The organism is Streptomyces sp. DH41 (genome assembly GCF_029813785.1).
GTDB lineage: Bacteria > Actinomycetota > Actinomycetes > Streptomycetales > Streptomycetaceae > Streptomyces.
Genome location: NZ_JARVKY010000014.1, coordinates 57,672 through 114,238, shown reverse-complemented (window position 1 = coordinate 114,238; position 56,567 = coordinate 57,672). Strand labels below are relative to the sequence as shown.

Sequence of the window (56,567 nt, the reverse complement as noted above, 5' to 3'; positions counted from 1 at the left end):
ACCTCCGTGATCGCGGCGGGTGTCATGCGCACGCACGCTAACCCGCGCCCCCTGCCGCACGGAACGAGTCGAACCGCGGTTCACCTCTTCCGTCGCACATACCGACTGGTTAGTCTGGCGCTGCAACGGGGAGCGAGCAGCGCCCGAGCCGTGTGTCGAAGGAGACCGATGGTGGAAGCCGTGCAGCATGCCGGAGTCGTCGTCACCGGGGCGGGAGGCGGCATCGGCGCCGCGCTGGCCCGCCGCTTCGCGGCCGAGGGCGCCCGGGTCGTCGTCAACGACCTGGACGCCGGCCGGGCCGAGGCCGTCGCCGACGAGATCGGCGGCATCGCGGTCCCGGGCGACGCCTCCGCGATCATCACCGAGGCCCGTGACGCGTTGGGCGGCACGGTCGACGTGTACTGCGCCAACGCGGGCGTCGCCTCCGGGGGCACGGAGGCGGCCGACGAGAACGTCTGGGCGCTCGCCTGGGACGTCAACGTCATGGCACACGTACGCGCGGCCCACGAGCTGATCCCCGACTGGCTGGAGCGCGGCAGCGGCCGTTTCGTCTCCACCGTCTCGGCCGCCGGACTGCTCACCATGATCGGCGCCGCGCCCTACAGCGTCACCAAGCACGGCGCGTACGCCTTCGCCGAGTGGCTGTCCCTCACCTACCGCCACCGCGGGATCAAGGTCCACGCCATCTGCCCGCAGGGCGTGCGCACCGACATGCTCACCGCGAGCGGCAGCGCCGGCGAACTGGTACTCCAGCCCACCGCGATCGAGCCGGGGGACGTCGCGGACGCCCTCTTCAAGGGCATCGAGGAGGACCGCTTCCTGATCCTCCCGCACCCCGAGGTCGCCGAGTACTACCAGGCCCGCGCCGTCGAACCCGACCGCTGGCTGCGCGGCATGAACCGGCTCCAGCGGCAGTGGGAGGAGGCGACCGCCCGATGACCGGCCCCCGCTACGCCGACAAGCCCTGGCTGGACCTGCTGACCGACGCCCAGAAAGCCCCGCTCGACCCGGACGCCTCCCTGGTGCACGCCCTGCGCCGGGCCGCGGCCGTAGCACCCGACCGCGCCTTCCTCGCCTACTTCGACGGCCGCCTCACCTACCGCGAGGTGGACGAGCTCAGCGACTCCGTCGCCGGGTACCTCGCCGCGCGCGGCCTGGAGCGCGGCGAGCGGGTCGCGGTCCTGCTGCAGAACTCCCCGCACTTCGTGCTCGCCGTCCTCGGCGCCTGGAAGGCGGGCGCGGTCGTCGTCCCCGTCAACCCCATGTACAAGTCGGGGGAGGTCGGCCACGTCCTGCGGGACGGCGAGGTGGCCGCGCTGATCTGCTCGGACCGTGCCTGGGAGTCGTACCTGCGCGAGACGGCGGCCGGCACGCCGGTGCGGATCGTGCTGACGGGGTGCGAGCTGGACTTCCAGACCCGTCAGGACGCGCGCGTACTGACCTTCGAGCGGCTGCCCGCGGCCACCGACGCCGACGACCTCGCGGTCACGGCCCGCGCCGGACACAAGGCCCCGGCCGACCGTGACCCGGAGCCCGGCGACACCGCGCTCATCAGCTACACCTCGGGCACCAGCGGCACACCCAAGGGCGCCACCAACACGCACCGCAACATCATGTACAACGCGGAGCGGCAGCGCACCGGGCTCGGCCTGCCCGAGGCGCCGGTCTACTTCGCGCTCGCGCCGCTGTTCCACATCACCGGCATGGTCTGCGAGCTCGGCGCCTGCCTGAACAGCGTGGGCACCCTCGTCCTGGCGTACCGCTTCGAGACGGGCGTCGTGCTCGACGCCTTCGCCGAGCACCGGCCGCACTACACCGTCGGCCCGTCCACCGCCTTCATGGCGCTGGCCGCCCACCCGTCCGTCACCCGCGAGCACTTCGCCTCCTTCGCCAACATCTCCTCCGGCGGCGCCCCGCTGCCGCCCGCCCTGGTGGAGAAGTTCCGCGCGGGCTTCGGGCCGTACATCCGCAACGGCTACGGACTCACGGAGTGCACCGCCCCCTGCGCGTCGGTCCCGCCGCACCTGGAGGCGCCCGTCGACCCGGTCTCCGGCACCCTCGCCGTCGGCGTGCCCGGCCCCGAGAGCACCGTCCGGATCGTCGACGAGGAGGGCGCCGAGGTGCCCTTCGGGGAACAGGGCGAGATCGTCGTCAGCGGCCCGCAGGTCGTCCCCGGATACTGGCGGCGCCCCGACGCCACCGCCGAGACCTTCCCCGGCGGTGAGCTGCGCACCGGCGACATCGGCTTCATGGACGCCCAGGGGTGGCTCTACGTCGTCGACCGCAAGAAGGACATGATCAACGCCTCCGGCTTCAAGGTCTGGCCGCGCGAGGTCGAGGACGTCCTCTACACCCATCCGGCGGTGCGCGAGGCCGCCGTCGTCGGTGTGCCCGACGGGTACCGCGGCGAGACCGTCAAGGCGTACATCAGCCTCCGTCCGGGTGCCGTGACGGACCCGGACGCACTCGCCGCGTACTGCGAGGAGAGACTGGCCGCGTACAAGTACCCGCGCCAGGTGGAGATCCTGCCCGACCTGCCGAAGACGGCGAGTGGGAAGATCCTCCGTCGGGAACTGCGTTCCCGTACGCACCAGGACGGACAGTGAACGGACACTGAAAACGGAAAGGCAGGTGACGGCAGTGCCCAGGACCACGGACGGGGACGGCACTCCGGTGCCGCAGCGGCTCCTGGCCGCCGCCACCCGGCTCTTCGCGGAGCAGGGCTACGACCGCACCTCGGTACAGGAGATCGTGGAGGCGGCCGGCGTCACCAAGGGAGCGCTGTACCACTACTTCGGCTCCAAGGACGACCTGCTGCACGAGGTGTACGCGCGCGTGCTGCGCCTCCAGCAGGAACGCCTGGACGCCTTCGCGGACTCGGACGAGCCGGTCGAGAAGCGGGTGCGGGACGCGGCGGCCGACGTCGTCGTCACCACCATCGACAACCTCGACGACGCGTCGATCTTCTTCCGCTCCATGCACCAGCTGAGCCCGGAGAAGAACAAGCAGGTGCGCGCGGAGCGCCGGCGCTACCACGAGCGCTTCCGGGCGCTCATCGAGGAGGGCCAGCAGGCCGGCGTCTTCACCAAGGAGACACCGGCCGACCTGGTGGTGGACTACCACTTCGGCTCCATCCACCACCTGTCCACCTGGTACCGGCCCGACGGCCCGCTCAGCCCGCAGGAGGTCGCCGACCACCTGGCCGACCTGCTGCTGCGGGCCCTGCGTCCGTGAGGTGACGGCCCCCCGGGTTCCGGGGGGCCGTCACCTCGAGCACAGGTACTTCCCGGTCTAGAGGTACTTCTTGATCTCCCGGCGTGCCAGCGAGCGCTGGTGGACCTCGTCCGGGCCGTCGGCGATCATCAGGGTCCGGGCACCCGCGTAGAGCTCGGCCAGCGGGAAGTCCTGGCTCACGCCGCCCGCGCCGTGCAGCTGGATCGCCCGGTCGATGATGTCGACCACCGCGCGGGGCGTGGCGATCTTGATGGCCTGGATCTCGGTGTGGGCGCCCCGGTTGCCGACGGTGTCCATCAGCCAGGCGGTCTTGAGCACGAGGAGCCGCAACTGCTCGACGGTGACGCGCGCGTCCGCGATCCAGTTGTGGACCACGCCCTGCTGGGCCAGCGACTTGCCGAACGCGTCGCGGGAGACCGCCCGCCGGCACATCAGCTCGATCGCCCGCTCGGCCATGCCGATCAGCCGCATGCAGTGGTGGATGCGGCCCGGACCGAGGCGGGCCTGGGCGATGGCGAAGCCGCCGCCCTCCTCGCCGATCAGGTTGGACACCGGCACGCGCGCGTGGTCGAAGGTCACCTCGGCGTGGCCGCCGTGGTAGTGGTCCTCGTAGCCGAAGACATGCATGGCCCGGTCCACGGTGACGCCCGGCGTGTCGCGGGGGACCAGCACCATGGACTGCTGGCGGCGGATGTCCTCGCCGTCCGGGTCGGTCTTGCCCATCACGATGAAGATCCGGCAGTCCGGGTTCATCGCGCCCGAGATGTACCACTTGCGGCCGGTGATGACGTACTCGTCGCCGTCGCGCTCGATGTGGGTGGTGATGTTCGTGGCGTCCGAGGAGGCCACGTCCGGCTCGGTCATCGCGAACGCCGAGCGGATCTCACCGGCGAGCAGCGGCTGGAGCCACTGCTTCTTCTGCGCCTCGTCGGCGAACTGGGCCAGCACCTCCATGTTCCCGGTGTCGGGCGCCGCGCAGTTCGTCGCGGTGGGCGCCAACTGCGGGCTGCGGCCGGTGATCTCGGCGAGCGGCGCGTACTGGAGGTTGGTGAGGCCCGCGCCGTGCTCGGGGTCGGGCAGGAAGAGGTTCCACAGGCCCTGGCGACGCGCCTCGGCCTTCAGGTCCTCCACGACCTGCGGGGTGTCCCAGGGGGAGGCCAGGCGCGCGCGCTGCTCGTGGGCGACCTGCTCGGCGGGGTGGACGTGCTCGTCCATGAAGGCGAGCAGTTTGGCGCGGAGTTCCTCGGTACGTGCGTCGAACGCGAAGTCCATTGCGGATCAGCCCTCCTGAAGGGTGGTCAGGCCGTGCTCGATGAAGACGGGGACGAGATCGCCGATGCGGTCGAAGCCGCGGCCGACCGTCTGGCCCAGCGTGTAGCGGTAGTGGATGCCCTCCAGGATCACGGCGAGCTTGAACCAGGCGAACGCCGTGTACCAGGCGACGGCGGACACGTCGCGCCCCGAGCGTGCGGCGTACCGCTCGATCAGCTCGGCGGGCGCGGGGTGGCCGGGGGCCTGCGCCGTGGTGGAGACCGGCGAGTCGGGCATGCCGAGCGGGCTGCTGTACATCACCAGCAGGCCCAGGTCGGTGAGGGGATCGCCGAGGGTGGACATCTCCCAGTCGAGGACGGCCCTGATCTCGTCGTGTTCGCCGCCGATCAGGGCGTTGTCGAGGCGGTAGTCGCCGTGCACGACGGTCGGGGCGGGGGAGCGGGGCAGCTGACGGCCGAGGGTGGAGTGCAGCTCGTCGATGCCGGCCAGATCGCGGTTGCGGGAGGCGTCCAGCTGCTTGGCCCAGCGCCGCAGCTGCCGGTCCAGGAAGCCCTCGGGGCGCCCGAAGTCCGCGAGGCCCACCTCGGCGGGGTCCACCGCGTGCAGGTCGACGAGCGTGTCGGCCAGGTTCAGCACGGCCGCCCGGGTGCGCTCGGGGCCGAGCGGGGCGAGCTGCTCGGCGGTGCGGTACGGGGTGCCCTCGACGAACTCCATGACGTAGAAGGGCGAGCCGATGACCTCCTCGTCCTCGCAGAGCAGGACGGGACGCGGCACCGGTACGTTCGTCGGGTGCAGGGCGCTGATGACGCGGTGCTCGCGCCTCATGTCGTGCGCGGTGGCGAGGACATGGCCGAGCGGGGGGCGTCGTACGACCCAGTGGGCGCTGCCGTCCGAGACCGCGTAGGTGAGGTTCGACCGTCCGCCCTCGATCAGCCGGCCGGACAGCGGGCCGGTCACCAGGCCGGGCCGCTCGCGGTCGAGCAGGCCGCGCAACCGGTCGAGATCGAGTCCGGGCGGGTGGTCGGGGCTCATCGTCGCTCCTACGGGCAGGTGAACAGTACCCGAGTCATGATGCCGACCAGTCGGTATGCCGTCCAGTAGGGGGACGGAACGTGATCCGTGCCACGACAGACCGACAGCTCCCGGCGCTGGGGCGCGGGGAGCTGTCGCGGGGGACGTATGGAGGAGGTGTGGAGCGGGCGCGTAGGAGGTGCGGGGATACGGGCCCCGGGGTGCGGGGTGTGCGCCTGGGGGTGGCGGTCAGTGGTCGTCCCAGTGGCCGTCGTGCGCGGCGTGCCGGTGGCCGTCGTGGAGGTAGTCGACGTGGTCGCCGTGGCGCACGCGCGCGTGCCCGCAGTCCTCGCTGTGGCGGTGGTCGTGACTCTCGTGCGCGGTGTGCCCGGAGGGCTCGCACTCGTCCCAGTGGCCGCCGTGCTCGCGGTGCAGGTGGCCGTCGTGGGCGTAGTCGACGTGGTCGCCGTGGGGCACCTCGGCGTGGCCGCAGTGCGGGCCGTGGGCGTGGTCGTGGGCGGTGTGTTCCTGGTGAAGGGTGGTCATGACGCTCACCTTAACGGTGCATATCCGGACATTCAGCTTGTGTGGTGCCCGGGTACCCCGGAGGGGCGGAGCCATGAAGGCGATCCGTCCCGCCCGGTGCTCCGGCGCGTCCTAGAGGACGAGGAACGCGCCGCACACCGCCAGCGCCACCGTGCACAGGGCCGCCGCCGTCGCGTACGGCGGGGTCAGGGCGCGGGGCCTGTTCGCCGAGGCGAGGGTGCGGATGCGGTCGTGGGCGATGGCCAGGAAGGCCAGCCAGAGGGCGCAGCACAGGGCGGTGGTGACGACCGTGGCGGGGGTCGCGCCGCCGTGCAGCGCGGTCTTCCCGGCGAGTACGGCGGCGACGGTGCCGGACAGGGTCGTGCGGCGCCAGGCGAGCCGGGTGCGCTCGGGCTGCAGCCCGGGGTCGCGGTCGGGGCCGGACGGGGCGGCGCCCGCGTCTCCCCCCGCGGGTGCGTCGGCGCCCACGCTCAGCCCTCCCACCCGACGAGGACCATGACGACCATCGCCACGGCGACCACGGCGACGACCAGGCTGAGCAGGGCCGGGAAACGTGAGGCGGGGAGGTCCTCGCCGCGGCGCATGGCCCGCTCGCAGCGCACCCAGTGGTTCACGGCGCGCAGTGAGCACAGGACACCGGCCGCGAGCAGCGCGAGCGCGAGCCCCACCCGCCAGCCCCAGCGCAGGTCGGGCAGGAACTGGTCCACCGCGAATCCGCCGCCGATCAGGGCGAGGGCGGTGCGCAACCAGGCCAGAAAGGTGCGTTCGTTCGCCAGCGAGAACCGGTAGTCGGGGGTGTCGCCCTCCCGCCGGACCTCCTCGGGTGCGAACCAGAGCCGGGCGTTCCGCACGAATTCGATCACCCGGGGACCCTATCGGGCGAGGGCGCGATGCCCACGGCGGCCCGGCAGGGGCGGCCCGGGGGCGGGGGCGTGCGTCCCGTGGCCTCCGGTGCGGGACGTCACCTCCGCCAGGCCCGCAGCCGCCCGTACGCCGCAGACCCGTCCGGCACCCACTCCCACTCCCCGAGCCGCCGCTCCAGCTCCGCCTCCGTGAGGAACCCGTGCCACGCCACCTCCTCCACCTGCGGAGCGACCGGCCCCTCGCAGCGGACCTCGTACACCGCCGACCACCAGGTCCGCCCGGCGCCGTCGTCGTACAGGAACTTGAAGAGGTACTCCGGGCGCGGCAGCCCCGCCACCCCCAGTTCCTCCTGCGCCTCCCGCAGCGCGGCGTCGTCGTAGGACTCGCCCGCGCCCACCACCCCGCCGACGAACATGTCGTACAGGGAGGGGAACACCAGCTTCGTCGGCGTGCGGCGGTGGACGAAGACGCGTCCCTGTGCGTCCCGGGCCCACACGAACACGCAGCGGTGGCGCAGCCCCCGGGCGTACGCGTCGCCCCGCCGGGCCCGCCCGGTGACGCGGTCGTTCTCGTCGACGATGTCGAGGATCTCGTCAGCAGCGCTCATCCGCCCATCCAAGCAGCGGCGGCGGCCCGCCCGGCGCGGTCGCGGGTCGGGCGCGTGCCTGCTCGTGCGGCGGTCGCCGGCGAGGCGCGGTCGCGGATCGCGTGCCCGCGCGTGCGGCGGTCGCCGGGTCAGCGCCGTTGCAGGTCGGGCGCACGCCCGCTCGCCCCAGTCCCCTGCGGCATCACCGGATGCAGGCCCAGCAGGACGATGCCGGTCACCACCGCCGCGAGTCCGCCCGCCTCCCACGCCAGCGCCCCGGCGCCGGTCCGCAGCCGGTCGCCGAGAAAACCGACCCCGCAGGCGATGCCCGCGAGCGGCTGGGCCGCCGTCAGAGCGGGCAGCGACCTGCGCAACGGTGCCGTCTCGAAGGCGCTCTGGACCAGGATCAGGCCGGTGACGCCGAGCACCACGACCGCGTACGGCTGCCAGCCGGTCAGCAGTTCCGCCGGGCCGCCCGCCAGGAAGCGCCGGCCGCTGACCCGGGTCAGCGCGTCCTGCACCCCGTACACCAGCCCGGCGGCGACGGCCAGCAGCGTCGGTCCCCAGGTCAGCCGGCAACGCCCGGCGCCCGCCGTGAGCAGGACGGACAGGCCCAGCATCCCCCCGACGATCAGCCAGTGCCGTACCGGGTCGGTCACCGCGCTGCCGCCCCGCGGCTCGCCCGCCACGATGAACGCGGTGACCCCGCCCGCGAGCAGCACGAGGCCGGCCCAGCCCTGGCGCCCCAGCCGCTGCCGGGTCTGCACGCGGGAGAGGGCCAGGGCGAAGAGGAGGTTCGTGGCCAGCAGGGGCTCGACGAGAGTGAGCTCGCCGCCGCCCAGCGCGAGGGCGCCCAGCACCATGCCCGTCACCATCAGCCCCATGCCGGCCAGCCAGCGAGGCACCCGCACGAGGTCCAGCAGGAGGCGGGGAGAGAGGAAGTCGCCCAGCGGAGCGCGCTGGGCCGCGTTCTGCTGGAGGACGAAACCGAAGCCCAGGCAGCACGCGGCGCTCACGGCGAGAACCAGAACCAGAACCGACACGCTGCGTACCTCGATCGTCAGTCGGGTCACGGTGCGTAGGGGCCGACTCTAGTCGCGACGGGTGCGGCCCGCCGGGCGAGCGCCGCATCCGGGTGGTGGAGCGGGGGCAGGCGCGGCGGCGCGTGACAAGTTCCGCTGCTGTCACGTGAGTTGACGCGTGTAACGGGCTTCGGGGCCTTGACGGAAAGCGTTGGCTGCCGGTTTGCTGTGCGTGATCAGTTCATGGCAAACCGGCTACGACGACCCAGCGCGTCGCGTGAGGAAGTTCCCGCGGTGTCCCCACCTCCGCCTCCCCTCGGCCGCGCTCGCAAACGCGCGGCCCAGGCCTTCGACGACGCCCTCGACGACGCCGAACTCATCACAGCCCGACTCGCGCTCGCCCAGGGCCGGTGGCAGTCGGCCCGCTCTCTGCTGGTCCACACGGGTGACGACTGGGACCGCCGGGGGCACCGGGTGACGGTCCTCGCCAAGGAGCCCTACTGCGCCGCCTGGGCCCGCGAGTGGCTGCTCGCCGAACCCGATTCCGCCGACGCGTCCGTACTGCTCGCCCTCGCCCTGGTCCAGCGGGCCCTGCGCGGCAAGGAGAAGCCCGCCCGGGTACGGGAGACGTGCCGGAACGCCGCCGCACTCGCCCCGGACGATCCCACGCCCTGGCTCGGGCTCCTCCTGCTGGAGCGTTCGCTGGGGGCCGACGAGGAGGTCGTCCGGGCCTTCGACCAGGTGCGTGGGCGGCACGCCGACCACCATCACGCCCATCAGCTGATGGTGGCCCGGCTCGCCGAGCGCGGCGGCGACGACGGCCCCGACCCGCTGCACGAGGTGTACGACTTCGCCAACTGGGCCGCCGAGCAGGCCCCCGCCGACTCCCCGCTGGCCATCCTCCCGGTCGTCGCGCACGCCGAGCGCTACCGCGTCCTGGCCGCCGCCGGACACGAGTCCGCCGACCCGAACGCCTCCGGCCACTGGGCCGGCCGCCGCGCCCGGCTGGTGATGAAGGCGGCCTTCGACTGGTGGCTGGAGTGGGAGCAGGACGGCCACCCCCGCCGGCTGATCGACCTCAACTTCCTCGCCCACGCGAAGTCCTGCGAGGGCCGTGGCGCCGAGGCCGCCGCCCTGTTCCACCGCATCGGCGAGCACGCCACGCCCGCCCCGTGGTCCTACCCGGACCGCGCCCCGTACCCCGCCTTCCGCGCCGCCCGCGCGAGCGCGCTCGGCACGCCCTGACACCCCGCTCGACTCACTGGACTCACCGGACTCAATCAAGGCACTGGACACGTACGGCAGACCCGGCCAACGCGACGCACAGGAAAGAAGGACGTCCTCCGATGACCACGGGCAGTTCGCGCACGAGCGGACCCAAGAGCGACGGCGGCATCAGCACCTTCAAGGGGCAGGAGCGGGCGCTGCGCGCCGACCGGCTGGGCACGGGGGGCCTGCTCCTGTCCGTCCTCGCCGCCACCGCCCCCCTCATGGTGGTCGCCGGGGTCATGCCCACCACCTTCGCGGTGATGGGCATCGTCGGACAGCCGCTGCTCTTCGTGCTGCTGGGCGTGGTGCTGATCCTGTTCAGCATCGGCTACGCGGAGATGAGCCGGCACGTCCACAACGCGGGCGCCTTCTACGCGTACATCTCCCGCGGGCTCGGCGGCACCGCCGGCGCGAGTGCCGCCATGGTCGCCCTGGTCGCCTACAACGCCCTCCAGGTCGGCATCTACGGCATCTTCGGCTTCGAGGTCTCCGGACTCCTCGCCACCTACGCCGACCTGGAGGTGGCCTGGTGGATACCGGCCCTGCTGGCCGTGCTCGCGGTCGGCACGCTGGGCTGGCTGAAGATCGACGTCAACGCCCGCGTACTGGGCGTGCTGCTGCTCATCGAGGTCGTGCTCGTCGTCGTGTTCGACATCGCCGCCGTGACCGACCCGGGCGCGCAGGGACTGTCGCTGCACGCCTTCGACCCGGACACCCTGACGGGAGCGGGCGTCGGGACCGCGCTGTGCTTCTGCATCGCCGCCTTCCTCGGCTTCGAACAGGCACCCGTCTACGCCGAGGAGACCAGCCGGCCGCACGTACTCGTGCCGCGCGTCATGTTCCTCGCGGTGGGCGGGGTCGCGGTCTTCTTCGCGCTCAGCAGCTGGGCGCTGACCGTGGCCACCGGACCCGACCAGATCGTCGGCACCGCGCGGGAACAGAGCGCCGGGCTCCTGTTCTTCCTCACCGAGTCCCGGCTCGGCGGCACCTTCACCGACGTCCTGCACATCCTGTTCGTGACCGGCATGTTCGCCGCCCTGCTCAGCTTCCACAACGTGGTCGCCCGGTACGCCTTCGCCATGGGGCGCGAGGGGCTGCTGCCCGCCGCCTTCGGACGCACCAGCGGCTCCAGCGGCGCGCCCGGCACCGGCTCGCTGCTCCAGACCGCCGTGTCCGCGGTCGTGGTCGTCGGCTTCGCCATCGCCGACGACAAGCCCGACGGCGATCCCACCCAGCCCGTCCTGCACCTGTTCACCTGGGGCGGCAACATCGGTGCCCTGGGTGTGATCGTGCTGATGGCCGCGGCCTCGTTCTCCGTCGTCGCCTTCTTCGTACGGCGTGGCGCCGCCGGTGCCCAGGGGGTGCGGCTGGCCACCTCCACCGTCGCGGGCGTCGCCCTGCTGGTGATCGCCGGTTACACGGTCAAGGACTTCGACGTCCTCGTCGGCGCCGGACCCGACTCCTCCCTGAGCTGGGTGCTGCCCGGCATCATCGGCCTCGCCGCGATCGCCGGCCTGGCGCAGGGTCTGCTCCTGCGCTCCCGCGCACCCGAGCGGCACGCCCGCATCGGCCAGGGCAACGAGGCGTTCCAGCTGGACAAGGCCGCGTCCTCCTGAGCCTCACGGGGACGCGGACACTGACACGGACACCGGGGGCGTGGGCGGCTCCGGGGCGGCGAGCACGAAGGCGCCCTCGCGGGCCGGCTCCGTCCCGCCGTACCGGACACGCACGTCGACCGGCGTCCCCGGGGCGGCGGACACCGCGGGGACGGTGACAGTGAGACGCAGGTGGTCGCTCCCGTCGGCCGGCAGCGAGGCGAGGGGGCCCGGCACGCTCACCCCGCCGACGAAGACGCCGCCGTCCCGCAGCAGCTCGGCGTGGTCGAAGTACGTGCCACGCAGCTCGATCGAGATCAGGTCGCCCGGCCGGGCGGCTCCATCGGGACCCGCGTCCACCGAGGCGATGCCGTAGTCGCACGCCGGGGCGCCGTCCGGAGCCGCCCCGAGCCGCACCGTGGCGCCGGGACGCAGCCGGTGGAACTCCAGCAGGCCGGTCAGTACGTCGTAGGCGGCGTCGTTCTTGCAGCCGTCCAGGCGCCCGGCCAGCTCCGCGTGGTCGCGGGCCGCCGTCTCCCAGCTGCCGCCCCGGCCCTGCACCGCCAGACAGGCGTTCGCCAGACCGCGCAGCAACCGCCAGTCGGCGGTCGGCGCCACCAGCGGGACGCTGCGCAGGACGTCCCCGCAGCCGGTGGCGGGCGCGCGGAGCCGGTCGTAGAGGCTCCGCGGATCCGGTACGGCGTCCGTGTCGGGGGAGACGGGGCCCGGCGGGAGCCAGGCGGGGACGGCGAGGGGCCGCGCACCGTGGTCCTCGGCCGGTGGTGCCGGGCGGGGGGTTAAGGGCGCGACGGCGGTGGAGGCCGGGGGTGGCACAGGCACCGGACTGTCGGCCCGCGGTACGCCCACCGGGCCACCACTGCCGTCCGGCCGCCATGAAGGGGGTGAAGGGGCGGCCGCGGAGGGTTCGGCCGCTTCGCGCGGCGTACCGTCCGGGCCGCCGTTCGACGATCCGCCCGCCACGCTCACGTCCCGGTCGCCGCGGGGCGCACCGGAGCCGTCGGCGACACAGGAGGCCACCACCACCGCCACCGTCCCGGCGAGGCAGAGCCCCGCGATCCGCGTGCCGAGCGAGATCCCCATGACGCCCCCCGACGTGACCAGGTCCCCGGACACGCACCGGGGACCTTCCATCATCCGGGCGCACGCCCAGCCGGGGAAGTGCTGGGGCAGTGCCGGGGAGCGGCGGCGCGGGCCGGGACCGTTGACCTGGGAGCCGTACGGCCCCCAGGTCACACAGGCGTCGTGCGGCTAGATGACCAGTGAGAGGAGCAGGACCAGAGCCCCCGCGACCACCGAGATGATCGTCTCCATCACGGACCAGGTCTTGATGGTCTGCCCGACGTTCAGTCCGAAGTACTCCTTCACCAGCCAGAAGCCGGCGTCGTTGACGTGGCTGAAGAAGAGCGAGCCGGCGCCGATGGCCAGGACCAGCAGGGCCGCGTGCGTGGTCGACATGTCGGCCGCGAGCGGCGCGACCAGACCGGCCGCCGAGACGGTCGCCACGGTCGCCGAACCGGTCGCCAGCCGGATCGCCACCGCGATCAGCCAGGCCAGCAGCAGCGCCGGGATCGACCAGTCCTCGGAGATCTGCAGGATCATCTCGCCGACGCCGGAGTCGATCAGCGTCTGCTTGAAGCCGCCGCCCGCGCCGACGATCAGCAGGATGCCCGCGATCGGCGCGAGGCCCGTCTCGACCAGACCGGAAAGGCGGTCCTTGCCGAACCCGGCCGGACGCAGCAGCGTGAAGATGCCGACGATCACGGAGGCGAGCAGGGCGATCAGCGGGTTGCCGATCACGTCGAAGGTGCGCTGAACCACGTTCTCCGGGTCGTCGACGATGATGTCGACGAGCGCCTTGGCCAGCATCAGCACGACCGGCAGCAGGATCGTGGCCAGGGTGGCGCCGAAGCCGGGGCGCTTCTCCAGGTCCTCGGAGGCACGCTGCGGGATCATGCGGTCGGGGGCCGGGACGTCCACCCAGCGGGCCGCGTACTTCGAGAACAGCGGACCGGCGATGATCACCGTCGGGATGGCGATCAGGACACCCAGCGCGAGCGTCACACCCAGGTTGGCGCCGACCGCGTCGATCGCGACCAGCGGGCCGGGGTGCGGCGGGACCAGACCGTGCATCACGGACAGGCCGGCCAGCGCCGGGATGCCGATGCGCATCAGGGAGTAGTTGCCGCGCTTGGCGACCATCAGGACGACCGGGATCAGCAGGACGATGCCGACCTCGAAGAACAGCGGCAGGCCGATGACGGAGGCGATCAGCACCATCGTCCACGGCATCGACCGCGGGGTCGCCTTGGCGAGGATGGTGTCCACGATCTGGTCGGCGCCGCCGGAGTCGGCGAGCATCTTGCCGAGGATCGCGCCGAGCGCGATCAGGACGCCGACACCCGCGACGGTGGAGCCGAGTCCGCTGGTGAAGCTGGTGATGACCTTGTCCAGCGGCGCCCCGGCGAACGCGCCGAGCGCCAGTGACCCGATGGTCAGCGACAGGAAGGCATGCAGCTTGAACTTGGTGATGAGCAGGACGATGACGGCGATGCCCAGGAGCACGGCGATGCCCAGCTGGGCATGACCGGCCGAGGTGATCGGCTCGACGGTGTCCGCTGCCAGCACCTCGACGCTGAGTCTGGTCACGGTGGATCCCTTGCGTAATGGGGGTCAGGGGGGAGGACGGGGCCGTGTCCGCGGGTGGCGGCACGACCCCGGGGGAGGGTGGGGGGGAAGGGGGGAGGGGGGAGCTACTGGACCGGCTCGGGGAGATCCTTCAGGGCGTTCGCCGCTCGTTCGGCGATCTCCTCCGGGGCTCCCGCGACGTCCACCGCGACTCCCGCCTCGTCCGGCTCCAGCGGCTGGAGCGTGGCGAACTGGGAGTCGAGCAGGGCCGTCGGCATGAAGTGCCCCTGCCGGTTCGACATCCGGTCCTCGATCAGCTCGCGGCTGCCCGTGAGATGCACGAAGACGACACCGGGAGCGGCGGCCCTCAGCCGGTCACGGTACGACCGCTTCAACGCCGAACTGCTCACCACCCCGCCGAGCCCCGCCCGCCCGTGCGCCCAGCCGCCGATGGCGTCCAGCCAGGGCCCGCGGTCCTCGTCGGTGAGCGGGGTGCCGGCCGTCATCTTGGCGATGTTGGCCGGCGGGTGGAAGTCGTCGCCCTCGGCGTAGGGAACGCCGAGCCGGGCCGCGAGCAGGGGACCGATGGTGGTCTTCCCGGTGCCCGCTACGCCCATGACCACGACGACGTGGGGGGTGTGCAGTCGCTGCATCGCACTCTCGCTGTCTGCTGTCTTCGTCGACACGTGATGTCGACGTAACTGAAACCCATTAGGTACGACGAATTCAAGAGGGTGTGACATATAAGTCTGACTTTTTGTTCCCGTGACGCGCCCCGTACGCTGAGTGCATGAGCACACCGGGCCGAGGGCTGCACGGCCGCGTACTGGACACCCTCGGCCCCGCGATCACAGCGGGCGAGTACCCCGCGGGCAGCGTTCTGCGCACGGACGAGCTGGCGCAGCGTTTCGAGGTGTCGCGCTCCGTGATGCGGGAGGCGGTCCGGGTGCTGGAGTCCATGCACCTGGTCGAGTCACGCCGCCGGGTGGGCGTGACCGTCCTGCCCGAGTACGAGTGGAACGTCTACGACCCGCAGGTCATCCGCTGGCGCCTGGCCGGCGCCGAACGCCCGCGGCAGCTGCGCTCCCTGACCGTGCTGCGGTCGGCCGTCGAACCGGTGGCGGCGGGTCTGGCGGCGCGGCTCGCCACACCGGAGCAGTGTGCCGAGCTGACCGAGTGCGCGCTCGGCATGGTCGCCAACTCGAGCGGTCACCAGCTGGAGCAGTACCTCTTCCACGACGTGGCCTTCCACCGCGTCATCCTGACCGCCTCCGGCAACGAGATGTTCGCCCGCCTCGGCGGCGTCGTCGCCGAGGTCCTGGCCGGCCGCACCCATCACGACGTGATGTTCGAGGACCCCGACCCGGCCGCCGTCACCCTGCACGTCCAGGTCGCCGAGGCGGTCCGCGCGCGGGACGCCGAGCGCGCCGAGCGGCTGACCCGGGAGATCACGGTCGGGGCGCTCCAGGAGCTGGACATCCTGGCGCCGTAGCGCGCGGACGGGGGCCCGGGCCGGGCTCTACGCGAGGAACTCCCCGCCGACGTACACCCACGCCCCGTCCACCCGCTCGAACCGGCTCCGCTCGTGCAGCGAACCGCCGCGGTAGGACGCCCGGAAGGTCACAGTCCCGGCGGAATGGAAGGCGGACCCGTCGGTCGTGTCCAGGATCTCCAGACCGGTCCACCGCGTCCCGGGGTCGAGATCGAGGCGCTCGGGGCGCGTCCTCGGATGCCACGTCCGCAGCAGATAGCCCGCGTCCAGACGCCCGAAGGCGCTGTAGCGCGAGCGCATGAGGGTCTCGGCGGTGGGCGCGGAGGCTTCCCCCGCGTGGAAACGGCCGCAGCACTTCTCGTACGGGTCGGGCAGCCCGCAGGGGCAGGAAGGGGTGGTCATGGCGGCTATTCTGCCCGGTCGCTTCCGAGTCTTCAGTGGCCCGCGGTGCGGGCCGAGCTCTTTGGATGCCCTGTCCTAGTCGGTCCATCGGAGGGCACCGGCAGCTGCGTCCGCACGAACAGTCCTCGGCCTCACACGGAGCTGACGTGGAACTGGCTGATGCGGTTGGGACGTTGATGGCGTGGACGGGGCAGAGTGGTCTGTGATCCCGCACAGGCGGACGACGGAGTGACGATCACAGTGTCGCCGATCGTTGATACGAGAGGGTGGGAAATGGTCGATTTTCATGGCCGCGGGGGAGACCTCGCGACAGAAGACTGCGGACATCATGAGGAGGAAGACAGGCGGGTCGGCCGACGCGACCTGTGCCGTGGTGCGCTGTTCACAGTGGAGGCAGCGGAGAAGGCATGGGAGCTGGGCGCATTGGACCCCCTTCTGAGGTCTGCCGTCCGCCGGCAGTTGACCGCTTCCTGCGATCTGAGCGATGCCACGGAAATGGAGACACAGGTCGCCGAGAGCGCGGTGGCGATGTCTCGCGTCGCTGTGGACTACAGCGAGCTGCGACAGTCCTTGCTACGGGACAACAGGCGGACCGAGGATGAGCCTCCGTGGCGCGCTCTTCCGAACGGGACGATCGCCGTGCGCCTACGCCGACGCCTTCGGCATCATGAGGCGCTTGTCCTGACGCAGGACAGCCGTGCATCGGCGACGCAGGCGCAGCAGTGGACCTTCAGCGTGTTTGACCGTGCTGTCGATCCGGACAGCCGGGCAACCGACTTCGAGGTCACCCTCCACGGGAGACGCGGCGATGCCGACGAGAGCCTATATCGGGCTGATGGTCCGAGGGAGCTGAAGGAGTCCGAGGATCTGGTGCAGCAGATGCTCTACGGCCTCTCGTCCTTGGGGCTGAGCCTTGATTCGAACGTGGGGCGAGAGTGTCCGGGCGTGGGACAGCGGGGAAGGACCATCTTTCTGGAGCCAAGTGACGAATGGCATGTGCAGTGCCATGTCTGCGGGGTGAAGTGGGCAGGGGGGAGCGACATCCTTTCGGAGCACGAAGACCGACGGTACGGCTTCTGGTAGACCGAGCGGGCCCGAGGCTCAAGGGTGTACTGCCTTGCCGGTTTCCGGGATGAGCTCCGCCCAGATGATCTTGCCGGGTGCGGTGGGCCGTGGAGCGGTGCCCCAGCGAGTGGCCAGTCGGGCCACCAGGAGCAGTCCCCGGCCCACCTCCGCGTCGCCGGGCACCTCATGGACGGACGAGGGCGGCACCTGCTCGGTGCGGGTGTCCGTCACCTCGATGCGGAGTGCCTCCGGCGCTGTGGTCAGCCGGAGCTGGAAGTCCCGGCCGGGGACGTGGCCGTGTCGCACGGCGTTGGAGGTGAGTTCGGCCGCGATCAGGGTCAGGGTCTCGTTGACGGGGGAGTCGTACCCGTACCCCCACTGGTCGAGCCGGTGCGAGACGAGACGCCGGGCGAGACGGGCACCGCGTGGGGTGGAGGTGAACTGCATGGCGAACTCGTGCGGGGCGGTCCGGACTTCGGGTGCCTGTGCGGTGGTGGTGTCCGAGGTTTCCATGACGCCGAGCCTGCCGAAGACGGAACGGCGCTGACCAGCGGAAACGCCTGTACTGGCCGGGTCTGTACAGGTGGCCGCCAAGTGCGTACACGTAGAAGCGGGTTCTCGTCCGAGGGACTTGTGGGCTTTCGGGGATCAGCCCTTCATCACTGTGCGTAGCGTTGTGTTTTGCGCTGTGTGCACGGCCCCGGCCTGTACAGCCGCGTACCAGAACCGTGGGTGATGAGGTGCCGGAGGCGGCGGTCATGGTGGAACAGGACGACGGGGCGAGCTTCCTGCGGTGCTTCGGGCGGCAGTTGAAGCTTTTGCGCGAGCGGGCCGGACTGACCCGGGGGCAGTTGGGATCCCGGCTCGGTTACGGGGAGGACCAGATCACGTCGGTCGAGCTCGGCCGGCGCATCCCCAAACCGGAGCTGATCGACAAGGCGGACGAGGTACTGGACGCCGGGGGCGTCCTGCGGGCGATGAAGGAAGAGGTTGCGCGGGCGCGGTATCCGGCGTTCTTCCGGGATGCGGCGCGGCTGGAGGCCGAGGCCGTTGAGCTGCAGACGTACGACACCCATGTGGTGAAGGGACTGCTACAGACTGAGGAGTACATGCGGGCGCTACTGAACATGCGTCGCCCGTTGCTGAACAAGGACACGATCGAGCAAAGGGTTGCGGCACGGCTGTCCCGCCAGGAGATCTTCAACAAGTGGCCCGCTCCTCTGTTCAGTTTCGTCATGGAGGAGTCCGTACTGCTGCGGCGACTGGGCGGGAGCTCAGTCCAGCGGGGACAACTTGAGCAGATCCTTCTCATTGGGCAGAAACGCAACGTCGAGGTGCAGGTGATGCCGCTCGACAGGGAGGACAACGCCGGTGTGGACGGGGGGTTCACACTCTTCACCCGCACGGGAGGAGAGCAGATCGGCTATACGGAGGCGCAAGGACGTAGCACACTGGTGACTGATCGCGAAGAGGTCCGCGCCCTCGCCGCGCGCTATGGGATTATCCGTGCGCAGGCCCTCACTCCATCTGAGTCGCTGGCCTACGTCGAGAAGTTGCTTGGGGAGCTATGAACGCCAGAGGGAACCCGGCCGTGGTTCAGGATTTCGAGTGGTCGAAGAGCAGCTACAGCGGTGCTGAGGGTGGCGACTGCGTAGAGGTAGCGGCCTCGCAGGGGTCCGTCCACGTCCGTGACTCGAAGCGCTTCACTGGTCCCGCGCTCACCGTCACTTCTGCCGCGTGGGCCGCCTTCACCGGCTTCGCCGCGCGCCCCGGTGGCGAGGTCTGACCCGGTCTGACCGAAAGCATCCCGCAGTCATCCGTGACCACTGGGTCCGCATAGAAGGATCAGTCTCCGGATGTGCAGGAACGGTGAACCGAGCCGCTGATGACCTCGCCTTTGTCCGCTCGGGTCGGGACACGGTGGGGGGAATGGTGCTGCAGCCGCTCAGGGCGGGGCGATCCCAAGCGGATCGGCGGCTTCCGGCTGGATGGCCGACTGGGCCAGGGCGCGATGGGCGTGGTGTACCTCGGGTACCGCTCGACCCGCCCCGTGGCCGTCAAGGTCGTCCGGCCGCAGCTCGCGGAGGACGAATACTTCCGCAGGCGCTTTGCCCTGGAGCTGGAGGCGATCCGGCGCGTGGGCGGCTTCCACACCGCCGCCCTGGTCGCCGCCGACCCGCACGCGGACACACCGTGGATCGCCACGCAGTACATACACGCCCCGTCACTGCTGGCGATGCCGGACCAGTGCGGAGCGGTCAGCGAGATCGGCGCGTGGTGGCTGGCCGCCGGACTGGCGGACGCCCTGATGCACATCCACTCCGTGCGGCTGCTGCACCGGGACCTCAAGCCGGCCAACGTCCTGGTCGCGGCGGACGGTGCCCGGGTCATCGACTTCGGCATCAGTCACGTCAATGGCGGTACCGGCCTGACGACGGCGAGCGCGGCACTCGGCACCCTCGCCTACATGGCACCCGAGCAGGCCAAGGGGCCGACCTGGTCACCCGTACCCTGTCCTACGACGCGGAGGACCGGCCGACGGCACAGAGCGTGCTGGAGGAGGCCATGGGCCATCTGCTCGACTCCGGGGTGCCGGCTGACGCACAGACCTACCCGCCGTTGCCGGAGGCATTCCTCGCGGACGTCCTCCAGCGCCAGGCGGAGCCGGTACGGGCACCGGATCCAGAGCCGCTGCCGGACACCGAACCGGACGCGGGACGTCTCAGGCGCTCGCCCCGGGTGCCGAGGACATCCTCATGGACCAGCCGGACGCCCTCATGCTGCTGCGTGACCCGGAAGTCCGTACGGTGCTCCTGCCGGGGCACTGACCGGCCCGCAGCTTGCAATGAGCCGCCGATCCGTGCGGTAACACTGAAAGGCCTTCGGTGTCCGAAGGCCCTTCAGTGTTCTTTCTGGTGTCCGAGGGGGGACTTGAACCCCCACGCCCGATAAAGGGCACTAGCACCTCAAGCTAGCGCGTCTGCCATTCCGCCACCCGGACAAGGTGTCTGTCGCGCGGGGTTTTGCCCTTGGCGACGACGTAAACATTACCAGGCTTTCCGGGGTGGCCGATCACCCCCTCCTTGGGCCCGGGCGGCCCGAGGAGGAGGATGAGGGGGACCCACCAGCAGTGACAGCGGGAGGAACCACGTGAGCGACTCGGGCACGGCCAGGAGCGTCACCGGCGAGGACGAGGTCGTCGACCTCTGCCGCGAGCTGATCCGGATCGACACCAGCAACTACGGCGACCACTCGGGTCCGGGCGAGCGCAAGGCGGCCGAGTACGTCGCCGAGAAGCTCGCCGAGGTGGGACTCGAACCGCGGATCTTCGAGTCCCACCCCGGACGCGCCTCCACGGTGGCCCGGATCGAGGGCGAGGACCCGTCCCGGCCCGCGCTGCTCATCCACGGCCACACCGACGTCGTCCCGGCCAACGCGGACGACTGGACCCACCACCCCTTCTCCGGCGAGATCGCGGACGGCTGCGTGTGGGGGCGCGGCGCGGTCGACATGAAGGACATGGACGCGATGACGCTGGCGGTCGTCCGCGACCGGCTGCGCACCGGACGCAAGCCCCCGCGCGACATCGTGCTGGCCTTCCTCGCGGACGAGGAGGCCGGCGGGACGTACGGCGCCAAGCACCTGGTGCGCGAGCACCCGGAGCTGTTCGAGGGCGTCAGCGAGGCGATCGGCGAGGTCGGCGGGTTCTCCTTCACGGTCAACGAGAAGCTGCGGCTCTACCTCGTCGAGACCGCCGAGAAGGGCATGCACTGGATGCGGCTCACCGTCGACGGCACGGCCGGCCACGGCTCGATGACCAACGACGACAACGCGATCACCGAGCTGTGCGAGGCCGTGGCACGGCTCGGCCGGCACAAGTGGCCGGTGAGGGTCACCAAGACCGTACGGGCCTTCCTGGACGAGCTCTCCGACGCGCTCGGCACCGAACTCGACCCGGAGAACATGGAGGAGACCCTCGCCAAGCTCGGCGGCATCGCCCGCATGATCGGCACCACGCTGCGCAACTCGGCGGCGCCCACCCAGCTCGGCGCCGGCTACAAGGTCAACGTCATCCCCGGCCAGGCCACCGCCCACGTCGACGGGCGCTTCCTGCCCGGCTACGAGGAGGAGTTCCTCGCCGACCTCGACCGCATCCTCGGCCCGCGCGTGCGGCGTGAGGACGTGCACGCCGACAAGGCGCTGGAGACCGGCTTCGACGGCCGGCTCGTCGACGCCATGCAGACCGCCCTGCGCGCCGAGGACCCGATCGCGCGCGCGGTGCCCTACATGCTCTCCGGCGGCACCGACGCCAAGTCCTTCGACGACCTCGGCATCCGCTGCTTCGGCTTCGCGCCGCTCAAGCTGCCGCCGGAGCTGGACTTCGCGGGCATGTTCCACGGGGTGGACGAGCGGGTGCCGGTGGAGGGGCTCCAGTTCGGCGTGCGGGTGCTCGACCGCTTCATCGACGCGTCCTGAACCGCCCGCTGAAACGCGACTTCCGCACGCGACGGTATTCGGCCGGGCGTGCGGGAGCCGACCGGGACGAGTGAATGCGCTCATAAGCTCGTAGCCTCATTAGTTCCTCCTCGTTACAGGTGATGCGATCAGCAAGCTGGGATCGCGTTTGCCAACTAGGAGGAACAATGCTCAAGAAGGTCGTCGCCGCCGCGGCTGCTACCGGTGGTCTGGTTCTCGCGGGTGCGGGCATGGCCGTCGCCGACTCCGGTGCCCAGGGTGCCGCCGTGCACTCGCCCGGCGTCCTTTCCGGCAACGTCGTTCAGGCGCCCATCCACGTCCCGGTGAACGTCTGCGGCAACACGATCTCCGTGATCGGTCTGCTGAACCCCGCCTTCGGCAACGCCTGCGTCAACAAGTGACGTTGTGCTCCGCCCCCTGAGGGCCTGAGTCCGTCGGCCCCGGAGCGCACGCCATGCGCTCCGGGGCCGACGGACTTTGGAAGGCCTTCGATGGACGGGGACGACGGCAACGTCGGAATTCTCAGCACTCTCGCTGCTTACGGGACTAGGGCAAGGCAGGGATTCAGGAAATGCGACAGGTCACCCGCAAGGGCCTGATGACGATGGCGGCGGCCACCGGCGTGATCGCCGCCGCGGGCGGCGCCGCCCACGCGGACTCGGGAGCGCACGGCTCGAGTTCGGGTTCGCCCGGCGTACTGTCCGGCAACACGGTGCAGGCGCCGGTGCACGTGCCGGTGAACGTCTGCGGCAACACGGTCGACGTCATCGGCGTACTCAACCCGGCGATGGGCAACTCGTGCGCCAACCAGGGCGGCGGTGCGTCCGACGGGTACGGCGACTCCGAGGGTCAGGACGGCTCGCACGGGGACGCGCACGGAGGCTCGCACGCGGACGGGCACGCCACGGACTCGCCCGGCGTCGCCTCCGGCAACCACGTCGAGGTACCGATCCACGTGCCGGTGAACGTGTGCGGCAACAGCGTCGACGTCGTCGGCGTCCTCAACCCGACCACCGGCAACGACTGCGCCAACGGAGGCGGGGGGGACCACTCCACGCCGCCCGGCGGCGGTCACGAGACGCCTCCCGGGGAGCCGGGCGATCCCGGGGAGCCGGGTGACCCCGGTGAGCCGGGTGAACCGGGCGATCCGGGTGACCCCGGCACTCCGGACACTCCGTCGGACTCGGACGACGAGACGCCGGGCGACTCCTCGCACGTCAGCCGGCCGGACACGCAGACCGTCGCCCAGCCCGGAGACGACGCGCGGCTCGCCGAGACCGGCAGCGGCCTGCCGCTGGGCCTCGCCCTGCCGGTGGGCGCGGGTGCGCTGCTCGCGGGCACGGTGCTCTACCGCAAGGCACGCGCCTCGGCGTGACGCGAGAGGCCGGCACGCCGGCGGGCTCGGTACGTCAGCGGGATCGGTACGACAGTGGGCCCCGCACCGGCGGGGCCCGCTCCGTCTCCGTCACCCGCGTCCGGTCGAGCGCGGTCATCGGCTCACCAGGTCGCGCGTACCTGGCGGATGATCCGCCGCCGCAGCCGCACCTTGCGGCTGCCGTCGCGCAGCAGGCTCAGGCGGTACAACTCCCAGTGTCCGTACTCGGCGTGGTCGGTCAGCAGACGTGTCGTCTCCTTGCGGGAGACCCCGCGCGGCAGGTACACGTCGACAAATTCGTATTCCGGCATCGCATCTATTGTGCGGGCTGGGGCCCGGTACGGATAGCGTCTGCACTATGTCTGATGCTGCGCAGCCCACCGCTGCCGAGGTACGCGCCGCCGCCGAGGCGGTCAAGACCGCGCTCGACCGCCACCTGGCCGCGGTCGAACGCCGGTCGGGGGAGGACGACCCGGCCGTCTACGACGCGTTCAACCAGCTGGCCGCGGCCGCGGAGGCGTACGACGAACTGCTCTACGACCGTTACGACGAGGTCACTCCCTTCGAGATCCCCGGCGCGGACGACTCGCTGCCGCCGTACACGGGCCCCGATGAACCCAACGCGCTGAGCGTCCTGATCCGCCGTGACTACGCCGTGGCCGAGCCGCAGCGATTGATGGCCCAGGCCCGGCGGGTCGAGGCGGCGGACGACGAGGGGGCGGGCGTCGAGGCCTCCGGCACGGTTCACGGGGCGCTCGGCCTCCTGTTCGGCGAGTTCGAGGCCGACGAGATCGCTTCCCGGCACAAGGAGTTCGGCCTGGAGGAGGGCGACTCCACGCTCTGGGTGACGGCCGCGGACGAGGCCGCCGAACCCGGCGAGTGGTTGGAGGCCCCCTTCGAACAAGCCGATCCGCAACGGGTGGTCTGCCGCTTCGACGTCAGCGCCGTGTTCGACGACGAGTTCGACGACGGCCTCGAGGACGACGAGGACGACGACGAGGCCGGCGTCGGTGACGTGGAGGGACTGGAGGAGCTGGAGGCAGACCTCGACACGGATCTGGACGAGGACGACGACCGGGACGAGGACGGTGAGCCGGTGCGGCCGGAGGCCAATCGCTGAGCGGCGGGAGCAGGGACCGGTAGCAGGACGGCGGTGGTGGTCACGGGGACGGCCCCCGTGACCACCACCGCCGCCGTCGCCCGGGGTGCCCGCGGCGGGCGACGGGGGAGACCCGAGTCAGTCGGCCACGGGGACCTGCGGCGCCAGCAGCACCGGCAACCGGGTCGTGCGTGGCTTCGCCGGGGTCTCGGCCACGGCACGGGGCAGCGCCTGCTCCACGCCGTGCACCACGGACAGATGGCGCGCGGCCCGGCCGAACGCCGTGTAGACCCACGGGCGGCTGAGGGTCTGCGCGGCATCGCCGGGCAGGACCACCACCACCGCGGGCCACCGGCCGCCCACCGCCTGGTGCGCGGTCAGTGCCCAACCGTGGCGTACGGACTGCTCCACGCGCTCCTTCGGTACGACGACGGCCTCGCCCGCGCACGACAGGTGCAGCCCGTCGGCGTCGGCCTTCACCACCCGGCCCGGCAGCGTACGGCCCGGCGCGGGGGAGTGGACGACACGGTCGCCGGGGTCGAAGCCGCCGAAGCGGCCGGGGCCCGGGTTCAGCCGCTCCTTCAGTGCCGCGTTGAGCACCCGGGTGCCCGCGGCGCCGCCGTGGCCCGTGGTGATCACCTGGGTCTCCTCGGCGGGGACCCCGATCGCGCGTGGCACCGAGTCCGCGACGAGCTGGACGGTGCGGTGCACGGCCTCGCCCGCGTCCCGCACCGGCACGATCACGACCTCCTTGCCGGGCGCCTCCACCTGGCCCAGCTCGCCGATGCCGATGCCGGAGACCAGTTCGCCGAGCGGGCCGGGGTCCGGACGCCGCGAGGCGATCTGCGGGCAGACCCGCGCCGCCAGCAGATCCGCGAAGACCCGCCCGGGGCCCACGGACCACAACACCGCCGGATCCCCCGCGAGCACCAGCCGTGCCCCGTCCGGCAGCGACTCCGCCAGCAGGGCGCCCGACTCGACGTCCAGCTGCGGCGCGTCGAGCACGACGAGCAGATCGAGGTCCAGCGCACCGTCCGCGTCCCGGCCCGGCCCCTCGGCCCCGGTCAGCAGCCCGGCCAAGGTGACGACGACGGCGGCGGGGCCCGCCGGTACGGCCCCGTCCGGTGTGGTGGAGACCCGTACGGGGTCGTCCGGGGCGGGGGAGTCCGGGGCGGGGGAGTCCGGGGCGGGGGAGTCCGGGGCCGTGGATGCCGGTGGGCGTGTCCCGGACGACGGGTCGCCCAGCAGGGCGGCGAAGCGGTCGCGGCCGAGGGGCCCGGGCGCGGCGGCCCAGGCGCGCAGGCCAAGGGCGTGCGCGGCGTGCAGCAGGGCCGCCGGTTCGGCCAGGGCGCTCTCCCCGCCGGTGTGCAGGACCAGTCCGTGGCCCGCGACGGCGCGGATCAGGTCGGCGGCGGCACCTTGCGCGCCGACGGCGGCCTGCTCCCAGTCCGCCGCCGAACCGTCCTGCTTCGGTGCCGAGCCGACCAGCCGGGCCAGACCGTCGGCGAGGCTCTCCTCGGCGAGCGCGTACCGCTCCAGCCCGACCAGGACCCGGACCGGGCGCTCCTCGCCCTCACCCTCGTCCGTGCCCTGCGCACCCTGCGTCCCGCCCGACGCGTCCGGCGCGTTCGGCGTGTTGTCCGGGCGGACGCCGGTGTCCTCCAGCGCGTCCTGGAAGGCCAGCGCATCGCCCTCGGCGAGCGTGCTCTGCACGGCGGCGTCGGGGTCCGGGACGCCCCGCTGGGCCAGCGTGGCCGTGAGCCGCGACAGCTCCAGGGCCGTGTGACCAGCCAGGGCCGCCTGCTCCAGCAGCCACACCGTGATCGCACGGCCACGGCGCTCGTCGTCCGGGCCGCACGCCGCGCCGAGCAGTGCCCGGGCGAACCCGTCGGCCTGCTCCGGCCGTACACCGCCGACGCGGAGCAGCTGCCACGGGTCCGTCCGCAGCGCCTCCTGGGCGCCCTCGCCGAGGAGCGCGGCGGCCTGGCCGGCGAGCGCCTCGGGGGCGCCGCCCTCGGTCAGTACCCGCCGCACGGCCTCGACGGTCTCCGGTGCGGGGCCCGCGGGCCCGGCGCCCGTCCCGGCCGGCACCGGCTGCGGCTGTCGTACCGGCTCCGGGGCGGGGCGGCGGGGCGCGGGGGTGGGGTCACCGAATACCGTGGCCGCGGGCTTCTCGCCGCTCTCCACGGCCCGCACGGCGGCGAGCAGATCGGCCGCCGTGCCGCTGAGCTTGGCCCCGGCGCCGATCGGTGCCTGCTTCTCGGCCTTCCGCCGCTCGATCCGCTCCCGCACAAGCCGCTGAGCGGCCAGCTCGGCCTCGGCCTCGGACACCTGCGCCGCCGCACCGTCGCCGTCGGCGCTGTCGCCGGCCGGCTGCCCGGCCTCCTCGGTGCCGGTCCCGACGTCGGCAGCCTCGGTCCCGGGAGCCCGGCCGTCGGCCGGTGCCTCGCCTCCGGCGGTGTCCGGCTCGGCCCCGTTCCCGGTGCCCGGGGTCTTCGGACCGGTGTCCACGGCGTCCGCGGTGTCCTCAGAGGCGGGCTCGGGCTCCGTGCTCACAGCGTGCTCCAGTCGTGATCGGGATAGCGGTGCACGGGCGCCGACACGTCGTCGAGAGCCCGGCAGATCTCGTCAGGAAGACTAAGGGTCTCCACTGACAACGCCGCCGTGAGCTGCCGCGCGTTGCGCGCGCCGACGATCGGGGCGACCACGCCGGGCCGGTCGCGGACCCAGGCCAGCGCCACCTGGAGCGGGGTCACCGCGAGGCCGTCCGCCGCCGTCGCCACCGCGTCCACGATGTGGCCGGCCGTCTCGTCGAGGTAGGGCGCGACGAACGGGGCCAGATGCTCCGAGGCGCCGCGCGAGTCCGACGGCGTCGCCTCCCCCCGGTACTTGCCGGTGAGGACGCCGCGCCCCAGCGGCGAGGAGGGCAGCAGGCCGATCCCCAGGTCGAGGGCGGCCGGCAGCACCTCGCGCTCGATGCCGCGCTGGAGCAGCGAGTACTCCATCTGCGTGCTCGCCAGCCGGTTCCGTACACCCGGCGCCGCCAGCTGCCAGGTCGCGGCCTTGGCCAGTTGCCAGCCGCAGAAGTTGGAGGCACCCGCGTACCGGGTACGGCCGCTGCTCACCGCCACGTCGAGGGCGTGCAGGGTCTCCTCCAGCGGCGTGTGCGGGTCGAAGGCGTGCAGGTGCCACACGTCGACGTGGTCCGTGCCGAGGCGGGCCAGCGAGGCGTCCAGGGCGGAGAGCAGATGGGCACGCGAACCGTCGAAGCGGCGGTCGGGATCCGGCACGCTGCCGGCCTTCGTCGAGATCACCAGGTCCCGGCGCGGCACCAGGCCCTCCATGAGCCGCCCGAGCAGGTACTCGGACTCCCCGTCGCCGTACACGTCCGCGGTGTCGACGAGGGTCCCGCCCGCTTCCCAGAAGGTCTTCAAGAGGTCCGCGGCGTCGTGCTCGTCCGTGTCCCGGCCCCAGGTCAGGGTGCCGAGACCGATGCGGGACACGCGCAGGCCGGTGCGGCCGAGATGCCTCTGCTCCATGAACGCCGACATTACTGGCCACGGCTTGCGCTGTGGGGGCCTGTGGACAACCGAATTCCCACGCTAAGGTCGGGGCACCAAAGACGTTACTGATCAGTAAGGGGAATCGGCCATGCAGCTCGGGATCAACCTCGGCTACTGGGGTGCCGGAATGGACGCGGACAACCTGGCCGTGGCCCAGGAGGCCGACCGGCTCGGCTACGCCGTGTGCTGGGCCGCCGAGGCCTACGGCTCCGACGCGGCCACCGTGCTCACCTGGGTCGCCGCCCAGACCGAGCGCATCGACGTGGGTTCGGCCATCTTCCAGATCCCGGCCCGCCAGCCCGCGATGACCGCGATGACGGCCGCCACGCTGGACTCCCTCTCCAAGGGCCGTTTCCGCCTCGGCCTCGGTGTCTCCGGCCCGCAGGTCTCCGAGGGCTGGTACGGCGTCAAGTTCGACAAGCCGCTCGCCCGCACCCGCGAGTACGTCGAGATCGTGCGCAAGGCGATGACCCGGGAGCGGCTGTCGTACGAGGGACAGCACTGGACGCTGCCGCTGCCCGGCGGCCCCGGCAAGCCGATCAAGCTGACCGTGCACCCGCAGCGCGAGCACATCCCGCTCTACGTCGCGGCGATCGGCCCGAAGAACCTCGAACAGACCGGTGAGATCGCCGACGGCGCCCTGCTCATCTTCCCGTCCGCCGACCACCTGGAGGACACCGCGATCCGGCACCTGCGCGCCGGGCGCGAGAAGGCCGGGAAGACCCTCGACGGCTTCGACGTCTGCCCGACCCTGCCGCTGGCCCTCGGCGACGACAAGGACGTCACGACGCTCGCCGACACCTTCCGCCCGTACACCGCGCTCTACGTCGGCGGCATGGGCAGCCGCAAGCAGAACTTCTACAACCAGCTGGCCCAGCGCATGGGGTACGAGGCGGAGGCCGCCGAGATCCAGGACAAGTACCTGTCCGGCGACAAGCAGGGCGCCGGCGCCGCCGTACCGCACGACCTGATCGACCGGACGACGCTGCTCGGCTCCGTCGACCGCATCGCGGACCGGATGAAGGCCTACGCCGCCGCCGGTGTCACCACGCTGACGCTCGCCCCCGCCGGCTTCACGCTCGACGAGCGGATCGCCGCGCTCCGCGCCGGCACCGAGGCCCTGGAGCGCGCCGGACTGGCCTAGGAGGTCAGGGGTGCCGGTAGGTTCTCGCGGCCGTGGTGGGGGCTCGGGGGTCTTCCCCGCCACGGCCGTCACGGAGAACAACGCTCCCGCGCGTGAGGGGTTACGCCTTCTCGTGTCCCCGCGCGTCCTTCTTCTGGCTGAGTCGGCCGCCGCACCTGTTGCCGAGTCCCCTCTCCCGCACTTGACTCGTACTTCGCGAAGCCCGCGGAGCCGGCGAAGTGCCGCGGCGGCAGAGAGGTGCCAGCGATGCTTTCGGCCAAGAGTCTGTTCCAGGAGATCCTCGACAACGACGAGTCGTTCCGTCTCTTCTGCTCCATCGCGGCCGGCGGCGAGTCGCAGGGCGGCTGGGAGAACGCGCGCATCGCGGCGCTGGTGCCGGAGAGCGAGCGCGCCCTCGCGCCCAAGATCACCCGGCACGGCGCGGACGAGGACAAGCACGGACGGATTTTTTACGCCCTGCTGAAGAAACGCGGTCTCGACCCTGTGGAGGTGCCCCCCGAGACCGACTACACCATGCTCCTGGAGCGGCGCGGCATCGGCCTCTCCCACGAGAAACTCAAGGCGGACCAGCCCCTGACGGTGCGGGACATCATCACCTACCTCGCGCACAGCAGGGTCACCGAGCAGCGCGCGGCCGAACAGATGGCGATGCTCCTCAAGTACTTCGCGGACCACCCGGACCTGGGCCGTGCCGTCCGGATGATCTCGGCCGACGAGGACAACCACCTCGCCTACACCCACGAGGAGCTGCTGCGCTACGCCGCGGCCGGGCACGGCCGGTACATCCGGCGGACGCTGCGCGAGTGCGCGCTCGCCGAGATCCGCGTCCACCGGGACGTCAGCCTCGCGGTGATGGCCCGCATGGGGCGCCTCCTCGGCTGGTCGCGCGCCAGGTCGGCGCTGCTCGCGGCGGGCATCCACGCGATGTACGCCTACGAGCGACTGGCCGGCCGGCACCGCATGGTGACCCTGCGGACACCGGAACGGCGCGACGCGCTGGGCGGACCCGCCGCCGCGGCCCCCGAGGTCGCCTGACGGCGCCGGGCCCTTCCGCGACTCCGCGGCCCGCCCCTTACGCGGCCTGCGGCCCTACAGCCAGCCCCGGCGCTTGAACAGCCGGAACAACAGCACCTCCAGAGCGGCCATCACCACGATCACCGCCGGGTAGCCCCACTCCCAGTGCAGTTCCGGCATGTGGTCGAAGTTCATGCCGTAGACGCCCGCGAGCATCGTGGGGACCGCCGCCATGGCCGCCCACGCGGAGATCTTCCGCATGTCGTCGTTCTGCCGGACGCCGGTCTGCGCCAGATGGGCCGAAAGGATGTCGGAGACCAGCCGGTCCAGGGCCTCGACCGACTCGTTCACGCGCGTGAGGTGGTCGCTCACATCGCGGAAGAACGGCCGCGCCCGGTCGTCCACGAACGGCACGCCGGCGCCGAACGCCCCCGCCCCGGCCAGCCGGGCCAGCGGCGGCGCCAGCGGACCCGTCGCCCGGCGGAACTCCAGGACCTGCCGCTTGAACGTGTAGATCCGCGACGCGGTGTGCCGGGAGCCGCCACCGTCCGGCGAGAAGACCTCCGCCTCCAGCTCCTCCAGGTCGTTCTGCAGCTCGACCGCCACCTCCAGGTAGTGGTCGACGGCGGCGTCCGCTATCGCGTACAGCACCGCGGTGGGCCCCTTGCCGAGCAGTTCGGGCTCGTGCTCCAGACGCTGCCGTACGGCCTTCAGCGGGGCGCCCCCGCCGTGCCGGACGACCACCACGAACGCGTCACCCAAAAAGATCATGAGCTCGCCGGTCGAGACGGCGTCGCTCTCCGGCTCGTACACCACCGGCTTGAGGACGGCGAAGAGCGAGTCCTCGTACACCTCCAGCTTGGGCCGCTGGTGGGCCTTGAGCGCGTCCTCCACCGCCAGTGGATGCAGCCCGAACTCCTCGGTGACCAGGTCGAACTCCTCCTCCGTCGGCTCGTGGAGCCCGATCCAGACGAAGGCGCCCGCGGTCCGGGCCTCGCCGAGCGCGTCGGAGAGGTCCTCGGGCCCGTCCGTGCGGCGCCCGTCCCGGTAGATGGCACAGTCGACGATCACCGAACGCATTCTCCCCTCACCCCGGTGCCCGCGCACCGCGCCGTATGCCTACCCTGTGCGCATGCCCACGCTGATCCTGGTCAGGCACGGACGTTCCACCGCCAACACCGAGGGGCTGCTCGCCGGCTGGACGCCCGGCGTCGCCCTCGACGAACGCGGGGCCGCACAGGCCGCCGCGCTGCCCGGCCGGCTCGCCGCCCTGCCGTTCTCCGAGGTCGTCACCAGCCCGCTGCAGCGCTGCCAGGAGACGATCCGCCCCCTGCTCGACGCCCGGCCCGAGCTGAAGGCGCACACCGACGAACGGATCGGGGAGTGCCACTACGGCGACTGGTCCGGCCGCAAGCTCGCCGAGCTGGCGGACGAGCCGCTGATGGAGGTGGTCCAGGCGCACCCCTCCGCCGCGGCGTTCCCCGGCGGCGAGTCGATGCGCGCGATGCAGACCCGCGCCGCCGAGGCGGTACGCGAGTGGAACGCGCGCGTGGAGCGCGACCACGGCCCCGACGCCGTCTACCTGATGTGCTCCCACGGCGACATCATCAAGTCCCTCGTCGCGGAGGCCCTCGGCCTGCATCTCGACCTCTTCCAGCGGATCTCCGTCGAGCCCTGCTCCGTCACCGCGATCCGCTACACCCGGCTGCGCCCGTTCCTCGTCCGCCTCGGCGACACCGGCGACTTCGCCTCCCTCGCCCCCCACGAGGAACCCCCGGGCGACCAGGCCCCGGTCGGTGGTGGTGCGGGCGCACCGTGATCGTCGGCCGCAGTAGGGTGAGGCGGTCGCAGCAGTGCCCCCGCATTCCCGCTTTCCCCGCTTCCCCCGACTTCCATGGAGACAGGACGTGTCCCGTCAGGTGTTCCTCTACGACCAACCGGAACGTTTCGTGGCCGGTACGGTCGGGCTGCCCGGGCGCCGTACGTTCTTCCTCCAGGCCACCGCAGGCTCCCGGGTGACCAGCGTGGCCCTGGAGAAGACCCAGGTCGCCGCCCTCGCCGAGCGCATGGACGAACTCCTCGACGAGGTCGTACGGCGCAGCGGCGGCAGCACCGTCGTCCCCGCCATGGCTCCCACCGAGCCCGCCGACACCGCCCCGCTGGACGCCCCCGTCGAGGAAGAGTTCAGGGTCGGCACCATGGCGCTGGCCTGGGACGGCGACGACCAGCGCATGATCGTCGAGGCGCAGGCACTCGTGGAGCTGGACGCCGAGTCCGAGGAGGACCTGGCGGAGGCCGAGGAGCGGCTGCTCCAGGACGAGGAGAACGGCCCCCCGATGCTGCGGGTCCGGCTCACCGGCGCGCAGGCCAGGGCCTTCGCCAAACGCGCCCTCGACGTAGTCAACGCCGGGCGGCCGCCGTGCCCGCTGTGCAGCCTCCCGCTCGACCCGGAAGGACACGTATGTCCGCGCCAGAACGGATACCGCCGCGGAGCGTGACCACCGACGTGGCGGCCGCCGAATTGCTCGCGCTGGGCGAGCTGACCGTACGCGGACGCATCCGCGACGCCTCCAACGCGGCGCTGTACTGCACGGTGACGCACGAGGGGCGCGAGGCCGCCTGCGTCTACAAGCCGGTCGCCGGGGAGCGGCCCCTGTGGGACTTCCCCGACGGCGACCTCGCCCGGCGCGAGGTCGCCGCCTACGAGGTCTCCGAGGCGACCGGCTGGGGCCTCGTGCCGCCCACCGTGCTGCGCGACGGGCCGTACGGCGAGGGCATGTGCCAGCTGTGGATCGAGACGGTGCCGGAGACGGAACTGCTCGCCCTGGTGGAGGACGAGGAGCCCGGCCCCGGCTGGAAGGCGGTCGTCTTCGCCGAGGTCGGCGAGGGCCGCACCGCGCTGCTCGTGCACGCCGACGACGAGCGGCTGCGCCGGCTCGCCGTCCTGGACGCCGTGATCAACAACGCCGACCGCAAGGGCGGCCATCTGCTGCCCTCGGCCGATGAGCGGCTGTACGGCATCGACCACGGGGTGACCTTCCACGCCGAGAACAAGCTGAGGACCCTGCTGTGGGGCTGGGCGGGCGATCCCCTCACCGGGGAGGCCCTGGCGGTGCTCGACGCCCTCAGGCAGGCCCTGACGGACGACGGGCCCCTGGCGGTCCGGCTCGGCCCGCTCATCACCCCGGCGGAGCTCGACGCCACCCGCGGGCGTGTGGAGGCGTTGCTGGCCGCCGGCAAGCACCCCGAACCGAGCGGCGAGTGGCCGGCCATCCCCTGGCCGCCGGTGTAGCCACCCGGTGTCGCTCGACAAGCACGACGGCCGGTGTCCCCGCACAGCGGGCGGTGTGACGCAAGAGCGCCTTACCGGCCATCCGGACCGGTCCGGTTCGTGTACGGAACATCCGTCCGGTTAGGCTCATGACATGCATGCCTGGCCCGCTTCCGAGGTCCCCGCCCTGCCTGGTCAGGGCCGCGACCTGAGGATCCACGACACCGCGACCGGAGGCCTGGTCACTCTCGACCCCGGTCCCGTCGCCCGCATCTATGTCTGCGGCATCACGCCGTACGACGCCACCCACATGGGACACGCGGCGACCTACAACGCGTTCGACCTCGTGCAGCGCGTGTGGCTCGACACCAAGCGGCAGGTTCACTACGTCCAGAACGTCACCGACGTGGACGACCCGCTGCTGGAGCGGGCCGTGCGCGACGGCGTCGACTGGACCGCCCTCGCCGAGAAGGAGACCGCCCTCTTCCGCGAGGACATGACGGCGCTGCGGATGCTGCCGCCGCGGCACTACATAGGCGCCGTGGAGGCCATACCCGGCATCGTCCCGCTCGTCGAGCGCCTGCGGGACGGGGGCGCGGCGTACGAGCTCGAAGGCGACATCTACTTCTCCGTGGAGTCCGACCCCCACTTCGGCGGCGTGTCCCACCTCGACGCCGCCGCCATGCGGCTGCTCTCCGCCGAGCGGGGCGGCGACCCGGACCGGCCGGGCAAGAAGAACCCGCTCGACCCGATGCTGTGGATGGCGGCCCGGGAGGGCGAGCCCAGCTGGGACGGCGGCTCCCTCGGCCGCGGACGCCCCGGTTGGCACATCGAGTGCGTGGCCATCGCCCTCGACCACCTCGGCATGGGCTTCGACGTCCAGGGCGGCGGCAGCGACCTCGCCTTCCCGCACCACGAGATGGGCGCCTCGCACGCCCAGGCGCTCACCGGCGAGTTCCCCATGGCCAAGGCGTACGTCCACGCCGGCATGGTCGGTCTCGACGGCGAGAAGATGTCCAAGTCCAAGGGCAACCTGGTCTTCGTCTCGAAGCTGCGCGGCGAGGGCGTCGACCCGGCCGCCATCCGGCTCACGCTGCTCGCCCACCACTACCGCTCCGACTGGGAGTGGACCGACCAGGTGCTCCAGGACGCCCTCGCCCGGCTGGAGCGCTGGCGCGCGGCCGTCTCCCGGCCCGACGGCCCGTCCGCCGAGGCGCTCGTCGAGGAGATTCGCGAGGCCCTCGCGAACGACCTGGACTCCCCGGCCGCGCTCGAGGCCGTCGACCGCTGGGCCGCGCTCCAGCAGGAGAGCGGCGGTACGGACATCGGCGCCCCCGGCGTCGTCTCCCGCGCGGTCGACGCGCTGCTGGGCGTAGCACTGTAAGCAGGCGAACCACCAACAGGCGAACCACGCGGACAGGGGCCGCTTCCCGGCGGGAAGCGGCCCCTGTCCCGTCGGCTCAGTCCTCCGACGACTCCTCGTCGTCCCCACTCGCCTTCGGCGGCCTCGGAGGCCTCGGCGGACGGGACCGGCCGCCGGGGCTGTCCCGCAGATGCGGCGTCCCCGGCGTCCCCGGCGCGCCGTCCGTGCCGTCAGCCGTGGCGTGGCCACCCGGTCCGCCCGTACCGCCGGGACCGGAGCCGTCCCTGCGCCGCAGATACCGCTCGAACTCGCGGGCGATCGCCTCGCCCGACGCCTCCGGCAGCTCCGCGGTGTCCCGGGCCTCCTCCAGCGACTGGACGTACTCGGCGACCTCGCTGTCCTCGGCGGCCAGCTGGTCCACACCCACCTGCCAGGCCCGCGCGTCCTCGGGCAGCTCGCCCAGCGGGATGCGCACGCCGATGAGGTCCTCGAGCCGGTTCAGCAGGGCCAGCGTGGCCTTCGGGTTCGGTGGCTGCGACACGTAGTGCGGCACCGCCGCCCACAGCGACACGGCCGGTACGCCCGCGTGCGTGCACGCCTCCTGGAGGATGCCGACGATGCCCGTGGGCCCCTCGTACCTGGTCTCCTCCAGGTCCATGCGCCGGGCCAGGTCGGCGTCCGACGTGGTCCCGCTGACCGGGACCGGACGGGTGTGGGGGGTGTCGCCCAGCAGGGCGCCCAGGACGACCACCAGCTCGACGCCCAGCTCGTGGGCGAAGCCGAGCAGCTCGTTGCAGAACGAGCGCCAGCGCATGGACGGCTCGATACCGCGGACCAGCACCAGGTCACGCGGTTTGTCGCCGCCGACCCGGATCACCGACAGTCTCGTCGTCGGCCACGTGATCTTGCGGACGCCCGCCTCCACGAACACCGTGGGACGGTTGACCTGGAAGTCGTAGTAGTCCTCGGCGTCGAGCGCCGCGAACACCTCGCCCTTCCACTCCCTGTCGAGATGCGCGACCGCGGTGGAGGCGGCGTCGCCGGCGTCGTTCCAGCCCTCGAACGCGGCCACCATGACCGGGTCGACCAGCTCGGGAACCCCCTCGAGCTCGATCACCCAGCGCCTCCTTCCGACGTGCCCTCGCGTACCCCCCAACCTTACGGCGTGCCGAGGGGCCGCCCGCAGCCCCCTCGCACGGGGGAGTGAACGCATCACTGCCCCGTTCCCGGCGGCCGGACACCCGCCGCCACCACCGGATCGAGCCGGGCCGGAGCCGGAGGGGAGCCGGATGGGAGTCGGATCAGAGGGTGGAGCGAAGCCACTGCTCCACGGAGGCGATGTGCACCGTCGCCCAGGAGCGCGCCGCCTCCGCGTCCCGGTCGCGCAGTGCGGCGAGGATCGCCCGGTGCTCGCGCAGGGTGCGGCCGACCGCGTCCTCCTGGGTGAGTCCGCGCCAGACACGGGCCCGGGTGGTGGGGCCGGACAGACCGTCGAGGAGGGAGCAGAGCACCGAGTTGCCCGAGGCCCCCACGATGCCCCGGTGGAACTCGAGATCGGAGGCGACCAGCTCCTCCACCGACGGTTCGGTGCCGAGGACGTCCAACCGCGCACCGAGCGCGTCCAGTTCCCGCTCACTGATCCGGGAGGCCGCCATCGCGGTCGCCGCCGGCTCCAGGATGCGGCGCACGGCGAGGAACTCCAGCACCGTGTCGTCGCGGTGGAAGTCGACGACGAAGCCGATGGCCTCCAGCAGGAGCTGCGGATCCAGGCTGGTGACGTAGGTGCCGTCGCCCTGCCGCACGTCCAGGATCCGGATCAGGGACAGGGCGCGTACGGCCTCGCGCAGGGAGTTGCGGGACAGCCCGAGGCCGGCGGCGAGCTCGCTCTCCTTGGGCAGCCGGTCGCCGGGCCGCAGCGCGCCTGAGACGATCATGTCCTTGATCTTCTCGATGGCCTCGTCGGTGACCGCCACGGCCGACCTCCCTGTGCTTCGAAGATGCCCCTCAGACATCCGATGTCTTACGACATTATGGGGGTCGGCGCGGCCGGCGAGGCGCACGCGCGTGGGGGCGGCGGCTCCATCGGCGCGAGCCGCCGCCCCCACCCGGCGGGTGGCCGGGTCCTACTTCTTGTCGAGCAGGTCCTGGACCTTGGCGCGGACGTCGTCCGTGGCCAGGCCGCGGATCGTCAGCGTCGTCCGCCGGCGCAGCACGTCGTCCTGCGTCTCGGCCCACTCGTTGTCCCGGGCCCACACGACCTGCGCCCAGATCTCCGGGGCGTCGGGGTGCACCCGCTCGGCCAGTTCCGGGTTGTCGTTGGCCAGGCGGGCGATGTCGAAGGCCAGCGAGCCGTAGTGGGTGGCCAGGTGCCGTGCGGTGTCCGCCGCCATGCGCGGGCCGGGTGCCGGGCCGTCCACCAGCAGCCGGTGGGCCACCGCGCGCGGGTTGGCGACGCCGGGCAGCGGCAGCTTCTTCGGCAGCGAGGCGATCGGCTCGAAGTCGTCGCCCAGCGGGTGGCCCGGCAGCGCCTCCAGCTTCTGCATGACGGTGCGGCCGATGTGGCGGAAGGTGGTCCACTTGCCGCCCGCGACGGACAGCATGCCTCCCCGGCCCTCGCTGACGACCGTCTCGCGCTTGGCCTTCGCGGTGTCACCGGGACCGCCCGGCAGCACGCGCAGACCCGCGAAGGAGTACGTGATCAGGTCCCGGTCGAGCTGCTGGTCGCGGATGGAGAACGCGGCCTCGTCGAGGATCTGGGCTATGTCCTTGTCGTTGACCGCGACGTCCGCCGGGTCGCCCTCGAACTCCTCGTCGGTCGTGCCGAGCAGCAGCATGTCCTCCCAGGGGAGGGCGAAGGTGATCCGGTACTTGTCGATCGGGGTGGCCAGCGCCGCCTTCCAGGGCGCGGTGCGCTTGAGCACCAGGTGCGCGCCCTTGGAGAGCCGGATGGAGGGGGCCGCCTTCGGGTCCTCCATACGGCGCAGGTGGTCGACCCAGGGGCCGGTGGCGTTGAGCACCAGGCGGGCGCTGACGCCGAACTCGTCGCCGCTCAGCCGGTCCTTCAGCTCGGCGCCGGTCACCCGGCCCTTGGTGAAGCGCAGGCCGGTGACCTCGGCGTGGTTGAGGACCACCGCGCCCGAATCGACCGCCGCGCGGACGGTCATCAGCGCCATGCGGGCGTCGTTCATCTGGTCGTCGCCGTACACGGCCACGGCCTTGAGGTTGTCGGTGCGCAGCTCCGGCACGTCCTGCGCGGCCTTGGCCGGCGAGAGCAGGTGGCCGACTCCGTCGCCGAAGGCGGACAGCGCCGAGTACGCGAAGACACCGGCGCCGAGCTTCGCCGCGCCGTGCGGCCCGCCCTTGTACACGGGGAGGTAGAAGGTGAGCGGGTTCGCCAGGTGGGGGGCCACCTGGCGGGAGACCGCACGGCGCTCGAAGTGGTTCTCCGCCACCAGCTTCACCGCGCCGGTCTGCAGGTAGCGCAGACCGCCGTGGAGCAGCTTGGAGGAGGCGGAGGAGGTGGCACCGGCGAAGTCGCCGGCGTCGACCACGGCCACCCTGAGGCCGGACTGCGCGGCGTGCCAGGCGGTGGAGATGCCCAGGATGCCGCCGCCGATCACGAGAAGGTCGTACGACGCCTTGGAGAGCTGCTCCCGGGTCTCGGCCCGGCTCGGGTTCGAGCCGGAGGCCGGGTGCGTCCCCAGGGCAGGCACGGACTGCAGGGTGGACTGAGTGGTCATTGCGGTTCTTACTCCTCGTCCTCGAGCCAGCCCATGGTCCGCTCGACGGCCTTGAGCCAGCTCTTGTACTCACGGTCGCGGATGTCCGCGTCCATGCGGGGGGTCCACTCGGCGGCCCGACGCCAGTTGGCGCGCAGGTCGTCGGTGCTGTTCCAGAAGCCGACGGCGAGACCGGCGGCGTAGGCGGCGCCGAGGCAGGTGGTCTCGGCGACCATCGGGCGCACCACGGGGGCGTCCACGAAGTCGGCGAGGGTCTGCATCAGCAGGTTGTTGGAGGTCATGCCGCCGTCGACCTTGAGGGCGGTCAACTCCACACCGGAGTCCTTCGTCATGGCGTCCGCGATCTCCCGCGTCTGCCAGGCAGTGGCCTCCAGTACGGCGCGCGCGAGGTGCGCCTTGGTGACGTACCGGGTGAGGCCGGCGATCACACCGCGGGCGTCGGAGCGCCAGTACGGGGCGAACAGGCCGGAGAAGGCCGGTACGAAGTAGGCGCCGCCGTTGTCCTCGACCTGCATCGCCAGGGTCTCGATCTCGGCGGCGGTGGAGATCAGGCCCATCTGGTCGCGCATCCACTGCACCAGCGAACCGGTGACGGCGATCGAGCCCTCCAGGGCGTAGACCGGCTTCTTGTCGCCGATCTGGTAGCCCACGGTGGTCACCAGGCCGCTGTACGAGTTGATGATCTTGTCGCCGGTGTTCATCAGCATGAAGGTGCCGGTGCCGTACGTCGACTTGGTCTCGCCCTCGGAGAAGCAGGTCTGGCCGAACAGGGCCGCCTGCTGGTCGCCGAGCGCGGAGGCGACCGGGATGCCGCCGAGCAGTTCGCCGAGGCGGCCGCCCGTGATCTCGCCGTAGACCTCGGCGGAGGAGCGGATCTCGGGGAGCATCCGCGTCGGCACGCCGATGGACTCGGCGATCTTCTCGTCCCACTGCATGGTGTGCAGGTTCATCAGCATGGTGCGGGAGGCGTTGGTGACGTCGGTGACGTGCTTGCCGCCGTTCACCCCGCCGGTCAGGTTCCAGATGACCCAGGTGTCCATGGTGCCGAAGAGCAGGTCGCCCGCCTCGGCGCGCTCGCGCAGACCGTCGACGTTGTCGAGCAGCCAGCGGGCCTTGGGGCCGGCGAAGTAGGAGGCGAGGGGAAGGCCGGTCTCGCGGCGGAAGCGGTCCTGGCCGACGTTGCGGCCCAGCTCCCGGCAGAGGGCGTCGGTGCGGGTGTCCTGCCAGACGATGGCGTTGTGGACGGGCTCACCGGTGTTCTTGTCCCAGACGAGGGTGGTCTCGCGCTGGTTGGTGATGCCGATGGCCTTGATGTCGTCGCGGGTGATGCCGGCCTTCTCGACCGCGGAGGCGACGACCTCCTGGACGTTGGTCCAGATCTCGGTGGCGTCGTGCTCGACCCAGCCCGGCTTGGGGAAGATCTGCTCGTGCTCCTTCTGGTCGACGGAGACGATGCGCCCGTCGCGGTCGAAGACGATGCAGCGCGAGGAGGTCGTGCCCTGGTCGATGGCGGCGATGAAGGGGCCTGCGGTGTGAGCGTCGGTCACGGTGTGCTCCTGGGTTTCCGTGGTGTGGTGGTCGGTGCGTACGGCGCGTGTGCTGCGGCTCGATGATGGCCGAGCGGATGCCCGCTCAGGCGAACGCGACGTTGTAGACACCTCCGGCGATCGCGCCGCCGATCAGCGGACCGACGACCGGGACCCAGGCGTAGGACCAGTCGGAGCCGCCCTTGTTGGGCAGGGGCAGCAGGGCGTGCACGATGCGCGGCCCGAGGTCGCGGACCGGGTTGATCGCGTAGCCGGTCGGGCCACCGAGGGAGAGGCCGATCGAGACCACCACGAACGCGGTGATCAGGGCGCCCAGGGTGCCGAGGCCGTTGCCCTCGTCGTTCAGGCCCTGGGTGAGGATGGCGAGCAACAGGACGAAGGTGCCGATGATCTCGGTGGCGAGGTTCTGCACCACGTTCCGGATCTCGGGCCCGGTGGAGAAGACGCCCAGCACCGGGCCGGCGCCCTTCTCCTGGGCCTCGACGGCCTTGGCCGGGGTGTCCCGCGTGCCAGGCGCGCCGACGATCTCCGGGTCGGTCAGGTGGGCCTGGAAGTGGCCGTAGTAGGCGATCCAGACCAGGACCGCGCCGATCATGGCGCCGAGGATCTGACCGGCGAAGTAGGTGGGGACGTTGCCCCACTCGCCGTCCTTGATCGCGATGCCGACCGTCACGGCCGGGTTGAGGTGGGCGCCGGACAGCGGGCCCGAGATGTACGCCCCCGTCATGACGGCGAAGCCCCAGCCGAAGGCGATGGCGAGCCAGCCGGCGTTGCGGGCCTTGGAGGCCTTGAGCGTCACGGCGGCACAGACGCCGCCGCCGAGCAGGATGAGTATGGCGGTACCGATGGTCTCGCCGATGAAGATGTCGGAGCTGGACACCCGCGACTCCTTTGTCCTTCGTCCAGGGAAAGCCGAACCCCCGGGTCCCTCCGGGTGTTCCGGCGCCCTCGGTGTGAGAGCGATGGCGGCCCTTGGCGTTGTCACACTCTAACGCGTATTGCCGGTAGGTGTTCGACAATGCCGACCGATGGACGCGAGTCTCGTCCTGACGTCACGTAGGCGTCAAGAGCCCTGTTATCGAAAACACGATCGTTATTGATCGTGTCGGACTATCGATCTTGGGGGCGTGCTCTTGGGTGAGGTGTGCCCCGCCGGGAACGCCGAAGGCCGGAACGCGTTCGGCGTTCCGGCCTTCGTTGTCCCGCACTGTTGTCCCGCACTGTTGTCCCGCACCGTTTCCGCGGGCCCCGGCCGGTCGGCCGGCCGGCTAGAACCGCCCGGCGCCCAGGTCCCGCGACACCGCGCGGGCGCAGTCCCGTACCGCCGCGACCAGCTCGGGCCGCAGCTCGCCGTCCCGGCCCAGCCGTTCCACGGCCCCGGTGATGCCGACCGCGCCGACCGGCATGCGCCTGCGGTCGTGGATGGGGGCCGCGATGGACGCGATGCCCTCCCAGGTCTCCTCGACGTCGGCCGCGTAGCCACGCGCGCGCGTGATGTCCAGGATGTGCTCGAACCCGTCCGGCTCGCAGACGGTCCGGTCCGTGTACGCCCTGCGCTCGGCCTCCAGCGCCTCGCTGTGCGCGACCGGGTCGTACGCCGACAGCACCTTGCCCAGCGCCGTGGAGTGCAGCGGCTGCATGGCCCCGATCTCCAGCACCTGCCGGCTGTCGTCGGGCCGGAAGACGTGGTGCACGATCAGGACGCCCTGCTGGTGCAGAACGCCGAGGTGGACGCTCTCACCGCTCGACCGGGCCAGGTCGTCCGTCCACACCAGGGCGCGCGCCCGCAGCTCGTGCACGTCGAGGTACGTCGTGCCCAGGCGCAGCAGCTCGGCGCCCAGCTGGTAGCGCCCGGAGGCGTCGTCCTGCTCGACGAAGCCCTCGTGCTGGAGGGTGCGCAGGATGCCGTGGGCGGTGCCTTTGGCCAGGCCCAGCGACGAGGCGATGTCCGACAGGCCGAGCCGCCGCTCGCCGCCCGCGAGCAGGCGCAGCATCGCGGCCGCCCGTTCGAGCGACTGGATGTTCCGTGCCATCGACGTACTGCCTCCGTCCCCTTCGACTGCCGACCTCGGCGTCGCTGACGTCGTTCGGCAATGCCGAACAATACCGGTCCATGCCGACCTCCCGCTAATGGTCGGCGGGCAACTGTTGCACTTCGGCCACGTCCCGGTGGCCCGGACCGTCCCTCCGGCAGTGGCCGGGGAGGGGCGGATGCCGACTGGCACCGGGCCTCTACCCGGGTGGCCGTTCCCGGCCCGTGCCCGATTCGTCCGCAGGGCCGTGGCTGTCTCGTCAGTGCCTCGTTCCCGGGCCCGTGGCTGTCGCGCCCCTGTCCCGTGCCTGTTCCGTCCCCTGGGCCGCCGCCGTTCTGTCCCCGTTCCGTCCCCGGTCCGTTCCTGGCCCGTTCCTGGCCCGTCCTCGGCCCTCCCCGGTCCGTTCCCGGCTCGTTCTCGGCCCTCCCCGGTCCGTTTCACGGGACCGTTCCGGGGCCGAAAGGTCACCCCTTCGGCGGGCATCCGCCCCGCCGTACTCGTCCGCCTCGTGGACGCCTCGACCATCACTCCCTCGGTCCCGGCTACCCTGGCGGCGTGCGTTCTCTCCCGGGACGTTCCCTGCGGACGGCACCGGGCAGCGCAAAGCCGACAGCCGTCGCATCCTAGGGAGCCCCTTCATGGCCTCGTCGCCGTCCACCCCGTCCGCCGACACCCGGACCCGTGTCTCCGCCCTCCGCGAGGCGCTCGCCACCCGTGTGGTGGTCGCCGACGGCGCGATGGGCACCATGCTCCAGGCGCAGAACCCCTCGCTGGACGACTTCCAGCAGCTGGAGGGGTGCAACGAGGTACTGAACCAGACCCGCCCGGACATCGTGCGCTCGGTGCACGAGGAGTACTTCGCCGCCGGCGTCGACTGCGTGGGGACCAACACCTTCGGTGCCAACCACTCCGCGCTGGCCGAGTACGACATTCCCGAGCGTGTCCACGAACTCTCGGAGGCCGGCGCCCGGGTGGCCCGCGAGGTCGCCGACGAGTTCGCCGCGCGGGACGGCCGGCAACGCTGGGTCCTCGGATCCATCGGCCCCGGCACCAAACTCCCCACCCTCGGCCACGCCCCGTACACCCTGCTGCGGGACGCCTACCAGCGCAACGCGGAGGGTCTGGTCGCGGGCGGCGCGGACGCGCTGCTGGTGGAGACGACGCAGGACCTGCTGCAGACCAAGGCCTCCGTGCTCGGCGCCCGGCGCGCCCTGGACGCCCTGGGCCTCGACCTGCCGGTGATCTGCTCGGTGACGGTGGAGACGACCGGCACGATGCTGCTGGGCTCCGAGATCGGCGCCGCGCTGACCGCGCTGGAGCCGCTCGGCATCGACATGATCGGCATGAACTGCGCGACCGGCCCGGCCGAGATGAGCGAGCACCTGCGCTACCTCGCCCGCCACTCCCGGATCCCGCTGTCCTGCATGCCCAACGCCGGTCTGCCGGTCCTGGGCAAGAACGGTGCCCACTACCCGCTGACCGCACCCGAACTGGCCGACGCGCAGGAGACCTTCGTACGCGAGTACGGCCTGTCCCTGGTCGGCGGCTGCTGCGGCACCACCCCCGAGCACCTGCGCCAGGTCGTGGAGCGGGTACGGGGCACCGCCCCCACCGAGCGCCACCCGCGCCCCGAGGCGGGCGCGGCCTCCCTCTACCAGAGCGTGCCGTTCCGGCAGGACACCTCCTACCTGGCGATCGGCGAGCGGACGAACGCCAACGGGTCGAGGAAGTTCCGTGAGGCCATGCTGGAGGCCCGCTGGGACGACTGTGTGGAGATGGCCCGCGACCAGATCCGCGAGGGCGCGCACATGCTGGACCTGTGCGTGGACTACGTGGGCCGTGACGGCGTCGCCGACATGGAGGAACTCGCCGGGCGTTTCGCGACCGCCTCGACGCTGCCGATCGTGCTGGACTCCACCGAGGTCGACGTGCTGCGCGCCGGACTGGAGAAGCTCGGCGGGCGCGCGGTGATCAACTCGGTCAACTACGAGGACGGCGCCGGCCCCGAGTCCCGGTTCGCCAAGGTCACGAAGCTGGCGCAGGAGCACGGCGCCGCCCTGATCGCCCTGACCATCGACGAGGTGGGCCAGGCCCGCACCGCCGAGAAGAAGGTGGAGATCGCCGAACGGCTGATCGACGACCTCACCGGCAACTGGGGCATCCACGAGTCGGACATCCTCGTCGACTGCCTCACCTTCACCATCTGCACCGGCCAGGAGGAGTCCCGCGGCGACGGTGTCGCCACCATCGAGGGCATCCGCGAGCTCAAGCGGCGCCACCCGGACGTGCAGACCACCCTCGGTCTGTCGAACATCTCCTTCGGCCTGAACCCGGCCGCCCGCATCCTGCTCAACTCCGTCTTCCTGGACGAGTGCGTGAAGGCCGGCCTGGACTCGGCGATCGTGCACGCCTCGAAGATCCTGCCGATCGCGCGGTTCGACGAGGAGCAGGTCACCACCGCGCTGGACCTGATCTACGACCGCCGCCGCGAGGGCTACGACCCGCTGCAGAAGCTCATGGCGCTCTTCGAGGGCGCCACGGCCAAGTCCCTGCGGGCCTCCAAGGCCGAGGAGCTGGCCGCCCTCCCACTGGACGAGCGCCTCAAGCGCCGCATCATCGACGGTGAGAAGAACGGCCTCGAGGCCGACCTGGACGAGGCCCTGACCCAGCGTCCGGCCCTCGACATCGTCAACGAGACCCTCCTCGACGGCATGAAGGTGGTCGGTGAGCTGTTCGGCTCCGGCCAGATGCAGCTGCCGTTCGTGCTCCAGTCCGCCGAGGTCATGAAGACCGCGGTGGCCCACCTGGAGCCGCACATGGAGAAGACCGACGACGACGGCAAGGGCACCATCGTGCTGGCCACCGTCCGCGGCGACGTGCACGACATCGGCAAGAACCTCGTCGACATCATCCTGTCCAACAACGGCTACAACGTCGTCAACCTCGGCATCAAGCAGCCGGTCTCCGCGATCCTCGAGGCGGCCGACGAGCACCGGGCCGACGTGATCGGCATGTCCGGGCTGCTGGTCAAGTCCACGGTGATCATGAAGGAGAACCTGGAGGAGCTCAACCAGCGGGGGCTGGCCGCCGACTACCCGGTGATCCTCGGCGGCGCGGCCCTCACCCGCGCCTACGTCGAGCAGGACCTCCACGAGATCTACGACGGCGAGGTCCGCTACGCCCGCGACGCCTTCGAGGGCCTGCGCCTGATGGACGCCCTCATCGGCATCAAGCGGGGCGTGCCCGGCGCGAAACTGCCCGAACTGCGCCAGCGGCGGGTCCGCGCGGCCACCGTGGAGGTCGAAGAGCGCCCCGAGGAGGGCAACGTCCGCTCCGACGTCGCCACCGACAACCCCGTGCCCGCCCCGCCCTTCAGCGGCACCCGGGTGGTCAAGGGCATCCAGCTCAAGGAGTACGCGTCCTGGCTGGACGAGGGCGCCCTGTTCAAGGGCCAGTGGGGCCTGAAGCAGGCCCGTACCGGCGAGGGGCCCTCGTACGAGGAACTGGTCGAGTCCGAGGGCCGGCCGAGGCTGCGCGGGCTGCTGGACCGGCTCCAGACGGACAACCTGCTGGAGGCGGCCGTGGTCTACGGCTACTTCCCGTGCGTGTCCAAGGACGACGACCTGATCGTCCTCGACGACGACGGCAACGAGCGCACCAGGTTCACCTTCCCGCGCCAGCGCCGCGGCCGCCGCCTGTGCCTGGCCGACTTCTTCCGCCCGGAGGAGTCCGGCGAGACGGACGTCGTCGGCTTCCAGGTCGTCACCGTCGGCTCCCGGATCGGCGAGGAGACGGCCCGCATGTTCGAGGCCAACGCCTACCGCGACTACCTCGAACTCCACGGCCTTTCCGTCCAGCTCGCCGAAGCCCTCGCCGAGTACTGGCACGCCCGCGTCCGCTCCGAGCTCGGTTTCGCCGGGGAGGACCCGGCCCAGATGGAGGACATGTTCGCCCTGAAGTACCGGGGCGCCCGCTTCTCCCTCGGCTACGGCGCCTGCCCCGACCTGGAGGACCGCGCGAAGATCGCCGACCTGCTCCAGCCGGAACGCATCGGCGTCCACCTGTCCGAGGAGTTCCAGCTCCACCCCGAACAGTCCACCGACGCCATCGTGATCCACCACCCGGAGGCGAAGTACTTCAACGCCCGCTGAGGCGCCCGGTACCCGCTCCACAGGCCACATCCGGCGTTCTCGTCCCGCACGACGTACACTAGTCGGTCCATCGCAGGCCGGTTCCCTCCGTGGGAACCGGCCTGATCGTCCCTCAAGGAGGTACGTGGATGACCAGTACGGTCCCCGCGCTCGGAACCCGTACGGCCGAAGGATCCGCCCTGCAGGCCGTGCTCCTCGACATGGACGGCACTCTGGTGGACACCGAGGGCTTCTGGTGGGACGTCGAGGTCGAGGTCTTCGCCTCCCTCGGCCACACCCTCGACGACTCCTGGCGCCACGTGGTCGTCGGCGGCCCGATGAGCCGCAGCGCGGGATTCCTGATCGAGGCCACCGGGGCGGGCATCTCGCTCGCCGAACTCAGCGTGCTGCTCAACGACGGCTTCGAGAAGCGCATCGGCCGTACCCTGCCGCTCATGCCGGGAGCCGCCCGACTGCTCGCGGAGCTCTCCGCGCACGAGATCCCCACGGCCCTGGTCTCCGCCTCGCACCGGCGCATCATCGACCGCGTGCTGACCTCGCTGGGCTCCCAGCACTTCGGCCTCACCGTCGCCGGCGACGAGGTGCCGCGCACCAAGCCCCACCCGGACCCGTACCTGGCCGCCGCGGCCGGACTCGGCGTGGACCCGGCCCGGTGCGCCGTCGTCGAGGACACGGCGACCGGGGTCGCCGCCGCGGAGGCCGCCGGCTGCCACGTCGTGGCGGTGCCTTCGGTCGCGCCCATCACTCCGGCCGCCCGGCGCACGGTGGTCGACTCCCTGGAAGACGTCGACCTGACATTTCTGCGCGGCCTGATGACACAAATGCGTTAGGCGTTCACCCAGCGTGCAGCCGCGTTAACGCGGCAATTCCGGGAACCGCCGCGCGAGGCGACGCGAGGGCGCGCGCGGTGGGAATTCCCGCTGTTCGGATGGCCGAATTCAGGCAGCTATCGGCAGAACCTTCTGTGTGATGTTCCCCACGCCGTCAGGGGTCGACAGGTCGGACCGGCTGTGCTGCCGGATGCCTGGCGAACGTTGTCGAGGTGCCCTTGTGTCCTGATTGGTGAAACGCTGCACTAATCCTTCCACTGTCGGGTTTTCGGTGCGTCCACGCCCGGTTTCACTCCGTGATGAGGGCTCAACTCCGGTGGCTGCGAACCCCCGTGCGGGCGCGGACTAATCTCGTCGCAAGAACATCGGCCACTACCCCCGTGATCCGCCGCGACACCCCCTGCATGCCGGATACACGGACCGACAGCTCTGGAGAAACTCGAGCATGAACCGCAAGACTTTGGTGCTGCCGGCCGTCGTGGGCCTGCTCGCGCCGGTGCTCGCCGCCTGCGGCGGGTCCGACAGCGGCAGCGACGGGGACGCGATCGTCGTCGGCACCACGGACCGGTTCACCGCGGAGGCGGCACCCGCGCCCCTCGACCCGGCATACGCCTACGACGTCGGCCTCTGGAACATCCTGCGGCAGACCACGCAGACCCTGATGATCCAGCCCCGTGGCGACGGTGAACCCGTACCCGAGGCCGCCGAGCAGTGCGGATTCACCGACACCGGTAACGAGCGCTACTCCTGCACCCTGCGTGACGGCCTGAAGTTCGCCAACGGTGACGCCATCACCGCGGAGGACGTGAAGTACTCCATCGAGCGTGCCCTGGCCCTCAAGGCCGACAGCAAGGTGTACACCCTGCTGTCGACCGTCGACACCGTCGAGACCCAGGGCGAGCGCGAGGTCATCTTCCACCTCAACACCGCCGACGCCACCTTCCCGTACAAGCTGACGACCCCGGTCGCGGGCATCGTCAACAAGGACGACTACGCGAAGGACAAGCTGCGCGAGGGCTTCGAACTGGACGGGTCCGGCCCGTACACCATGAAGGCGGAGGTCGAGGACGGCGTACTGACCAAGTCCGTGTTCACCAAGAACCCCAGCTACAAGGGGAGCCTGAAGGTGGGCAACGAAAAGGTCGAGATGGTGTCGTTCGCCGACGCCGAGGCCATGGGTGAGGCGCTCGACAAGGGCGACATCGACCTGATGACCCGTGCGATGACGCCGGAGCAGATCCAGACGCTGTCCAAGTCCACGGACGGCGACGTCGACCTGATCGAGGTGTCCGGCCTCGAGATCCGGTACCTGGCCTTCAACACGGACGCGCAGACGGTGAAGGACAAGGCTGTCCGCAAGGCGGTGGCCCAGCTCATCAACCGCAGCTCACTCGTCTCCGCGGTCTACGGCTCCCAGGCCGAGCCGCTGTACTCGACGGTCCCGGCCGGCATCACCGGGCACTCCAACTCGTTCTTCAACAAGTACGGCGACCCGAGTGTCACCAAGGCCAAGGCCGTACTGGAGGACGCGGGCGTCAGCACTCCGGTGAAGTTCACCATGGACTACACGACGGACCACTACGGTGCCGCGACCAAGCAGGAGTTCGAGCACCTGCAGAAGCAGCTGAACGACAGCGGCCTCTTCGACGTCGACATCAAGGGCACGCCCTGGGAGAAGTTCCGTGAGGCCGAGCTGAACGGCGAGTACGACGTCTTCGGCATGGGCTGGTTCCCCGACTTCCCCGACGCGGACAGCTTCATCGCGCCGTTCCTCGACAAGGGCAACACCCTCAACTCGCCGTACCTGAACCCGGAGATCATCAACACCCTGATCCCCGAGTCCCGGCGTGAGGCCGACCGGCTCTCCGCCGTCGACACCCTCACCGAGATCCAGAAAATCACCGCCGACGACGTCCCGATGATCCCGCTGTGGCAGGGCAAGCAGTACGTCGCAGCCCGGGACGACATCACCGGCACGGCCTACGTCCTCAACTCCTCCTCGACGCTCCAGCTGTGGGAGCTGGGCCGGGGCGTGAGCGGCTGACGCCCCGCCGGCCACAACCCGAAGGGCGCCCTCCTCCGATCGGAAGAGGGCGCCCTTCGTGGTACGTGAACACCGGTGCGGGGGTGCGGGGGTGCCGGGCCTTCGGGGCGGTGCGCCGCCGAGCGTCCGCGTCAGGGGCGGCGGGCCGCCGGGGCGAGCGGGGCATCCGTCCGGCGAGTACGCCGCGTACGCCGGGCCCGGGCGGTGGCCGCTCCTCGCCGCGGGGGACGGGCACGCCGGCCGGTCGGCGTGCCCTCACCCGTGCCGGTCCGCTGCCGCGGCGTCTTTGTGGCCCGGTGTTCCGGGCAGTCACCGGCCCGCGACGGCCGCGTCCAGGTCCGACATGATCAGGTCGCCGACGATCGCCGTCGCCGCGCGGTAGCCGCCGCTGGCCGCGTGGACGACCTGCTCGCCGAACCCCATCGCGTTGCCGGCGGTCCACACGCCGGGCACGGTGGTCCGGCCGGTCGGGTCCACCACGGGGTAGGCGCCGAACGGGGTCTCCTGGAGTTCCGCGCCGAGCCGCTCCATCAGGCCGGTCTGCGGTACGGCCTTGGGACCGACGAACACCACCGAACGGTCGTGCTCCGTGCCGTCCGCCAGCCGGACCCCGGTGAGCCGGTCGTCCTCGACCCGCAGGCCGGCGACCTCGCCCGGCACCACCTTGACCCCGGCCGCGGCGAGCCGGCGCAGGTCGTCGTCGGACAGCTCCTCCTCCGAGACCGTGTGCAGGAAGAGCGTCACGTCGTCCGACCAGCCGGACACCATCAGCGCCTGGTGCACGCTGAGCGGGCCGGCGGCGAGGACGCCGAACCGCTCGTCGCGCACCTCCCAGCCGTGGCAGAACGGGCAGTGCAGCACGTCCCTGCCGAACCGCTCGGCGACGCCGGGCACCGCCGGCAGCTCGTCCTCGAGGCCGGTGGTGACGATCAGCCGGCGAGCACGGACGGCGCGCCCGCCGGCCAGCTCCACGGCGATGTCCTCGCCCTCGCCCTCGCCCCGGGACACGTCCACCGCCCGGTCGCGGACGAGCTCCACGCCGTAGCGCGCGATCTCCTCCCGGCCGAGCTCCAGGAACTCGGCGGGCGACATGCCGTCCCGGGTCAGGTAGCCCTGCATGTGGGCCGAGGGCGCGTTCCGTGGCTCCCCGGCGTCGACGACCAGGGTGCGCAGCCGCGAGCGGCCCAGGACGAGTGCGGCGGAGAGTCCGGCCGCACCGCCGCCGACGACGACCACGTCGTAGGTCTCGGCCAGGTCCTTGCTCTCGGTCAGGTTCTTGTCCTGGGTCAGGTCCTTGTTCTGGGTCACGGTGACCACCTCCACGTAGAAGATCGCTCGGACACGGCGGGATTGACAAATGTGTTTGCCGGTTCTGCAATAAGCGCATGACGACTGCAGACGATGTCCTCGCCGGTGTCGGCCCGAGGCTCCGCCAGGTGCGCAAGGAGCGCGAGGTGACACTGGCCGCGCTGTCCGAGTCGACCGGCATCTCGGTGAGCACCCTGTCTCGGCTGGAGTCGGGGCTGCGCAAACCGAGCCTCGAACTGCTGCTGCCGATCGCCCAGGCCCACCAGGTGCCGCTGGACGAGCTGGTCGGTGCCCCGCGGGTCGGCGACCCGCGGGTACGCGCCAAGCCGATCATGCGCCACGGCCGCACCCACTGGCCCCTCACCCGCCAGCCGGGCGGCCTCCAGGCGTTCAAGGTGCTGGAGCCCGCGCGGCAGGAGGAGCCGGACCCGCGCACCCACGAGGGGTACGAGTGGCTCTACGTCCTCTCCGGTCGGCTGCGGCTCGTGCTCGGCGACCACGATGTGGTGCTGTCTGCGGGGGAGGCCGCGGAGTTCGACACCAGGGTGCCGCACTGGTTCGGGTCGACGGGGGAAGGGCCGGCCGAGTTCCTCAGCCTGTTCGGCCCGCAGGGGGAGCGGATGCACGTACGGGCGCGGCCCACGCGGGGGTGACTCCTCGCGACCTGTTCCCTGATCGGCAAGCGACCGCTTAGTATGCGAGAGACCCGGTCGGACGACGCAGTCGGTGGAGGCCCCGCATGCAGGCATGGCAGGTGCACGAGAACGGCGAGCCGGGCGAGGTGATGCGCCTCGCGGACGTGGCGCCGCCGACACCCGGCGACGGCCAGGTCCTGCTGAAGGTCCGCGCCGCGAACATCAACTTCCCGGACGCGCTGATGTGCCGGGGCCAGTACCAGGTCAAGCCGCAGCTGCCCTTCACGCCGGGCGTGGAGATCTGCGGCGAGACCGAGGACGGGCGCCGGGTCCTCGCCAACCCCGCGCTGCCGCACGGCGGCTTCGCCCAGTACGCCGTCGCGGACGCCCGCGCCCTGCTGCCCGCGCCGGACGCCCTGGACGACGCCGAGGCCGCCGCCCTGCACATCGGATACCAGACCGGCTGGTTCGGCCTGCACCGCCGGGCCCGGCTGGAGGCCGGCGAGACCCTGCTCGTCCACGCCGCCGCCGGCGGGGTCGGCAGCGCGGCCGTGCAGCTCGGCAAGGCCGCCGGCGCCACCGTCATCGGCGTCGTCGGCGGCCCCGAGAAGGCGGCCGTCGCCCGCGAACTGGGCTGCGACGTGGTCGTCGACCGGCGCGGCGAGGACGTCATCGCCGCGGTCAAGGAGGCCACAGGCGGCCGCGGCGCCGATGTGATCTACGACCCGGTGGGCGGCGAGGCATACACCCAGTCCACCAAGGTCGTCGCCTTCGAGGGCCGGATCGTCGTCGTCGGCTTCGCGAGCGGCACGATCCCCAGCGCCGCGCTGAACCACGCCCTGGTGAAGAACTACGCGATCCTCGGCCTGCACTGGGGCCTGTACAACACCAAGAACCCGAAGCTGGTCCAGCACTGCCACGAACAGCTCACCGAGCTGGCCGCGCGGGGTGCCGTCAAGCCGCTGGTGAGCGAGCGGGTGCCGCTCGACGGAGCCGCGGACGCGGTGCAGCGCGTCGCCGACGGCAAAACGACCGGCCGGGTGGCCGTCGTACCGGAACAGCTGGAGAAGGGAGCCGCCGCATGACCGACGCAGCGGAACTGCGCCGCCGGACCAAGGAGTTGCTGGCCGCGCATCCACCGGCCACCACCGAACGCCTGGACTTCCTCCGGGCCCGCTTCGACGCCGGACTGGCCTGGGTGCACTACCCCGAGGGCCTCGGCGGGCTCGCCGCACCCCGTTCCCTCCAGGCCGTCGTGGACGCCGAACTGACGGCCGCGGGCGCCCCCGACAACGACCCCCGGCGCATCGGCATCGGCCTCGGCATGGCCGCCCCGACCATCCTCCAGTACGGCACCGAGGAGCAGAAGCACAGCCTCCTGCGCCCGCTGTGGACCGGCGAGGAGGTCTGGTGCCAGCTGTTCAGCGAGCCGGGCGCCGGCTCCGACCTGGCCGCGCTCGGCACCCGGGCGGTCCGTGAGGGCGAGGACTGGGTCGTCAACGGGCAGAAGGTGTGGACGTCCAGCGCGCACCTCGCCCGCTGGGCGATCCTCATCGCCCGCACCGACCCGGACCTGCCCAAGCACCGGGGCATCACCTACTTCCTGTGCGACATGACCGACCCCGGCGTCGAGGTCCGGCCACTGCGCCAGATCACCGGCGAGGCCGAGTTCAACGAGGTGTTCCTCAGCGACGTCCGCATCCCCGACTCCCGCCGCCTCGGCGAGAGGGGCGACGGCTGGCGGGTCGCGCAGACCACGCTGAACAACGAGCGCGTCGCCATCGGCGGAACCCCGATCCCCCGCGAGGGCGGCATGATCGGCAAGATCGCCGCCACCTGGCGGGAACGCCCCGAACTGCGCACCCACGACCTGCACCAGCGGCTGCTCGGCCTGTGGGTCGAGGCCGAGGTCGCCCGCCTCACCGGGGTACGCCTGCGGCAGCAGCTGGTGGCCGGCCAGCCGGGCCCCGAGGGCGCCGGCATGAAGCTGAACTTCGCCCGCCTCAACCAGAAGATCAGCGGCCTGGAGGTCGAACTGCTCGGCGAGGAGGGCCTGCTGTACGAGGACTGGACCATGCGCCGCCCCGAGCACGTGGACTTCACCGGCCGCGACGCCGGGTACCGCTACCTGCGCTCCAAGGGCAACAGCATCGAGGGCGGGACCAGCGAGGTCCTGCTGAACATCGTCGCCGAGCGCGTCCTGGGCCTGCCCGCCGAACCGCGCACCGACAAGGACGTCGCATGGAAGGACCTCGCCCGATGAGCGCACAGTCGGAACCCGGTCTTCTCTACTCGGAGGAGGAAGAGGCGCTGCGCGCCGCCGTCCGGGACCTGCTCACCGACCGCTGCGACCCGGCGGGCGTCATCACCCGCACCGAGTCGGCCGCCCCGCACGACGTGTCGCTGTGGAAGGCGCTCTCCGACTCGATGGGCCTGGCGGGCCTGCTGATCCCCGAGGAGCTGGGCGGCCAGGGCGCCACCCACCGGGAGGCCGCCGTGGTCCTGGAGGAGCTCGGACGCGCGGTCGCCCCGGTGCCCTACCTGACGAGCGCCGTCGTCGCCACCGAGGCGCTGCTGGCCTGCGGAGCCGACGACCTGCTCACCGAACTGGCGTCCGCGACGACCATCGCCGCACTCGCCGTCGGCCTGCACGTGGCGCCGGGCGGTGCCGTCCCGCACGTACGGCTCGAAGAGGGACGCCTGCACGGGGAGTTGACCGGCATCGCCGACGCGGCCGTCGCCGACGTGCTGCTGGTGCCCGCGGACGACGGGGGACTGTACGCGGTCCGTGCCGCCGACGCGACCGTCTCCCCGCAGGTGTCCCTGGACCTCACCCGGCCGGTGGCGCGCGTGACCCTCGACGGCGCGTCCGGGCGCCGGCTCGGCGACGCCGGACCCGCCGTACGGCGCGCGCTGCGGGCCGGTGCCGGGCTGCTCGCCTCCGAGCAACTGGGCCTCGCCGACTGGCTGCTGACCGAGACGGTCCGCTACCTCAAGGAGCGCAAGCAGTTCAACCGCCAGGTCGGCGGATTCCAGGCCCTCAAGCACCGGCTCGCCGGGCTGTGGCTTCAGGTCGCCGGCCTGCGCGCCGCGGCCCGCAACGCGGCCGACGCGCTGGCGACCGGCGAGGAGCCCGACGTGGCCGTCGCCGTGGCCCAGGCGTACGCGGGACAGGTCGCCGTCCACGCCGCGGAGGAGGCGGTGCAACTGCACGGCGGCATCGGCATGACGTGGGAACACCCGGTCCACCTGTACCTGAAGCGCGCCAAGGCCGACTCGATCGCCTACGGCGCGGCGGGCACCCACCGGGACGCGCTGGCCGAACTGGTCGACCTGCGAGCACCCTGACGTCCGGCCGTCCTGCCCGGCCGATGCCCGTCCCACCAGGGGCGGGCATCGACCGTACCCGCCGTGGGACGAGATGAACGACCGGCGGCGGTCCGGCCAACTCCCCGCACGGCTCTGCTCTGCGAAGGCATCGGGACCCCATACTCACAGGCGTCCCGTACGGCACTTCCAGGAAGGCAGAGCATGGCCCTCACCACCCGACGCAGAGCCCTCACCACTCTCGGCGCCGCCCTCGCCGGCGCGGTCGCCCTGCCCGCAGGCACCGCCCTGGCGAGCGAGGGCAGGCACGGGCCGCGCCCGTTGTGGCGCGCCCACGCCCACAACGACTACGAGCACCCCCGCCCCCTCCTCGACGCCCTCGACCACCGCTTCGGCAGCGTCGAGGCCGACATCTACCTGGTCGACGGCCAACTCCTCGTCGCCCACGACCCCGAGGACCTCGACCCGGCCCGCACGTTGGAATCCCTCTACCTCGCCCCCCTCGCCGCCCGCGTCCGCTCCCAGCACGGCCGGGTGTACCGGCGGGACCGCCGCGCCCTGCAACTCCTGATCGACCTCAAGACCGAGGGATCGTCGACGTACCTCGAGCTCGACCGTCAGCTGCGCCGCTACAGGCACCTGTTCACCAACTACGCCCACGGGCGGGTCTTCCCCGGCGCGGTCACCGCGGTGATCTCCGGGAACCGGGCGGCCCGTGCGCCGATGGAGGCGCAGCGCACGCGCCGGGCCTTCTACGACGGCCGCCTCACCGACCTCGGCAGCTCCGCACCGGCTTCCTTCGTCCCGCTGATCAGCGACAACTGGACACTCAACTTCACCTGGCAGGGCGTGGGCGCCTTCCCGGCGGCCGAACGGCGCAAGCTGCGGGACATCGTCGGCGCGGCGCACTCCCGCGGGCAGCGGGTGCGGTTCTGGGCCACGCCCGACGTGGCGGGCCCCGCGCGGGACGCCGTATGGACCGAACTGCTCGCCGCCGGCGTCGACCACCTCAACACCGACGACCTCGCCGGCCTCGAGGCGTTCCTCGACTCCCACCGGGACGCGTAGGACGCCGACGGAACAGTACTCGTTCGGAGGACAGGTCAGCCGCCCGGACGAACCCTCCGCTACGCCACACTTACGGCCGAACGCCGCGAAGTGGACGTGGCGGAGGAGGTTGACGATGGCCATTTCCATCTCTGTGGTGCTGTTGCTGTCCGTCCTGGCGGTGATCTTCCTGCGCAACGGCGGGCTGAAGGTCTCGCACGCGCTGGTGTGCCTGCTGCTCGGCTTCTATCTGGCCGGTACGAACATCGCACCGACCATCCACAGCGGTCTGACCGCGACGGCGGACATCGTCGGCAGTCTCAGGCCGTAGACGGCGGACGGCCGGCGGCCGGTGGACGGGAGGGGGTGGCAGGCAACGAGGCGCCGGTGGCCCCGGGGCGTGCGCTACGCGTCGATGACGCGGGAACGGATGAGGAAGCGCACCCCCTCGGGCGCCTCCAGTGAGAAGCCGCTGCCCCGGCCCGCGACCACGTCCACGATCAGTCTGGTGTGGCTCCACACCTCGTACTGACTGCGCGACATCCAGAACGCCACCGGCTCCCCGACGCCCTCGACGGCCAACTCCGCGAGCAGGACGTCCGCGGCTCCGGTGCGGAACTCGCCGGCCGGGTAGCACATCGGGGCGCTGCCGTCGCAGCAGCCGCCGGACTGGTGGAACATCAGCGGGCCGTGCGTCTCGCGGAGCCGCCGCAGCAGTGCGGCCGCCTCGGGGGTGAGCTCGACGCGGGGAGTCTCCTCGTATGTGTCGCGCATACCGTGCATGCCAGCACGGAGAAGGTTGCGAGAGCGTTGCACGGGCGGCCCTGCCTTCGCTGATTTACCTCTTTTGACATACCTATCTGGTCATATCTAATGTGTCCGGGTGACCGACTCCAGCACCCATCGCCGGGACATCGACCGCGTGGCCTCCGGGCTCGCGGCATGCCTTCCCGCGCTGCACCGGGCGCTGGACCGACAGGTCTCCGCCCAGTACCCGCACCCCAAGCCTCCGGAGAGCCAGCTCGCGCTGTTGCGGTTCGTCGCCCAGCGCGAGGGCGCCACGGTGCGCGAGGCCGCCGAGGCCCTGCTGATGAAGCCGAACAACGTCAGCGCCCTGGTCTCCCAGCTCACCGAGCAGGGCGACCTGGAGCGCAGGCAGGACAGCTCCGACCGGCGGGTCGCCCACCTCTACCTCACGGCTACGTCCCGTGAGCGGCTGTCCGAGGTGCGGGAACTGGAGACCGCGTTCATCCGCCACGCCCTGACCCCCCTCACCGAGGGCCAGCAGGGCGCGCTCGGCTCCGCCCTGGACGCCCTCGACGCGCTGACGCGGCACCTCCACCCCACCGCCCGCTGACCGGGCGAGGCCCAGGCATTCCCGCCGGCCGCGGGCACACCGACGTGCCCGCGGCCGGCCCGCCGTGCGCCCGTGGGCCGCCCCGTCCCCCGCACCACCCTTTGAACCTGGAAGAGAAGGCTCACCCATGCCGTCCACGTCCGTGGATCACCCCACCACGCCCGCGGCCGAGACCGCCGAACCGGCGGTCCGCCGCCTGCGGTCCAACCCCTGGCTGACCCTCCTCGCCGTCGCGTTCG

55 protein-coding genes and 1 tRNA gene (1 of these 56 only partly in view) are annotated in these 56,567 nt (G+C 71.7%); 31 read left to right on the top strand and 25 right to left on the bottom strand.

The features are described from left to right. Positions 1-168 precede the first annotated feature (168 nt). Genes QC283_RS22740 through QC283_RS22730 form a run of 3 tightly spaced genes read left to right on the top strand, consistent with a single transcriptional unit; the run spans position 169 to position 3,234 of the window. Entirely contained in the window at positions 169-939 is a 771-nt protein-coding gene (locus QC283_RS22740) for an SDR family oxidoreductase (protein WP_279563471.1), read from the top strand. Next, positions 936-2,606, top strand: a complete 1,671-nt coding sequence (locus tag QC283_RS22735) for a class I adenylate-forming enzyme family protein (RefSeq protein ID WP_279563470.1) — start codon at positions 936-938, stop codon at positions 2,604-2,606. The genes QC283_RS22740 and QC283_RS22735 overlap by 4 nt, the downstream gene beginning before the upstream one ends. A 34-nt stretch (positions 2,607-2,640) precedes the next feature. Then, positions 2,641-3,234, top strand: a complete 594-nt coding sequence (locus QC283_RS22730) for a TetR/AcrR family transcriptional regulator (protein WP_279563469.1) — start codon at positions 2,641-2,643, stop codon at positions 3,232-3,234. Positions 3,235-3,291: 57 nt separating this feature from the next. Here QC283_RS22730 and QC283_RS22725 read toward each other — a convergent pair whose 3' ends face one another. The 7 genes from QC283_RS22725 to QC283_RS22695 form a co-directional block, all read right to left on the bottom strand. Continuing rightward, entirely contained in the window at positions 3,292-4,506 is a 1,215-nt protein-coding gene (locus QC283_RS22725; RefSeq protein ID WP_279563468.1) for an acyl-CoA dehydrogenase family protein, read from the bottom strand. A gap of 6 nt (positions 4,507-4,512) precedes the next feature. Continuing rightward, entirely contained in the window at positions 4,513-5,538 is a 1,026-nt protein-coding gene (locus QC283_RS22720; protein WP_279563467.1) for a phosphotransferase family protein, read from the bottom strand. A 228-nt stretch (positions 5,539-5,766) separates the two neighbouring features. Further along, positions 5,767-6,063, bottom strand: a complete 297-nt coding sequence (locus QC283_RS22715) for a hypothetical protein (protein ID WP_279563466.1) — start codon at positions 6,061-6,063, stop codon at positions 5,767-5,769. Positions 6,064-6,174: 111 nt separating this feature from the next. Continuing rightward, the gene (locus tag QC283_RS22710) at positions 6,175-6,531 is read right to left on the bottom strand and encodes a DUF202 domain-containing protein (RefSeq protein WP_279563465.1); all 357 of its coding nucleotides are present in this window, start codon (positions 6,529-6,531) and stop codon (positions 6,175-6,177) included. A 2-nt stretch (positions 6,532-6,533) separates the two neighbouring features. Beyond that, complete coding sequence (locus QC283_RS22705) at positions 6,534-6,926, bottom strand: YidH family protein (protein ID WP_279563464.1); 393 nt, start codon at positions 6,924-6,926, stop codon at positions 6,534-6,536. 98 nt (positions 6,927-7,024) lie between these two features. Beyond that, positions 7,025-7,534 (bottom strand): NUDIX hydrolase, encoded by a 510-nt coding sequence (locus QC283_RS22700; RefSeq protein WP_279563463.1) that lies wholly within the window; start codon positions 7,532-7,534, stop codon positions 7,025-7,027. A 128-nt stretch (positions 7,535-7,662) separates the two neighbouring features. Then, positions 7,663-8,556: a DMT family transporter gene (locus QC283_RS22695; protein ID WP_279563560.1), complete on the bottom strand. Its 894-nt coding sequence runs from the start codon at positions 8,554-8,556 to the stop codon at positions 7,663-7,665. Between the two features lie 273 nt (positions 8,557-8,829). Between QC283_RS22695 and QC283_RS22690 the strand changes: the two genes are divergently transcribed. Next, positions 8,830-9,780, top strand: a complete 951-nt coding sequence (locus QC283_RS22690) for a hypothetical protein (protein WP_279563462.1) — start codon at positions 8,830-8,832, stop codon at positions 9,778-9,780. A 101-nt stretch (positions 9,781-9,881) separates the two neighbouring features. Then, a complete protein-coding gene (locus QC283_RS22685; protein WP_279563461.1) occupies positions 9,882-11,420 on the top strand; it encodes an APC family permease in 1,539 nt (512 codons plus the stop codon). A gap of 3 nt (positions 11,421-11,423) precedes the next feature. Here the strand turns inward: QC283_RS22685 and QC283_RS22680 are convergent, their stop codons facing one another. The 3 genes from QC283_RS22680 to QC283_RS22670 all read right to left on the bottom strand — a co-directional run bounded on the left by QC283_RS22680 (position 11,424) and on the right by QC283_RS22670 (position 14,698). Further along, complete coding sequence (locus QC283_RS22680) at positions 11,424-12,653, bottom strand: hypothetical protein (protein WP_279563460.1); 1,230 nt, start codon at positions 12,651-12,653, stop codon at positions 11,424-11,426. Positions 12,654-12,668: 15 nt separating this feature from the next. Next, positions 12,669-14,066 (bottom strand): GntP family permease, encoded by a 1,398-nt coding sequence (locus QC283_RS22675; RefSeq protein ID WP_279563459.1) that lies wholly within the window; start codon positions 14,064-14,066, stop codon positions 12,669-12,671. A 104-nt stretch (positions 14,067-14,170) separates the two neighbouring features. Beyond that, entirely contained in the window at positions 14,171-14,698 is a 528-nt protein-coding gene (locus QC283_RS22670; RefSeq protein ID WP_279563458.1) for a gluconokinase, read from the bottom strand. Positions 14,699-14,835: 137 nt separating this feature from the next. On the opposite strand from QC283_RS22670, the gene QC283_RS22665 reads away from it, so the two are divergent. Beyond that, complete coding sequence (locus QC283_RS22665) at positions 14,836-15,537, top strand: FadR/GntR family transcriptional regulator (RefSeq protein WP_279563457.1); 702 nt, start codon at positions 14,836-14,838, stop codon at positions 15,535-15,537. A gap of 27 nt (positions 15,538-15,564) precedes the next feature. Here QC283_RS22665 and QC283_RS22660 read toward each other — a convergent pair whose 3' ends face one another. Then, entirely contained in the window at positions 15,565-15,939 is a 375-nt protein-coding gene (locus QC283_RS22660; protein ID WP_279563456.1) for a YchJ family protein, read from the bottom strand. 228 nt (positions 15,940-16,167) lie between these two features. Here QC283_RS22660 and QC283_RS22655 point away from each other — a divergent pair, with 228 nt between their 5' ends. Continuing rightward, on the top strand, positions 16,168-17,022 hold the full coding sequence (locus QC283_RS22655; protein ID WP_279563455.1) for a hypothetical protein: 855 nt from the start codon (positions 16,168-16,170) through the stop codon (positions 17,020-17,022). Between the two features lie 18 nt (positions 17,023-17,040). On the opposite strand, the gene QC283_RS22650 is transcribed toward QC283_RS22655, so the two are convergent. Then, positions 17,041-17,517, bottom strand: coding sequence for an ATP-binding protein (locus QC283_RS22650; RefSeq protein ID WP_336620660.1), 477 nt, complete (start codon positions 17,515-17,517; stop codon positions 17,041-17,043). Between the two features lie 245 nt (positions 17,518-17,762). On the opposite strand from QC283_RS22650, the gene QC283_RS22645 reads away from it, so the two are divergent. The 3 genes from QC283_RS22645 to QC283_RS22635 all read left to right on the top strand — a co-directional run bounded on the left by QC283_RS22645 (position 17,763) and on the right by QC283_RS22635 (position 19,795). Next, positions 17,763-18,575 carry a helix-turn-helix domain-containing protein gene (locus QC283_RS22645; protein ID WP_279563558.1) on the top strand — a complete coding sequence of 271 codons (813 nt, stop codon included), beginning with the start codon at positions 17,763-17,765 and terminating at the stop codon, positions 18,573-18,575. Positions 18,576-18,595: 20 nt separating this feature from the next. Then, positions 18,596-18,790 carry a DUF397 domain-containing protein gene (locus tag QC283_RS22640; protein WP_443032667.1) on the top strand — a complete coding sequence of 65 codons (195 nt, stop codon included), beginning with the start codon at positions 18,596-18,598 and terminating at the stop codon, positions 18,788-18,790. A 231-nt stretch (positions 18,791-19,021) separates the two neighbouring features. Further along, positions 19,022-19,795, top strand: coding sequence for a serine/threonine-protein kinase (locus tag QC283_RS22635; protein ID WP_279563453.1), 774 nt, complete (start codon positions 19,022-19,024; stop codon positions 19,793-19,795). A gap of 122 nt (positions 19,796-19,917) precedes the next feature. Here the strand turns inward: QC283_RS22635 and QC283_RS22630 are convergent. Beyond that, positions 19,918-20,005 (bottom strand) — tRNA-Leu (locus QC283_RS22630). Between the two features lie 149 nt (positions 20,006-20,154). On the opposite strand from QC283_RS22630, the gene QC283_RS22625 reads away from it, so the two are divergent. The 3 genes from QC283_RS22625 to QC283_RS22615 all read left to right on the top strand — a co-directional run bounded on the left by QC283_RS22625 (position 20,155) and on the right by QC283_RS22615 (position 22,855). Beyond that, entirely contained in the window at positions 20,155-21,480 is a 1,326-nt protein-coding gene (locus QC283_RS22625) for a M20/M25/M40 family metallo-hydrolase (protein ID WP_279563452.1), read from the top strand. A gap of 167 nt (positions 21,481-21,647) precedes the next feature. Beyond that, entirely contained in the window at positions 21,648-21,881 is a 234-nt protein-coding gene (gene chpH, locus QC283_RS22620; RefSeq protein WP_031041004.1) for a chaplin ChpH, read from the top strand. A 170-nt stretch (positions 21,882-22,051) separates the two neighbouring features. Then, positions 22,052-22,855: a chaplin gene (locus QC283_RS22615; protein ID WP_279563451.1), complete on the top strand. Its 804-nt coding sequence runs from the start codon at positions 22,052-22,054 to the stop codon at positions 22,853-22,855. A 122-nt stretch (positions 22,856-22,977) separates the two neighbouring features. On the opposite strand, the gene QC283_RS22610 is transcribed toward QC283_RS22615, so the two are convergent. Beyond that, positions 22,978-23,166: a DUF5703 family protein gene (locus QC283_RS22610; RefSeq protein WP_055416095.1), complete on the bottom strand. Its 189-nt coding sequence runs from the start codon at positions 23,164-23,166 to the stop codon at positions 22,978-22,980. A gap of 47 nt (positions 23,167-23,213) precedes the next feature. On the opposite strand from QC283_RS22610, the gene QC283_RS22605 reads away from it, so the two are divergent. Next, positions 23,214-23,975, top strand: coding sequence for a hypothetical protein (locus tag QC283_RS22605; protein WP_279563450.1), 762 nt, complete (start codon positions 23,214-23,216; stop codon positions 23,973-23,975). 117 nt (positions 23,976-24,092) lie between these two features. On the opposite strand, the gene QC283_RS22600 is transcribed toward QC283_RS22605, so the two are convergent. Continuing rightward, entirely contained in the window at positions 24,093-26,510 is a 2,418-nt protein-coding gene (locus QC283_RS22600) for a helix-hairpin-helix domain-containing protein (protein ID WP_279563449.1), read from the bottom strand. Then, on the bottom strand, positions 26,507-27,493 hold the full coding sequence (locus QC283_RS22595) for an aldo/keto reductase (protein ID WP_279563448.1): 987 nt from the start codon (positions 27,491-27,493) through the stop codon (positions 26,507-26,509). Before QC283_RS22595 ends, QC283_RS22600 begins: the two co-directional genes overlap by 4 nt. A 112-nt stretch (positions 27,494-27,605) precedes the next feature. Here QC283_RS22595 and QC283_RS22590 point away from each other — a divergent pair, with 112 nt between their 5' ends. Together QC283_RS22590 and QC283_RS22585 are read left to right on the top strand one after the other, a co-directional pair. After that, the gene (locus QC283_RS22590; RefSeq protein ID WP_279563447.1) at positions 27,606-28,661 is read left to right on the top strand and encodes an LLM class F420-dependent oxidoreductase; all 1,056 of its coding nucleotides are present in this window, start codon (positions 27,606-27,608) and stop codon (positions 28,659-28,661) included. A 246-nt stretch (positions 28,662-28,907) separates the two neighbouring features. Beyond that, positions 28,908-29,696 (top strand): ferritin-like domain-containing protein, encoded by a 789-nt coding sequence (locus QC283_RS22585; protein ID WP_279563446.1) that lies wholly within the window; start codon positions 28,908-28,910, stop codon positions 29,694-29,696. A gap of 54 nt (positions 29,697-29,750) precedes the next feature. Here QC283_RS22585 and corA read toward each other — a convergent pair whose 3' ends face one another. Next, positions 29,751-30,746 carry a magnesium/cobalt transporter CorA gene (gene corA / locus QC283_RS22580; RefSeq protein ID WP_279563445.1) on the bottom strand — a complete coding sequence of 332 codons (996 nt, stop codon included), beginning with the start codon at positions 30,744-30,746 and terminating at the stop codon, positions 29,751-29,753. A gap of 61 nt (positions 30,747-30,807) precedes the next feature. Here corA and QC283_RS22575 point away from each other — a divergent pair, with 61 nt between their 5' ends. From QC283_RS22575 to mshC, 4 genes are all read left to right on the top strand, one after another. Continuing rightward, positions 30,808-31,494 (top strand): histidine phosphatase family protein, encoded by a 687-nt coding sequence (locus tag QC283_RS22575; protein ID WP_279563444.1) that lies wholly within the window; start codon positions 30,808-30,810, stop codon positions 31,492-31,494. An 88-nt stretch (positions 31,495-31,582) separates the two neighbouring features. Continuing rightward, positions 31,583-32,173 carry a DUF3090 domain-containing protein gene (locus tag QC283_RS22570; protein WP_279563443.1) on the top strand — a complete coding sequence of 197 codons (591 nt, stop codon included), beginning with the start codon at positions 31,583-31,585 and terminating at the stop codon, positions 32,171-32,173. Continuing rightward, positions 32,137-32,967, top strand: coding sequence for an SCO1664 family protein (locus QC283_RS22565; RefSeq protein ID WP_279563442.1), 831 nt, complete (start codon positions 32,137-32,139; stop codon positions 32,965-32,967). Before QC283_RS22570 ends, QC283_RS22565 begins: the two co-directional genes overlap by 37 nt. A 133-nt stretch (positions 32,968-33,100) precedes the next feature. After that, entirely contained in the window at positions 33,101-34,330 is a 1,230-nt protein-coding gene (gene mshC / locus QC283_RS22560) for a cysteine--1-D-myo-inosityl 2-amino-2-deoxy-alpha-D-glucopyranoside ligase (RefSeq protein WP_279563441.1), read from the top strand. 76 nt (positions 34,331-34,406) lie between these two features. Here the strand turns inward: mshC and QC283_RS22555 are convergent, their stop codons facing one another. The 6 genes from QC283_RS22555 to QC283_RS22530 form a co-directional block, all read right to left on the bottom strand. Continuing rightward, positions 34,407-35,426: a PAC2 family protein gene (locus QC283_RS22555; protein WP_279563440.1), complete on the bottom strand. Its 1,020-nt coding sequence runs from the start codon at positions 35,424-35,426 to the stop codon at positions 34,407-34,409. Between the two features lie 184 nt (positions 35,427-35,610). Beyond that, complete coding sequence (locus QC283_RS22550) at positions 35,611-36,282, bottom strand: FadR/GntR family transcriptional regulator (protein WP_279563439.1); 672 nt, start codon at positions 36,280-36,282, stop codon at positions 35,611-35,613. A gap of 150 nt (positions 36,283-36,432) precedes the next feature. After that, the gene (locus QC283_RS22545; protein WP_279563438.1) at positions 36,433-38,049 is read right to left on the bottom strand and encodes a glycerol-3-phosphate dehydrogenase/oxidase; all 1,617 of its coding nucleotides are present in this window, start codon (positions 38,047-38,049) and stop codon (positions 36,433-36,435) included. Positions 38,050-38,057: 8 nt separating this feature from the next. Next, a complete protein-coding gene (glpK, locus tag QC283_RS22540) occupies positions 38,058-39,596 on the bottom strand; it encodes a glycerol kinase GlpK (RefSeq protein ID WP_279563437.1) in 1,539 nt (512 codons plus the stop codon). Between the two features lie 85 nt (positions 39,597-39,681). Then, positions 39,682-40,476, bottom strand: coding sequence for an MIP/aquaporin family protein (locus QC283_RS22535; RefSeq protein WP_279563436.1), 795 nt, complete (start codon positions 40,474-40,476; stop codon positions 39,682-39,684). A gap of 388 nt (positions 40,477-40,864) precedes the next feature. Then, on the bottom strand, positions 40,865-41,629 hold the full coding sequence (locus QC283_RS22530) for an IclR family transcriptional regulator (protein ID WP_279563435.1): 765 nt from the start codon (positions 41,627-41,629) through the stop codon (positions 40,865-40,867). 638 nt (positions 41,630-42,267) lie between these two features. Between QC283_RS22530 and metH the strand changes: the two genes are divergently transcribed. The 3 genes from metH (at position 42,268) to QC283_RS22515 (ending at position 48,654) form a co-directional block, all read left to right on the top strand. Continuing rightward, complete coding sequence (gene metH / locus QC283_RS22525) at positions 42,268-45,780, top strand: methionine synthase (protein ID WP_279563434.1); 3,513 nt, start codon at positions 42,268-42,270, stop codon at positions 45,778-45,780. 128 nt (positions 45,781-45,908) lie between these two features. Next, positions 45,909-46,610 (top strand): HAD family hydrolase, encoded by a 702-nt coding sequence (locus tag QC283_RS22520; protein WP_279563433.1) that lies wholly within the window; start codon positions 45,909-45,911, stop codon positions 46,608-46,610. Positions 46,611-47,055: 445 nt separating this feature from the next. Beyond that, positions 47,056-48,654, top strand: coding sequence for an ABC transporter substrate-binding protein (locus QC283_RS22515; RefSeq protein ID WP_279563432.1), 1,599 nt, complete (start codon positions 47,056-47,058; stop codon positions 48,652-48,654). A 309-nt stretch (positions 48,655-48,963) separates the two neighbouring features. Here the strand turns inward: QC283_RS22515 and QC283_RS22510 are convergent, their stop codons facing one another. Then, a complete protein-coding gene (locus tag QC283_RS22510; protein ID WP_443032666.1) occupies positions 48,964-49,962 on the bottom strand; it encodes an NAD(P)/FAD-dependent oxidoreductase in 999 nt (332 codons plus the stop codon). Between the two features lie 77 nt (positions 49,963-50,039). Between QC283_RS22510 and QC283_RS22505 the strand changes: the two genes are divergently transcribed. From QC283_RS22505 to QC283_RS22480, 6 genes are all read left to right on the top strand, one after another. After that, positions 50,040-50,615, top strand: coding sequence for a helix-turn-helix domain-containing protein (locus tag QC283_RS22505; RefSeq protein WP_279563431.1), 576 nt, complete (start codon positions 50,040-50,042; stop codon positions 50,613-50,615). 86 nt (positions 50,616-50,701) lie between these two features. Next, positions 50,702-51,682: an NADPH:quinone oxidoreductase family protein gene (locus QC283_RS22500; protein ID WP_279563430.1), complete on the top strand. Its 981-nt coding sequence runs from the start codon at positions 50,702-50,704 to the stop codon at positions 51,680-51,682. Continuing rightward, positions 51,679-52,860, top strand: coding sequence for an acyl-CoA dehydrogenase family protein (locus QC283_RS22495; protein WP_279563429.1), 1,182 nt, complete (start codon positions 51,679-51,681; stop codon positions 52,858-52,860). Before QC283_RS22500 ends, QC283_RS22495 begins: the two co-directional genes overlap by 4 nt. Continuing rightward, entirely contained in the window at positions 52,857-53,945 is a 1,089-nt protein-coding gene (locus QC283_RS22490; protein ID WP_279563428.1) for an acyl-CoA dehydrogenase family protein, read from the top strand. Before QC283_RS22495 ends, QC283_RS22490 begins: the two co-directional genes overlap by 4 nt. A gap of 183 nt (positions 53,946-54,128) precedes the next feature. Then, on the top strand, positions 54,129-54,992 hold the full coding sequence (locus tag QC283_RS22485) for a phosphatidylinositol-specific phospholipase C/glycerophosphodiester phosphodiesterase family protein (protein ID WP_279563427.1): 864 nt from the start codon (positions 54,129-54,131) through the stop codon (positions 54,990-54,992). A gap of 115 nt (positions 54,993-55,107) precedes the next feature. Continuing rightward, a complete protein-coding gene (locus QC283_RS22480; protein WP_279563426.1) occupies positions 55,108-55,302 on the top strand; it encodes a hypothetical protein in 195 nt (64 codons plus the stop codon). Positions 55,303-55,376: 74 nt separating this feature from the next. Here the strand turns inward: QC283_RS22480 and QC283_RS22475 are convergent, their stop codons facing one another. Next, complete coding sequence (locus QC283_RS22475; RefSeq protein WP_279563425.1) at positions 55,377-55,745, bottom strand: DUF779 domain-containing protein; 369 nt, start codon at positions 55,743-55,745, stop codon at positions 55,377-55,379. Between the two features lie 109 nt (positions 55,746-55,854). Between QC283_RS22475 and QC283_RS22470 the strand changes: the two genes are divergently transcribed. Continuing rightward, a complete protein-coding gene (locus QC283_RS22470; protein WP_279563424.1) occupies positions 55,855-56,328 on the top strand; it encodes a MarR family winged helix-turn-helix transcriptional regulator in 474 nt (157 codons plus the stop codon). Between the two features lie 127 nt (positions 56,329-56,455). Then, positions 56,456-56,567: the start of an MFS transporter gene (locus tag QC283_RS22465; protein ID WP_279563423.1), read on the top strand. 1,481 nt of this gene lie beyond the right edge of the window; the window shows 112 of its 1,593 coding nt (coding positions 1-112); its start codon is at positions 56,456-56,458; its stop codon lies off the right edge, out of view.

What these genes read in the sequence shown, in the direction of transcription:
- QC283_RS22740 (WP_279563471.1), top strand. Translation starts at nt 169, where the DNA reads ATGGTGGAAGCCGTGCAGCATGCCGGAGTCGTCGTCACCGGGGCGGGA.
- QC283_RS22735 (WP_279563470.1), top strand. Translation starts at nt 936, where the DNA reads ATGACCGGCCCCCGCTACGCCGACAAGCCCTGGCTGGACCTGCTGACC.
- QC283_RS22725 (WP_279563468.1), bottom strand. Translation starts at nt 4,506, where the DNA reads ATGGACTTCGCGTTCGACGCACGTACCGAGGAACTCCGCGCCAAACTG.
- QC283_RS22720 (WP_279563467.1), bottom strand. Translation starts at nt 5,538, where the DNA reads ATGAGCCCCGACCACCCGCCCGGACTCGATCTCGACCGGTTGCGCGGC.
- QC283_RS22715 (WP_279563466.1), bottom strand. Translation starts at nt 6,063, where the DNA reads ATGACCACCCTTCACCAGGAACACACCGCCCACGACCACGCCCACGGC.
- QC283_RS22700 (WP_279563463.1), bottom strand. Translation starts at nt 7,534, where the DNA reads ATGAGCGCTGCTGACGAGATCCTCGACATCGTCGACGAGAACGACCGC.
- QC283_RS22685 (WP_279563461.1), top strand. Translation starts at nt 9,882, where the DNA reads ATGACCACGGGCAGTTCGCGCACGAGCGGACCCAAGAGCGACGGCGGC.
- QC283_RS22670 (WP_279563458.1), bottom strand. Translation starts at nt 14,698, where the DNA reads ATGCAGCGACTGCACACCCCCCACGTCGTCGTGGTCATGGGCGTAGCG.
- QC283_RS22665 (WP_279563457.1), top strand. Translation starts at nt 14,836, where the DNA reads ATGAGCACACCGGGCCGAGGGCTGCACGGCCGCGTACTGGACACCCTC.
- QC283_RS22660 (WP_279563456.1), bottom strand. Translation starts at nt 15,939, where the DNA reads ATGACCACCCCTTCCTGCCCCTGCGGGCTGCCCGACCCGTACGAGAAG.
- QC283_RS22650 (WP_336620660.1), bottom strand. Translation starts at nt 17,517, where the DNA reads ATGGAAACCTCGGACACCACCACCGCACAGGCACCCGAAGTCCGGACC.
- QC283_RS22645 (WP_279563558.1), top strand. Translation starts at nt 17,763, where the DNA reads ATGGTGGAACAGGACGACGGGGCGAGCTTCCTGCGGTGCTTCGGGCGG.
- chpH (WP_031041004.1), top strand. Translation starts at nt 21,648, where the DNA reads ATGCTCAAGAAGGTCGTCGCCGCCGCGGCTGCTACCGGTGGTCTGGTT.
- QC283_RS22615 (WP_279563451.1), top strand. Translation starts at nt 22,052, where the DNA reads ATGCGACAGGTCACCCGCAAGGGCCTGATGACGATGGCGGCGGCCACC.
- QC283_RS22610 (WP_055416095.1), bottom strand. Translation starts at nt 23,166, where the DNA reads ATGCCGGAATACGAATTTGTCGACGTGTACCTGCCGCGCGGGGTCTCC.
- QC283_RS22605 (WP_279563450.1), top strand. Translation starts at nt 23,214, where the DNA reads ATGTCTGATGCTGCGCAGCCCACCGCTGCCGAGGTACGCGCCGCCGCC.
- QC283_RS22595 (WP_279563448.1), bottom strand. Translation starts at nt 27,493, where the DNA reads ATGGAGCAGAGGCATCTCGGCCGCACCGGCCTGCGCGTGTCCCGCATC.
- QC283_RS22590 (WP_279563447.1), top strand. Translation starts at nt 27,606, where the DNA reads ATGCAGCTCGGGATCAACCTCGGCTACTGGGGTGCCGGAATGGACGCG.
- QC283_RS22585 (WP_279563446.1), top strand. Translation starts at nt 28,908, where the DNA reads ATGCTTTCGGCCAAGAGTCTGTTCCAGGAGATCCTCGACAACGACGAG.
- QC283_RS22575 (WP_279563444.1), top strand. Translation starts at nt 30,808, where the DNA reads ATGCCCACGCTGATCCTGGTCAGGCACGGACGTTCCACCGCCAACACC.
- QC283_RS22565 (WP_279563442.1), top strand. Translation starts at nt 32,137, where the DNA reads ATGTCCGCGCCAGAACGGATACCGCCGCGGAGCGTGACCACCGACGTG.
- mshC (WP_279563441.1), top strand. Translation starts at nt 33,101, where the DNA reads ATGCATGCCTGGCCCGCTTCCGAGGTCCCCGCCCTGCCTGGTCAGGGC.
- QC283_RS22545 (WP_279563438.1), bottom strand. Translation starts at nt 38,049, where the DNA reads ATGACCACTCAGTCCACCCTGCAGTCCGTGCCTGCCCTGGGGACGCAC.
- QC283_RS22530 (WP_279563435.1), bottom strand. Translation starts at nt 41,629, where the DNA reads ATGGCACGGAACATCCAGTCGCTCGAACGGGCGGCCGCGATGCTGCGC.
- metH (WP_279563434.1), top strand. Translation starts at nt 42,268, where the DNA reads ATGGCCTCGTCGCCGTCCACCCCGTCCGCCGACACCCGGACCCGTGTC.
- QC283_RS22520 (WP_279563433.1), top strand. Translation starts at nt 45,909, where the DNA reads ATGACCAGTACGGTCCCCGCGCTCGGAACCCGTACGGCCGAAGGATCC.
- QC283_RS22515 (WP_279563432.1), top strand. Translation starts at nt 47,056, where the DNA reads ATGAACCGCAAGACTTTGGTGCTGCCGGCCGTCGTGGGCCTGCTCGCG.
- QC283_RS22505 (WP_279563431.1), top strand. Translation starts at nt 50,040, where the DNA reads ATGACGACTGCAGACGATGTCCTCGCCGGTGTCGGCCCGAGGCTCCGC.
- QC283_RS22500 (WP_279563430.1), top strand. Translation starts at nt 50,702, where the DNA reads ATGCAGGCATGGCAGGTGCACGAGAACGGCGAGCCGGGCGAGGTGATG.
- QC283_RS22495 (WP_279563429.1), top strand. Translation starts at nt 51,679, where the DNA reads ATGACCGACGCAGCGGAACTGCGCCGCCGGACCAAGGAGTTGCTGGCC.
- QC283_RS22490 (WP_279563428.1), top strand. Translation starts at nt 52,857, where the DNA reads ATGAGCGCACAGTCGGAACCCGGTCTTCTCTACTCGGAGGAGGAAGAG.
- QC283_RS22485 (WP_279563427.1), top strand. Translation starts at nt 54,129, where the DNA reads ATGGCCCTCACCACCCGACGCAGAGCCCTCACCACTCTCGGCGCCGCC.
- QC283_RS22480 (WP_279563426.1), top strand. Translation starts at nt 55,108, where the DNA reads ATGGCCATTTCCATCTCTGTGGTGCTGTTGCTGTCCGTCCTGGCGGTG.
- QC283_RS22475 (WP_279563425.1), bottom strand. Translation starts at nt 55,745, where the DNA reads ATGCGCGACACATACGAGGAGACTCCCCGCGTCGAGCTCACCCCCGAG.